Here is a 56,931-nt window from a genome sequence, read left to right as displayed (position 1 = left end):
ATACAGGGAATTATTTAAAGGAAATCACGAAAGGCGGAGCGGATGTAGTCATTGACGCTGTTGGGATGGATGGTAAAATGAGCGATCTCGAGTTCCTTGCCAGCGGATTAAAACTTCATGGCGGAACTATGAGTGCATTGGTCATTGCCTCTCAAGCTGTACGCAAAGGAGGAACCATACAAATTACAGGTGTGTACGGAGGCAGATATAACGGTTTTCCGCTAGGAGATATCATGCAGCGAAACATCAATATACGCTCTGGACAGGCTCCTGTGATCCACTATATGCCGTACATGTTTGAACTAGTATCAACGGGCAAAATTGACCCGGGAGATGTTGTCAGCCATGTCCTGCCGCTTAGTGAAGCCAAGCATGGCTATGACATTTTTGATTCAAAAATGGATGATTGTATCAAAGTTGTGTTAAAGCCTTAAAAAACGGAGGTTACAGAAATGGAATACGCCTTACACGAAGTGCTTGAGGTTCAGGAAATGACTTCATTTAAGACACTTTGTTTGACGAAATCTAAAACAATGAAAGCACTGGTATCTGATCCGAAGCTGAAAGAAATCATGCAGCAAGATGTTGATATCACCACACGCCAGCTGCAGGAATTTGCCTCTATTTTATCTAATGCAAAGCACGAATGAGGAGATGAATAAATCATGAATCCTATCATAGAATATCTGACTGGCATGAATGTTCTAACAGACCAAATCATTGCTATGGACTTATTAATTTCAGCAAAAAACGGAGTCAGAAATTATGCGATGGCAGCCACTGAAGCCGGAACGCCTGAAGTAAAAGAAGTCCTTATCCGCCATTTGGAAGAAGCACTCGATATGCACGAACAACTCTCGAGCTATATGATGGAAAAAGGCTGGTACCATCCTTGGAACCCTGACGAACAAGTCAAGCTGAATTTAAAAAATATTGATACAGCCATTCAATTGCCGACCCTTTAACATACAATGACTGATTTGCTGAGGAACAGTATTGATTGGCCACAACTGTTCCTCAGCTTCAAAATGAGCACTGTTTGTTCGGGTCCTATGACCGTAAATAGATTAACCGCTTTTCTCCATCTGATCTCCGATAATGTTTGCAATTTCTCCAATCCAAATAAGGAATCGTAACCACCTCTTTTTATGCGATCTCTTGATGGAGAAAACAGGCCAGAATCAAAATCCTTCGTTTTAACCTGCCCTCTTCAAACGCAAGGAATGCTACCTTCTTTGCTCCACTGATCCGTGAAGACTTTCCGTTTTAGGCCTGCTTTTGAGCTTTGCCTCGTTTTCGCGCAATTTCCCATCATAATCTTTAATTTTTGTGTCTAATCTTTTAATTGTTTCATCAATTTCTTTCCGCTTCTCTATCAGCCGCTGTCGTTCGTCAGCCAGGATATTTTTTCGAGCTTCTACTGTACGGTCACCTTCGGTAAATAATGTTGTATATTCAATTAGCGCTTCTATCGATAGTCCCGCATTTCGCATGCATTTAATGAATTCAATCCATTTGATATCTTCTTCATCATAGTCGCGAATGCCGCTGTCTTTTCGTTTTACAGGCGGGATTAATCCTACACGTTCGTAATATCGGAGTGTTGCGGCTGTCAGGCCAAACTGCTTTGCCACCTGAGCAATATTCATGATCTTCACCTCTCTATCCTGTATGTTGTGAAGGTAACACTTAAAGTTAACTTTAAGTCAAGCTCAAAACAAGTGGTTAGCTGCTGAATCTGGGTTTATATATTCGGGACTTGCCTTAAAGCACACTTTAAACTCTATACTTCTCCATGCAATAAAAACAGGTTAGATGGAGGGATTGCTGAATGGCAAATAAACAAACTGCCGGAAGAGAACAATTAGGAGAATTTACGCCAAAGTTTGCTGAACTTCATGATGATGTTCTATTCGGTGACATTTGGGCAAGAGAGGAACAACTTTCCCCCCGGGATCGCAGCATGATTACAGCTTCTGCATTAATTGCTGACTGTATCTCACCTTATAAATCAGGTTCATTTTAAATGGTTTTTAAAAAAAACCCTTGCCTTAAAGCAGACTTTAAGGTTTATCGTTATGTTGAAGACACCATAAAACATAAATAAGTGGATGTTTTTATTTACAACACTTATGATGAAGAAAGGATAGGTTCATATGTGTAATCAACATCAAACCCGTGTATTAAGCGTGTCACATGCAAAAGCCAAATTTGAACAAACGACGATTGAGCGAAGAGAATTACGGCCGCACGATGTCTTAATCGATATTAAATTCAGCGGTATTTGCCATTCAGACATTCATAGTGCTTTTGATGAATGGGGCGGTGGCATCTTCCCAATGGTGCCTGGACATGAAATAGCCGGTGTTGTAACAGCCGTTGGAACAGAAGTCACCAAGTTTGCTGTCGGAGACCGCGTTGGTGTCGGCTGTTTTGTTGACTCTTGCGGAGAATGCGAATACTGTCTCAACGGAGAGGAACAATTCTGCACGAAGGGTGTTGTTCAAACGTATAACTCAGTAGACTACGACGGAAACCCCACTTATGGCGGGTACAGCCAAAAAATCGTTGTCACTGACAGATTTGTTGTTCAAATCCCAGATCAATTGGAAATGGATGTTGCCAGTCCGCTGTTGTGTGCAGGTATCACAACATTTTCTCCGCTGAAACACTGGAATGTTGGCCCGGGTAAAAAAGTTGCGATTGTAGGCGTGGGTGGCCTTGGACATTTGGCGATTCAATTTGCACATGCGATGGGTGCAGAGGTAACCGTCCTGAGCCGTTCCATGAATAAGAAAGAGGAAGCTCTGGAACTCGGTGCAAATCATTACTTTGCAACAAGTGACCCAGCCACATTCACTACATTGGCCGGGCGTTTTGACGTGATCTTAAATACGGTATCGGCAAATCTCGATGTAGATGCCTATTTATCAATGCTTCGTATAGACGGGACACTTGTAAACGTTGGAGCACCTGCCAAGCCGGACACATACAGTGTGTTTTCCCTAATCATGGGGCGCCGCAGCATTGCAGGTTCTCTAGTCGGCGGAATTCAAGAAACTCAAGAGATGCTGGATTTCGCAGCTGAGCATGGCATCGAACCTAAAATCGAAGTCATCGGAGCTGACCAAGTGGACGAAGCATACGAACGTATCCTCCGAAGCGATGTCCGTTATCGATTTGTGATTGATATTTCCACATTGTAATAGGTTAGTCCTTATATGGGCTATGGGCTGAACCGCTTATAATGAAACTCACGAAAAACGATCTCGTTAAGCAAATATTTTGAAGGCCGGTCAATCTTCCTGTTATTCTATGAATAGAGAGTTATTAGGAGGGTTTTTTATGAGCAAAAAAATTGCAGTTCTTGTTACAGACCAATTCGAAGACATCGAATATACAAGCCCGGTAAAAGCATATGAAGAAGCTGGCTACAGTGTTGTGGCTATCGATTTGGAAGCCGGCAAAGAAGTCACCGGTAAACATGGCGAGAAAGTAAAGATTGACAAAGCTATCTCTGATGTAGATGCAAGTGACTTTGATGCACTTCTAATTCCTGGAGGATTCTCTCCGGATTTGCTTCGTGCAGATGACCGTCCGGGTGAATTCGCAAAAGCATTTGTCGAAAACAAAAAACCTGTTTTCGCAATTTGCCACGGCCCGCAAGTACTGATTGATACGGATCTTCTTAAAGGCAAAGATATCACAGGCTACCGCAGCATCCGCAAAGATTTAATCAATGCCGGTGCAAACTACAAAGATGCAGAAGTAGTCGTCAGCCACAACATTGTCACAAGCAGAACACCTGATGATTTGGAAGCATTTAACCGCGAATCATTAAATTTGTTAAAATAAAACGAGAAGGCACAGACTGTTCAGGTCTGTGCCTTTTTTAACATTAAGACTCCTTCTTTACATTCTGAAAGACAGCAGTCGCGTCCCACACATTCAAGCCAAATTGGCCTTCTGAAAATGCGGAATCATTTGCATCAATCACAAGACGATCATCTAAATAGATTTTAAAGCGATCGCCCTCGGCCTCTGTTTTCAGATGATACTTTTTATTAACGTCTATCGGTGTTTTGTATTCAGCAATGACAGAAGCAGCACCGTTCTCAAATTTAAAGAATTTCACTAGATCATGCTTCGCATCCACATTGGCAAGGTAACCGTTTTTGGCATCTTTGTCAGAGCGAAACATTAGTGCTCCTGCCCCTCTTCCGTTTCCATCCTTAATGGTGATATCAGATTCATAAGTGAAGTCTGACCCGGATGCTGAAGACAAGATAAAGGAATCGCCGTCCGACCTCCCTTGTTTCCCCTCAATTGTGTCTGCCCATGTGCCATTTACAGTCGTCCAGCCGGTCAAATTGGACATAAAAGGTGACGTTCCCCATACCTTTTTCAAAGGGTGTATCGTTAAAGATTTTACCTTTACACCGCCATTTGCAGCATATAATTCAAGCCCTTTGCTTGATCGGTCTGGGAGAATAATATCCGTTATGACCTGCTTTCCGTCATTCCCAAATACTTCAACCGAAGAGCGGTCAACAAAAATGCGCATCTTAACCTTCCCATTTACCGGCTTCAATGGGGCTGTTTCTTTTCCGGTGTTAAAGGCCGGATTAAAGGTATTGTTGCCCGACTCGCTCCGGTCAACGAACAATTTGGCGTTCCTTCGGTCATAGCCGACCTTCGTAAATTGATTTTCACCTGTTCGGACCTTAAAACCAAATTCAGCAGCTGAACCAGGGCTTACTTTAAATTCTGCATTTATTTCATAAGCATCTCCAGATTGCCCTGCTAACACATTATGACTTGCAGGCGATATGGTCAGATTTTTCCACTTCTTAGGGGTCCCGCGAATGGTTTCCAGCTCTTTCACTGGTGTTTGGACCACTCTAACCCCTTCGGTAAACGCTTTCAATTTTAACTCTCTTGGAATGGACGTTGCACTTCTCCATGGGGATGTCGGAACATCATTCGCATATTGCCAATTGCTCATCCACCCTAACCATAGCCGGCGGCTGTCTGTTGATGGAATATCGGACCAGGATACAGCCGCATAAAAGTCTCTGCCGTAATCCGTCCAGAGAACTTTGTCTGACGGGTTTTCATTTTTAAAATGAGTTCCATCAAAGTCCCCTACAAAATATTGCATGCCTGATCCTCCCGAGACCGCTCCGTTTCCGACACTGACCTGCATGACCCATTTCTTTTGATTCGGATTGCCGTCTACCGGAAGCTCAAATAAATCCGGGCATTCCCATACTCCCCCGTGGCTTCCTTGATCCTGGCCAAATTCACTTGCATACGTCCACTGCTTCAGATTTTTTGATGTATAAATGAGGATACGGTCACCGGCCGCAAGCACCATTACCCACTTTTTTTCTTTTTCATACCAAAAGACTTTTGGATCGCGAAAATCTTTTTTACCCGGGTTTGGAATGACAGGGTTGCCAGCGTATTTCGTCCATGTTCTTCCTTTGTCGTTGCTATAGGCAATACTTTGCACTTGATGGCCTTCCCGATCCTGTGTATAAATGGCCACAAGCGGCTTCTCTTTGCCTGTTTGAAAACCGCTTGTGTTATTTTTATCTACAACTGCGCTTCCAGAAAAGATCGTGCCTTTTTCATCCGGATACAGCGCAACAGGAAGGTGTTCCCATGTAACCAAATCTTTGCTGACGGCATGCCCCCAATGCATGGGCCCCCACTGAAGCCCGTATGGATGGTATTGATAGAACAAGTGATATTCCCCGGCATAATATACCATTCCGTTTGGGTCATTCATCCAGTTTGCCTCTGGTGTGAAGTGGTATTGAGGACGGTAATCCTCATCATAGTAGCTTGAATCGGCTGCATCTGCCGAAAATGCCATAGTCAACAGCAGGGTGAACATGATCATGACTTGAATAAGTCTCTTTTTCATTTGTTCCTTCGCTCCTCTCTTCATGTTTGAACACTTTCAAGAGAGACTGCTAAGCAAGCTGGTCCGTTTCTGGCAATTCTCCTCTGTTTCGCTGTTATCCGAATGATTTATATATGAAAAGACTGCTGCAGTTTCTCTCTTTTTCCTTCACACACCTTATGCTAAGAATCCAGCCCAATACCCGAGAATCCCGATGACAAAGATGCCGCAAATAATGAGAAGAGAATTCACCCCTTTGCGAAGCATCCATGCCACCAATAACGTTAATCCGAGAGGCAGCGCACCCGGCATAATGCTGTCTAACACATTTTGTACCGTTTGAACATCTACTTTTCCGCTTTCATCCTTAATCCTGGATACAACGATTGGAATGTTGATGGTGGTCCATTTGGACACGAGAGCCCCCATAACAAATAATCCGAGAATCGAAGCGCCCTCTGTAAGCTTTTGAATGCGATTCCCCGCTAAATCCTGAAGAATCTCCATTCCTTTCACATAGCCATACTTTAATCCATAATATTTTGTGCTTAATCTTATGGCATTCAGCAAGAAAAAGAATAGCAAAGGGCCGGCAATGTTTCCTCCTAAAGCAAGGGAGGCTCCTAGCGCAGCTAAGACAGGACGAATCGTTCCCCAGAAAATTGGGTCGCCTACGCCCGCTATTGGTCCCATCAAACCAATTTTCATTCCGCTTATCGCTTTTCCGTCAATTCCTTTATTGTTCGCCATTTCTTCTTCCATGGCTGCCGTCACACCAAATATAGGCGCTGTCAGCCACGGATGTGTATTAAACCATTCCAAATGCCGCTGCAAGGCTTCGTTTCTTTTCGCTCCGGGACCGTACAATTTTTTGATCGCCGGTATCATGACATAACAATATCCCATTGCCTGCACACGTTCGAAGTTAAAGGAACCGAGTAAAAAATTTGAACGAATAAACATGCTGAAAATTTCTTTCTTCGTTAATCGTTTTTCTTTCTCCATTTTTTCTTCCCCCCTCATCGTTTAGGCATCAAGATCATCATCGTCATCATAAACAGCAACACTGCCACTGTCTGATGCGGCCGCGACTGCTCCGTGAGCGCTTTGTTTTTGCATCACCTGCTGGTATAAAAGCGCCAGACAGAGACCAAGGGCTCCAAATCCCACTAAGTTAAAATCGGTAAACGCCGCTAATAAGAAACCAATATAGAAAAATGGCTTTAAATAAGGAATATTCATCATATTGATCACCATGGCATACCCGACAACCACAATAATGCCTCCGCCTATTTGCAGTCCTTTTGTAATGACATCAGGAATATTTCCCAGGAACGCCTGAACAGCGCTGACACTAATTAAAGCAACAATCAATGTAGGAATCATGACGCGCAAAGCTTGAAACACCATCGCGGTAATATGCATAATTTCAATTCCTTTTATATTTCCCGCTTTCGCATATTGATCAGCGCGGTGGATGAAAAAGACAGTGATCGTCCGAACAAAAATCGTCAGCGCCTGACCCGCAGCTGCTAAAGCAACAGCGACAGCAATCCCTTCGCCAATTCCTTGATCAGCGGTAATAACTAAAATGGTTGAGATGACAGAGGCGATCGCTGTATCAGGTGCCATGGCAAGCCCGACGTTCATCCAGCCGAGCGCCATCAGCTCCAGTGTGCCTCCAAGAATAATTCCCGTTTTTAAGTCCCCGAGCACCAAGCCAACCAACGTACAGGCCACAAGCGGACGGTGTGTCTGCCCTTCATCCAATACACTTGCGATTCCGGTGATTGCTGCAATGATTAACAACAAAATAATTTGTAATGAAGACATATTCTCATCCCCTTGATTATTTTGTTACGTTCCGTAAAATCTGCACAAAATCCTCACTGGCATCTGAAGGCAGCTGCCTCAATTCCAGTTTCACGCCCTTGTCACTTAATGTTTCAAATGCCTTTATATCTTGTTCTGTGACACTGACTGATTTTGTGATTTGCCTGCGGTGATTTTCAAAACGCATTCCCCCGACGTTTACGGTTTTGATCGGTACACCTGCTTCTATAAGAGATACAATATCGGACGGATTTTCAAACAAGAGCATTGCCGTTACCCCTTCGTAGCGCGGACTATGAAATGCTTTTGCCATTTTAGAAACCGAGACGGCACTCGCCTTTACATTTGAAGGCGCAACAGAAAGGATCAGCGTTTTTCTCATTTCGTCCTGAGCAATATCGTCGGAGACAACGATGATTCGGTCGGCTGCATGGACTTTTATCCACCTTGTCAGGATTTGGCCGTGAATAAAGCGGTCATCAATTCTTGCTAACACAATGTTCATCATAATTCATCCTCTCTTGTATCTTGATTGGCTGTTTTTACTTTTTCTAAATGTTCACTGCACACTTGAAAGCTTTGCTGACTCATTGCTTTTAAGTTGTTCAGCAAATCTTTGAGAGCCAGATGTTCTCTCAGGCTTAATACCTCCAGCAGAATCGGCAGGTTTACGCCGGCTGCCATATCCATTCTTTGATCCTCAGCAATAAAGGAAGCTGCCGCGTTATATGGCGTCCCTCCAAAAATATCGACTAAAAAAAGCACTTCATGTTCTTCCGGGATATCCTTGAGCGCCTGATGATATTTTTCTTGCAGCGTTTGTATTCCTTCCCCTTTAAAAAACGGCACTGCAATCAGGTTATTTTCTTCACCGAATATCATCCCTGAAGACTCTTTTAATGCTATGGGAAAATCTCCATGACCGCTGATAATAACTGAAATCATGTCTATTGCTCCTTTCCTGTTTTGTACATCCATATATAATGCAAGGATCGTGCCAACACAGTTGTGTTAAGCGTTTTCATTGTTATTTCAGCCAATCGCAATTTGTTGTTGAAACACTTAAAACGAAAAAAATAAACCTGTATTAAAATGGTGTTCCATTTAATACAGGTTCATATGAAAAAACTGTTTTTAAAACAGCTGGCCATGCACTTCTTCAGCAAATATGGCGGCTATAAATAATTTTTCATCATCACTTATGCGAAGTCCGAGCTTTTCTTCATAAGGGGCTAATGTTCGCTCTGTCACGTACACCATTTCCTTCAGCTGACCATTGATCTCTTCTTCCTCTGAGAAAGCGATCGGATTTTGCTTAATTACCCTTTCAAAGGCGAAAGCCGTGTGCATAATGACTTTGATCAAAACCGCATTATTGAAAATGACCCCCAGCTCATCTTGAACGGTTTGCAGCCACTCCAATAACATTTCGATCACATGATGGGGATTCAAGAAGACAAGGTATTTTTTCAGGATATCCTCGCAAAGCTCCCTAACAATCATATTTGCTTCGTTCAATCCATTGCTCAAGGGGATGCTTCCTTTTGTAATCGCCTGTTGAATCAGCTTCTCTCCCTCCCCTTCAATTAACACTTCTAAAGATACATGCGGAGCATTGATTTTAGGATCTTTCGTTCCGACTGTCGCAAGGATTTCATACTCTTTTTCGATTTCTTTTATGCTGTTGGCCAGCTTAATCGATGATACGGTCAATATGTGAATCGGTGTATCGGAGGCCTTGTTTACGATCGTGGTTAGAATGTCTTCCAGCTTTTTGGCCGTCCCGCTGCCCGTGGTGCAGATGGATACCAATGCCTTCTTTTTGCCGGGTGCCGCTGGCTGACGCTCCCACAACTCGATAAAATCCTTCGTGACCGATTGATAGATCGCATGCAAATTTAAATTCAAATAGTTGACCTTTCTGACAGCATCCAGCACCATTGAAGTCGTAACATTGCTGATCGTTTTAATAGAAATGCCTGTCTTTTCCTCCAGCCTGCTTTCCAGCATTGCAAGCGACCCCATATCTACCAGCATTAAAACACCTTCGCCTTCATCAACCTGTTTCATTTTTTCTGCTACGCATTCAAAAATGTCCGAAGGTGAAACAGTAAGCGGCATGTCAACTGCTGCAATCGGCGTACTCCCTAGCAGTTCTGTCGCGACTTCAACCATTGAACTCGCCGTGCTGTTTCCATGAGCAGCCACGATAATACCGACTCTTTTGTTCTCCTTTAACGATTTGATGGAATGAATTAACATCGTTAAGTAGATGACTTCTATTTCAGGAATAGCCACTTTAAAATATTCCTGAATTTTATCTTTAAAAATCATCGCCACCCGATATTCTTTCACATGAGTATCACGAATTTCATCTGTCTCCTGTGTATTCAAAACATCAATTTGCTTTCCTCGCTTTAAAAATGCGTCAATATGCATACTCAAGAAATAAATAAACTTACGATCAAATGTGCAATCCAGCTCATGTTCAGCTATTTCTTTTAACTGTTTTGTCATTTGAATCACATCATCTTCAACGAATGTCAGCAGGTTGTCTTTTTGAAAAGCTTGATGATGAAAAAAACTTCTGACATGCAAATGGACATCAGTCAAGATGTACTGGTTAATATCCTTTTTGGATAAACCTTCTTTCATAAGCGTTTTCACTTTTTCCTCAATCAAATGATATAAGTTAAATGAGAGGTCTTCGTCAATTTTTGTTGTTTCATCTTCTACAATCGGAGAGATAATCGTTGTAATATTGACATATTCAGAAATGGCTTTGCTTCTTTGCATGTTTTTGCTGCTGGACATCCATTCTTGCTTGATTTCATCAGGCAGATCGCGAACAGTCAGTTCAATAACTTCATTTCTGTCAAGGTTATGCAAAAATCCGTGTGCGCAAACTAACTGGACATTTGATTTCAGCTGTCCGACATTCCCAAATTTCGCAGAGTGAATAAGCGCATTATAGACATCGATATGCACACTCAGATTCTTCTTAATTCGCTCTGCTTCTTTCCCTAATAAAAACGTCGTCAGATCCACTCTTTCTTTAAGCGATCGTTCTTCAAGCGAAGGAATATGAATGGTCATTGGGATTCTTCGCAAAAACGTTTTCAATAGTGCAGAACTCGGATTTTCTGTAGTCGCACAAATAAACAATACGTTCGATGTTCGTTTATGTTCAGATTCTCCAAGCCTGTTATAAGAACCGCTGTCAATAAAATAAAACAGCATTTCTTGTCCCTCGGGAGGGAGACGGTGGATTTCATCCATAAAAAGAATACCCCCATTGGCCTGTTCGACTAAACCCGCCTTATCCTCGGCAGCACCTGTAAATGAACCTTTTTTGTGTCCGAATAATTGAGAAAGCAATAATTGAGGATTGTTGTAGTAGTCTGCACAGTTAAATGTAATAAATGGTGCGCCGGCCTTCAATATGTCAGAGTAAATGGCAAACTGGTAAATTCGGTTCGCAAAAAGGGATTTACCGGAACCAGTCGGCCCTAGGAGGAGCATATGCAGACCGTTCGGCGGATAAAAGACAGCTGCTTTTGCCTGGGAGATCGCTTTCTTCAAACTCCCTTTTGCCCCTATCATAAGCTCTAGGGGATTCGTGGAAATGTGTTGATGATTTTGCTTTGAATTTCCGGAAAACGCCTGAAGGTCTTTCACTTCCATCATCTCTGTATCCCATTTCTTGTTGAATAATTTTTCTGCTATCTCGACTGGGATGTATCTTACAGGAAACGTTTTAATTTTGATGACCTTTTTGGACCGGACGAGATTGTTCAATTCAAAGCTGACATTGGACCGCTCCATTTTCAGCTGCTCGGCAATCTCCTTTGCTGAATTCCCTTGTATTTTTAAAAGATGATCTAAGGTTGAATCATGAAAATTATGCTTGAGCTGATGGTATATTTTATCTATTCTTCTCACGTCTATCATCCTTCGTCCTTATTAGATAAGCCATTAACAAGAATATTTCGAAACTTTATAGTCCGCGTTGAGATTATCTGCTGATACACGTTTAAAAAGGTCTCTATAGCAGATTGACAAAACTGGCTTTTATGCGTATATGTTTACATTTTGAATCATTTGCATCTCATATTAGTATGATAGATGCTCAGTTCTGGAGGGCCAGTCCCCTTCAAAAGTAATAATCAGTAAACAGTTTATCATTCTCGGGGAATGTAAAGATGTCAAAATCATCAATGACAAAAAATGAATCTTATAGATCATGACAAATTACCCAAATATAACCCCTTAAGTTCGCTCACAACTAAAAAGAGGGACACAATATGTGACCGCCACAGTATTACAATTTGCAAAACTTCGTCATTTTTGCAATCCACTTTGAAGGTTAAGAAATCTGTAAGCTTAAAAACTTTATCTCCGATTCTCTCGATTTGATCCCCCCTGCAGGTCTCAAACATAGTGGGTATGCAATTATACAAATCGTTACCGATTAAAACTAGCCTGTCAGATTGTCCAAATGACTTTCCTGTTTTACTCTGCTATTCAGGTAGAATCACGAGTGAAAAATAGAGCCAGAAGACATGTAACAGCACTTAAAATAGTTTTAAAATTTAAAAATAAAAGTATCTATTCTTTTAAATGTTATAATATCCGATAAAACTTTACTCATCTTTTTATTACTGGAGGAAAATAAAATTGATAGGCAATTCTAGCAAAGACAATTTTGGCCAGCAACAGAAATTGTCTAGAGGCCTTAAAAACAGGCATATACAATTAATGGCGATTGGAGGTGCAATCGGTACAGGTTTATTTTTAGGTTCAGGTAAATCCATCCATTTTGCAGGACCATCCATTTTATTTGCTTACTTGATCACCGGCGTATTTTGTTTTTTCATTATGCGTTCGCTCGGAGAACTGCTCTTATCAAATGCGGGATACCACTCTTTTGTTGATTTTGTAAGGGACTATTTAGGAAACATGGCAGCATTTATCACTGGGTGGACCTACTGGTTCTGTTGGATTTCCCTCGCGATGGCTGATTTAACGGCGGTCGGCATTTATACGCAATATTGGCTTCCCGATGTGCCTCAATGGCTGCCGGGTCTTCTTGCGCTTATTATCCTGCTGATCATGAACCTTGCCACCGTTAAACTTTTCGGAGAATTAGAATTTTGGTTTGCATTGATCAAAGTCATTGCCATACTGGCTCTGATCGTAACTGGTATTCTCCTGATTGCGAAAGGTTTTTCCGCAGCTTCCGGCCCTGCCAGCCTCAACAACCTTTGGAGCCACGGTGGCATGTTCCCAAATGGATGGCATGGGTTTATCCTATCTTTCCAAATGGTCGTCTTCGCTTTCGTGGGTATTGAACTTGTCGGACTGACAGCAGGTGAAACAGAAAATCCCCAAAAAGTGATCCCTAAAGCCATCAATCAAATCCCTGTCCGGATTTTACTTTTTTATGTTGGCGCACTTTTCGTGATTATGTGTATCTATCCTTGGAATGTGTTGAATCCAAACGAAAGCCCATTTGTTCAGGTCTTCTCTGCAGTAGGCATCGTTGTGGCTGCCAGTTTGATCAATTTTGTTGTATTAACATCAGCCGCATCAGCTGCAAATAGCGCTTTATTCAGCACAAGCCGAATGGTCTATTCACTTGCAAAGGATCATCACGCACCTGGACTATTAAAGAAATTGACTTCTTCTAACGTGCCAAGCAATGCGCTGTTCTTTTCATCCATCGCCATTCTGATTGGCGTTAGTCTGAATTATTTAATGCCCGAGCAAGTCTTCACACTGATTACAAGTGTTTCTACAATATGCTTCATTTTTATTTGGGGCATCACGGTGATTTGCCATTTGAAATATCGAAAAACAAGGCAGCATGAAGCGAAAGCAAACAAATTTAAAATGCCTTTTTACCCATTATCCAACTATTTAACACTTGCATTTCTCGCGTTCATTCTTGTCATATTGGCACTGGCGAATGATACACGTATTGCTTTGTTTGTCACCCCGGTCTGGTTTGTTTTATTGATTATTTTGTATAAGGTACAAACCCGCAGAGGACATAAGATGAAATAAAAAAAAGACAAGGGATACTCACTCCCTTGTCTTTTTTATGGGTCAAACACAAATTAAACTTTGGTTTCAAATTTCATTCACTTCATTTAAGTGTTAACTCAAACCAGTTTTGATGCCGAAACCTACTAATATTATTCCGGTAATTTTTTGAAACACTTTCTGGAACTTCGAGTTTTTCATCCATTTTTTTGCGTAATCAATAATATAAACAAGAAACAGGAACCACAACACCGCTAATAAGGTTAGGATTGAAGCTAAAATAATGAGCTGCTGGTTTATATTTCCGTTCAAATTGATAAATTGGGGCATGATTGTAACATACACCAAAACAGTTTTAGGATTGAGAATGTTACTGAGTGATCCCTGCATAAAGGAAGTTTTATAATAACGTTTCGGAGAACTTGCCATATTTTTTGCTTGGGATTGCATGTCATCTAACGAAAACATACTTTTAGCAAAAAAACTTTTTACACCTAAATAAATTAAGTATGCCGCTCCCAAATATTTGATCGTTGTGAAAAGAATCACTGACTTTGCGATCACCACTGATAATCCTAAAATGGCAATCACCGTCCAAAAGGAAAGTCCTGTTGCCAATCCGAGAATGTTATAACGGCCGGCTTTCGGGCCATACCTAAGCGTATTTTTCATCACAAGCATCGTATCTGCCCCCGGTATGATAACCATCATGGCAGCGATCGGTATGTATGCGAGTAAGCTGTGCATTGTTCTCTCCCCCTTTAAAAAATCCCCTTAATCATATAGTGACTACAAAAGTAACTACTTATAAAAAGTGTATCAATGTGTTTGGAATAAATCAATATGGTTTGTTAAAATAGCGATTACTAAGGCAGCGATTGCTCTTTATATTGGAGGATATATGAAAGAAAATATGTTAGACATTTTAAAAAACCTCAATTTTACAGAATATGAATCGAAAGCGTATTTGGCATTATTGCAAGAATCACCTTTAACAGGCTATGCCGTTGCCAAAAAATCCGGAGTTCCCCGTTCTAAAATTTATGAAGTCTTGGAAAGCCTTGTCATAAGGGGAGATGTTTTTGTCAGTCATGGAAATACGCCTCAGTATGTTCCTGTCCCCGCAAAAGAACTGATTAAAAACCGCCGGCTCAAAGCGGAAGAGCATTTTGATCAGGCTGAGAAATATTTTGAAAAGTTCGAGCAGACTGCTAATGACCGGGAAAACATCTGGAATATCACCGGCCGCAGTGAAATTCTTGAAAAGGTGAAGGCTTGTATCTTATCTGCCAAAAAAAGAATCCTCTTAGAAATATGGAAAGAGGATTTTAAGGAGATAGAAGCAGAGCTCAAACAGGCGGCAGAACAAGGCGTTATTGTCACCATTATTGCGTACGGAGACATCGTATCTGATTTTGCCAATGTTTACCTTCATGATATGAGCAGTGAAATTACAGAAGAGTATGACGGACGGTGGCTTGTCTATAGCGGAGATGATTCAGAAGTCGTAGCAGGCATTGTCTCACTTGGCAACGACAGCCGTGCTGCATGGACGATGCATGTAGGTTTAGTCATGCCTATTACTGAAGTGATCATTCATGATCTGTACCTCATGGAAATTCTGAAAAAGCATAGAGAGCTTTTAGAAGAGAGCTTCGGGAAAAATCTCATCCAGTTGCGCCGTAAATTTTCTATCCATTCAGATTTCAAAAAACATTATTTGGAATAATATTCGCATCGCTTAACCAAAACAAGGCTTGTACAAAACAAGCCTTGTTTTTTTATGCATAACCCCCCCATGCTGATTTACTTCTCTCTTTTAAAAAAATGTGATTCTGCGCAAACTATTTTTCAGCCTGCCGCGTCTATCCTAGGTAACAGCCTACGATATACGTATATTCAAAAAGGAGCCCTTTATTGCAATGAAGAAAAAACAAACAACAAAAGCGTTGCTTGTCACATGCATAACTGACCATAAGCAAGATTTCTACAGGTTGGCTTTCAGTTATGTGAAAAATCAAGATGACGCATTAGATATTGTTCAGGAATCGATAAAAAAAGCGCTGAGCTCAGTTGAAACGGTCAGGAACCCTGAGACGATAAAAAGCTGGTTTTATAAAATTTTAGTGCGGACAGCCATTGATTTTTTGCGCAAACAAAAAAAGATAAGAGTGATGGACGACGAAACGATAGAATTTTTAAGCAAAGGAAAGGAAGACCATTACAAGGATACTGATCTCCATGAAGCGCTTGACGAATTGCCGTACCGCTATAAAACCATTATTATTTTACGCTTTTTTGAAGACCTCAAATTAGAAGAAATTGCGGAAATTACAGGAGAAAACACGAATACCGTCAAAACGCGCCTATACAGAGCATTGAAGCTGATGCGCATTCAGCTGACGAAGGAGGATCTTTCTTAATGGATAAGAGATTACAGCAATTAAGAGAAGAATATAAAAATGTTCCGATTCCTAAAGAATTGGATATCATTGTTGAAAAAGCCCTTCAGCAAGAACCAAAAAAGAAAAGAATCGTCATGTGGCCGACATCAGCAGCAATCGCTGCAGCTATTTTATTCACTGCGCTTGTTAATATCAACCCTGACGCTGCTCAGGCTATGTCAAGGATCCCTGTCATCGGCAAAATCGTCAAAGCGATCACCTTTATTGAAATCAAAGAGGAAAAAGACCAATCAAGCATTGATGTCAAAACACCTGCTTTGTCCGGGCTTTCTAATAAAGAGCTGGAAAACAGCATTAACCAAAAATACTTGAAAGAAAGCCAGCAGCTGTATAAAGAGTTTATACAGTCCACATCCAAAAACAAAAAAGGGCATCTCAGCATCTACAGTGATTACGAGACGGTCACAGACACGCCAGATTTACTCTCGATCCGGCGCAATATTGAAAAAACACAAGCATCTTCCTACACACAAAGCCGTTATATTACAATTGACAAAAAGAATGATATTTTACTTACATTAAAAAGCTTATTCAAAGATGAGCGCTATATTAAAGTCATCAGTCAAAATATTAGAGAGCAAATGAAACAGCAAATGAAGGAAGATCCAAATAAAATATATTGGCTCACTGACGAAGATGCAGAACCGTTCAAAACGATTCTTCCTGATCAGACGTTTTACATTACTGAAGACCATAAACTTGTGATCTCATTTGACGAATATGAAGTCGCCCCTGGCTATATGGGCGTTACCGAGTTTACAATTCCAACCAGCGTCATTTCAAACTTGCTCGTGGGAGAACGTTATATTCGATAAAATAAAAACATCCATCTAAGATTATGGATGTTTTCTCTCTTCTCTTTCGAGGTCGTAACCTCGCTATCAAAAACAACGAGAATATTTGCATACTATTGGAGGAATTCCCATGTATCACAAGACACAGCATCATCGATACATCCCTGGACTTGATGGCCTTCGCGCTTTTGCCGTCCTGTCAGTTATCGCTTATCACCTAAATTTCAATTGGGCTAACGGAGGTTTTATCGGAGTTGATATCTTTTTTGTTTTATCCGGATATTTGATTACATCTATTCTATTACCGGCATATGGAAATGATATCAATCTTGATTTTCGGGACTTTTGGGTGCGCCGCATTCGGCGGCTTCTGCCGGCAGCGTACCTTATGATCTTTTCCACTGTTGTGTGGGTCGTATTGTTTGATCGAGAACTATTGCACACTGTACGTGGAGATGCGATCTCTTCTCTCTTTTATATGAGCAATTGGTGGTTTATTTTTCACAAGCTATCATATTTTGATAGTTTCGGTTCCCCATCACCTCTAAAAAACCTTTGGTCGCTGGCGATTGAAGAACAATTTTATATCATATGGCCGATGTTTTTAGTTGTTGGAATGTACATAATGAAAAGCCGCGCCAGATTGGCTGCGGTGATATCATTGCTTGCGCTTTGTTCAGCCGTGATGATGAGCGTACTGTATGAACCTGGCGGAGATCCGAGCCGCGTTTACTATGGCACAGACACTCGTTCGTTTGAACTTCTCATCGGATGTGCCTTGGCTTTGGTATGGCCAATGAAAAGGCTGTCTTCCAACAGGCTGCCAAGCAAACTGAAGCACACTTTGCACGCCACTGAATTTTTGGCATTTTGTACTTTAGTGTTGTGTGTCTATTTCACAGATGAATACGAGCCTTTTCTTTACAGAGGCGGAATGCTATTCATTAGCGTGACTGCCGCAATCCTTATTGCATGTGTTTGCCATCCGAGCAGCTTTTTAGGCAATCTGCTTTCATGGAGGCCGCTTCGGTGGCTTGGAACGAGGTCTTACGGAATTTATCTTTGTCACTACCCTGTTATTGTGTTAAGCACGCCAGTTCAAGAAATCGGAAACCCTGTTCTTTGGCATATCGTGCTAAAGGTCATTGTGACATGTATACTTGCCGAGCTTTCCTATCATTTTATTGAGAAGCCGATACGGACACAGGGATTTAGGTCATTTTTCCGCCGTGTTTTTATACATAGAATCAAGGAATGGAAAACGACATCTGTCATCAGCAAACTGTCAATTGGTTTCGTCATTTTCGCTATACTTATTTTTGCAGGAGGGCTGTCTGGGTTAGCCGGAGAGCAAAAGCACCCTACCAAATGGACCTATAGCTCACAAGAAACAAATGCTGACACCAGCCAGGCTTCTGGGGATAAAAAGAACGCTGCAGCAGATAAAAAACACTATCCTGAACAAAAGACAACAGAATCCGATCAACGTCAAAAGGAAAACAAAGATAGTGGGCAAGAGACTCATAAAAAGAAAGACACGCAATCTAAACAGACGAAAGAACCCGCAGATACTGCGAAAGAGGTGTTAGCTATAGGAGATTCCGTCATGCTTGATATTTCTTCACACCTGCGTCAGTCACTTTCACATGTGACGATTGATGGAAAGGTAGGAAGACAAATGTCTCAAGCTTTGGAACTCGCAAGGGAGTACAAGTCTTTTAATCAGCCGAACAAGGCTGTCATCATTGAGCTTGGAACCAATGGCTACTTTACAAACAGCCAAATCGAACAACTGCTTCAATCTTTCTCAAAAGCCCATATCTATCTTGTCAATACACGGGTTCCCCGCCAATGGGAAAGCAAGGTTAATGAATCTTTACAGCACCAGGCAAGCGCACATCAAAATGTTACGTTAGTTGACTGGCATACAGAAGCTCTTCAGCATCCAGAATATTTTACCCCTGATGGTGTTCACTTGGTTCCTAAAGGGGCAAAAGCTTTGACCGCTCTTATTGTTCAGGCGATGAAATCATAAAAAAAGAGATCCTATGCGGATCACTTTTTCACTTTAGTTTCTGATCGTTGATTATGTCTCCTTTCAGCAAGGCTGCCCTTATGTTTACATTCCGTTTACGTAAGGGTAAGCCAAAATAGAATGGAGGGATGATGGTGACAGTAAATGAAGAACATGACTTCCAAAAAGAGCTGAAACGATATGAACTTTTTTTCAAAAAACGATATAAGATTCTTTATACAGTAAACGATTTTATCATTGGTGCTTTGTTTCTCGTCGGGAGCTTTTTCTTTTTTTATGACAGATTAATGTCGGCAGGGATATGGCTGTTTGCGATCGGAAGTTTGCTGCTGTTAATCAGGCCGACCATTCGGCTGATTCATGACTTTCATTACCGTAAGCATGTGGAACAGCAATTCAAGCATCAATCTTCAACAGATGACTGATCTTAAGGAATAAGCAAGAACAAAATGCCAAAAGCCTGAGTTGAAAATCAAAAACAAGACTTTTAGACTATTTATTTTAAAAAATAAGTAAAAAGAACTAAACTTTTGCCTCTGCATGCCGATATGAATAATAAGGCCGGCACGATACTCCCTATAACATCCTTTTCAGTAGATTTCATTATCGTGCCGGTTTTCTCATATGCAAAGCAATCCCGCCAATCAGATTGGCGGGATTTTATATTTTACATTCCTGTCCAAACGTCTTTCACATAACGTCTTTGATCTTGCAGCTTTTGCAGCCATTCAGCTGATTCTTCCTGACTTGCTCCTTTTTCAGCTTCATACGCCAATCGCAAAGTCTTCTCTACATCAGGAGCCATTTGTGATCCATCACCGCATACGTAAATATGAGCCCCTTTTTCAATGAGTGTCATCAATTTCTGCGTATCTTGCTTGAGCAAGTGCTGGACATATTCTTTTGGTTCGTTTTTGACGCGCGAGTAGCATCGGCGGATTGTGACCAAACCTTCCTGTTCCGCTTGATCCAGCTCTTCTCTGTAAAGGTCGTCATGGTCCGGGCGGCGGCAGCCGAAGTATAAAAGTGCTTCACCAAGGGTGCTTCCTTCCTTCTTCAAAACCGATCTTGCCTGAATAAAGCCCCTGAATGGCGCAATTCCTGTGCCCGGCCCGACCATAATCATAGGCGTTTCAGGCTCATCCGGCATCTGGAATCCGGACTGCGGCGTACGAATGAAGCAGGCTGCTGCATCACCTGTATTCAACTCTGCTAAATAATTAGAGGCGACACCCCGGTATTCACCTCGGCCGCTCCATGCTGAGGCTTTCACAACTCCTACCGTCATGCTCACGATATTTGCATGAACTTTCGGTGAGCTTGAAATGGAATAGTATCTCGGTTTTAGTGATGGCAAAAGTGCTAAAAACCGTTCAAACGGCATTTCGCAAGCAGGATAATCCTCTAAAAAATCAAGCATGGTAAGACGTTTTGCAAGTACCTGCTCTTTGTAAATGCCATCATCTGAAACGAGCTGTTCCAGCTCTTTTTGATGCGGCGGACAAACTGTATAAGAGGCCAGCTCCCGAAGCTGAAGCCTTGATGCCGGTTCCTGCAGCTCTACATAGGACGACAATAAATCCACTACTTTGATCGGCCGATCCATCGGCAGATGAGCCATATGAGCGCTTCCGCTTACTTTTATCACATGATTGGACTGCAAACCGAATCGGCTGAGAACCCGCTGAACAAGCTCCCTGCTGTTCTTCGGCAGGATTCCGATATGATCGCCTTCTTTATATGTTTTACCAGCCGGAATTTCCAATTCAATATGGCGGGTTGAACGCGTGCTGTCAGCTGTCTGGAGTTCTCGATTCTCTAACACAACCCCTTCAAACGCGCCATATGCTTTAGCAACCGGCGTTTCCGTCGCTTCACTGAGAAAAGCAATCGATAATGAAGGCCTGTCTTCTTTCTGGGCTATTTCGTTAATATCAAATGCGTCCATCGTTTCCTTCCAGAAGCGGTTTTCCCAAGACTCGCGATCGCTTTCAAAATCATCGGCGGCGTCACCTTCCCCAATCTCTGTTAAACGCGATGCCCCCTTTGCTTTCATCATGTCATCAATCAGGCGGGGAATCCGCTGATACGTGCTGGCCCAGCTCCGGTTCCCGCAGCCGAATACCGCATAGGAAACACCTTTCAATTGGCCTTCCTCAAGCTCTTTCAGCCACTCTACAAAGCCGGCAGCATTATCAGGCGGCGACCCATTATAAGAAGCCGTTACAATGACGACTGCCCCTTCTTCAGGGAGCTTGCCGATATAATCATCAAGCGGAGCCGTTTCAGCTGTAAAGCCCATCTGGCGGCCTTGAGAAGCCAATTCACCGGCTATTCCCTCAGCTGTCCCAAGGTTTGAACCGTAAAGAACGAGTAAAGGTGTGCCGTGTTTAGGTTTGGTTTCTTTTGGCTTTGTTTCTGATTTGATTTCTGCCTGTTCTTTTCTCTGTACATTGATTGCCGCTGTTTTCCGCGGTTTCACAGTAATTTTAAAATCATCCGGCTTGATCGTTAATGCTTCTTTGATTTTTAGTTCGTAGCCAGTATGGTTAATCAATTCAAAATGCTTTAATACAAGACCGAGAACCATTGTCGCTTCTTGAAGAGCAAACTGCATGCCAATACAAGCGCGCTGTCCGTTTCCAAACGGCTTATACGCATGGTGAGGGATACTTGAAGGATCCTCAAACCGTTCCGGACGGAAATCTTCCGCATCCGGCCCCCAAGCGTTTTGGTCCCGGTGCAGTTTTGGAATTAAAACAGTGACTGGCTGCCCTTTGCTGATCGGATATTCCCCGCCTAGAACAGTATCCTCCTTCGCATATAGAGAAAAAGCCGGAGCTGTTGGATACAGTCTGAGGGTTTCATTTAAAACCATCCGAGTGTATTTGAGCTGCTGGATTTGTTTATATTCAGGCGTGTCATCCGTTAACACGCGATCCGCTTCCTCCTGAGCTTTTTTCAGTTTTTCTGGATGTGTAAGCAGACAATAAATCGCAAAGGAAAGCAAACCGCTTGTTGTCTCATGTCCAGCAATTAAAAATGTGATGATTTGATACCTTATGTTTTCATCATCCAGCGTTTCACCGGTTACTGGATCTTTGGCATAAAGCATGAGAGACAAGAGATCCTTGATGTTATCATCCGGATTCGCCTTTCGCTCCGCTATCATTCTATCAACCAGGGAGTTCATGACTTCTATATCCTTTTGAAACTGCAGCTTCGTTTTCACCATCATCTTATCTTGCAGGCCCAGTCTTTTTGATTGATTCATCGCCTCTTTTAAGGCACGGAGCATACTGGTGATAAACGGATGCTGTGAATCACGGTAAAAGCTGTTGAATCGATAGTTAAATCCGCATAACCCAATCGTATCAAGCGTCAGACGTGTCATATCGTCTGCTACATCAATTTCTTCATTAGGGTTTAACCGGCTCCATTTTTGAATCAGCTGGGTTGCGATATCCAGCATCATAGAATGGTAGCCTTTCATCGCTTTTTGACTAAAACTCGGCAGCAAAATGCGGTGGGCTTTTTGCCAGTTCGGTTCGTGCGTCCAGCTTGTAAATAAGCCATCTCCCCCGAATTCGCGCACCTTTTGCAAGCCTTTGCCAAGGTTCTTGTCAAAGCGGCTTTCATCACACACTTCAGCCACAAGATTGTGGCCCGATACAAAAACACTGGATACTCCCGGAAAATCAAAACGGAAAATCGGCCCCAATTCATCAGCTATCCGCCATAAGGATTGAGAAAGCTGTTCTTTTTCAAGATGCGGAAGATTTTTTAAAGGTCCGTATGTTTTGGGCTGAGGTATTGCGCTTGCCTGTTTCATTAACATCTCCCTTTCCTATTTTTGTGATGAATGAAGCTAATGGCGTCCCAGCAGCATTGTTCCAATTCAGTAATTAAATCAGTGTCCATCTCTATATCACCTGTTTGAACGAGCTGATATATCTTGAGAAACGCCCCTAATACAATCGCAATTAACACATTAGAGGGCAGGCTGCGAATCACGCCTTCCGCTTTTCCCTTATTAAAATAGTCATCAAGCATTTGAGTCAGATTTTCTATCATTTTTTTGCTTGTATGATTTAAGTAATGAGCATCTTTTTTGGTTTCAAGAAAAAAAAGCGCATAGTCGCTCTCTTTCGTAAACTGAACGAGACAGCAAAATACGTGGTGAAAGCCTTCTCTGACAGGCAATTCTGAAACGTCTTGCTTCAGTTTTTCCGTAAATCGCTGGATGCTTTCTTGAAACAGCACGTTTACGAGTGTTTCTTTGCTGTCAAAATAACGATAGATCGTTCCTGTCCCTACATGAGCACGTTCAGCTATCATAGGAATAGTGGTAGCGTCAAAACCCCTTTCCGTAAAAAGTGAGACCGACGCTTTCATAATCATGTCGTATTTACTGCTGGATGCGGATAGCATATAATCTGACAACCTCCGATTCGTTTGCGGAATGAATATTCATTCCTTTTGTTCACAAAGAATGTCTGCCCTGTCTGAAATCACCTCTTTGTTCTTTCTTCTGTTATAAGTTTAAATGAAAAAAACTTTTTTTAATATAAAGTATATGCAAAAAATAAAAAATTAAGAAAATATACCCAAATCCAAATGTAAGGATCTTGGATATATTTCCCGAGAAATTTTTTATTTAACAGCCACAATACATAGACAGGAATCACGCCTGATAACAGAAAGATCCCTGAAATGCTGATCTTTCAGCAGTTGAATATACGTTTTCTCTTTTTCACCGGTATTTGTGTCAATACTGATATAAAACCGGCCGTCAATTTGAAGCACCCTGTAAATTTCTCTTAATGCAAGCCTAATATCGGTGCAGCTCTGAACTGTATGTAAAGAAAAGACTTTATTAAAGGTACGGTCATCAAAGGGAATGTCCTCTGGATAGCCATGAAAAACCTCCCCGTTCCCCATATTCTTTCGATTCGCACGTGATATCTGTCTTACCTTTCGCTTTGAAGGATCAATGCTTTTTAGGCTTCCCTTTTCTAGTTTCTTGGTTATGCTTTTAAAGACAGTGCCATTTCCGATTCCAATTTCTAAAATTCTGTCATTTTCTTGTATATCTATAGAGTCAATCATCATATGCTCAATTGTTTTGGTTAGCTTATATTTCCGAGAAAATAATTTCCGAAAATTCGATCGTTTATAGAGTCTATTTTCTAGCAATTTAAACACCTGCTTTTGGTTTCCTATGTTTATTTATTATCTTAAAAAAATAAACATCATCTTCATTTCTAAAAGTGAAGGAAGGTACCAACTAGACGGCAATGTATTGAAAAATGTTTCAATAGAACTAAACTTTTTCATTTTTTTCCGAAAAAAAAGCAGAAAACATAATGTTTTCTGCCCTCTTTCTAATGCCAATGATAAGGGAATACATACAGCCTTTGCTGCTGCATTGCCATCAGCCTCTGCTGTCGGAATGGATTTCCATAACCATGTTTGAAGGAATGCGGCATGGACGCATAACCATGGCCAATCGACGGCAGTCTTTTTTGATAATCGTTCATCATGCCATCACCTGCCTCACAATAACGTTGATTTACTATATGCAGGCGCGCATTTTCTTGACAGCTATTTCGCTAAACTTGGTCCTTCTCCATTGTATAATGCATCAATAATTCCCTTCTAAGCATATGCCATTCCCCCTTCAGTTTTTTTCGTTGCTTTTAGCGCCAGTTCGTTAAATAAAGATGCTTTAACTGAGACTCTTTCATTTCATCATAAATCTGCTCAATCTGCTGTTCTCGTTCGAATTCTTCCAGGCTTTTAAACCGTTTTTTAATCGTTAACGTTAAAAAGAATAGGTTAATCGTCATATCGCTCACCCCCTTTCAAAGTCCGCATCAAGCGAAATAACCCGCGGCACAACCCTTCTGCCGCGGGCAAATAAAAACCGCAGACAAAAGAAGACACCAATGCCTCTACTGCCTGCGGGGAGTTGCGTATGTCCGACTATTCCGAATTTAATGCGTGCGATAAGCATCGGTTAAGGAAGGACACGAACTCTTCCACAGGCTGAATAAACCATGAACTTTTACATGTGTATCACGTACAGGTTGACGTCGTTTTCTCATTGTCATTTTGGTTCAGCCTCCTTTGCTTTTTTTCTTACTTTGTAAGTATATCCACCAAATTCCATTTTGTAAACAACTTTTTCTAAAAATGGACGGAAATTGTGCAAATTATCGAATGGATTTGCCCGTTGGTCATGACACCTGCTTCATTTCTTTTCTGGAGCGGTCTTTCTTATGATATGCAATAAAATAAATGAGACCGACAAATACAGCTCCGCCGATGACATTACCGATAAAAGCCGGAATGATGTTTCCGATGAACTGCCCCCACGTGAATGAGCCTGCAAAAATGGCAGCAGGAATCACAAACATGTTGGCGACAACGTGCTGAAATCCGATAGCCACAAAAGCCATGATTGGGAACCAGATGCCAAGGATTTTTCCTGCTGCGTCTTGGGCGCCGAAAGAAAGCCACACTGCAAGACATACAAGCCAGTTACAGCCGATGGCGGAAATGAGAACCTTGCCAAAGCTCATATCAAGCTTTCCTTGGGCAACGGCAATCGTTTTTTCTAAATAAGGACCTGTTTCAGTCAATCCAACCAAATGCCCGAAAAAGTAAGCAACAAACAATGCGCCGATTAAGTTCATAATTGTGACGATTCCCCAGTTAATCGCTAACTCTTTTACTGATATTTTTCTCGAAAATAACGCCATCGCAACTGACATCATATTGCCTGTGATCAGTTCAGCGCCAGCGAGAACGACAAGGATCAGGCCGACTGGAAATACTGCTGCACCAATCAAACTGGACAGGCTCCCCCATTCTTTCGGAAGATCGCCGATTACCCTGATATCAAGCAAATACCCAAGCGCGATAAATGCACCGCCTAAAAACCCCAGCACAAGCAGTGACGGCAGCGGGAGCTTTATTTTTTTCATCCCTGCTTCAATTGCTGCTTCCGCTATTTCATCCGGTTTTCGAAAAGCCATAATAAAACGCCTCCATTACTTCTTCTTTTCTCACAGTTATGCAAGAAAGGCAATAAAAAAGGCAGCACTCAAATAACCTGTGTCAAACCAGGCGTTTGAATGCTGCCTAACTTGTATGCATACCCATACAACAATATCAAGCAGTATATAAGATATTGAAAGAGAATATATACAGTTCGTGCATACATTCCATTGCTTTAGCCTTCTATAACTGTAGCAACATCATATCAAATGTGACAAATTTGTGTCAATGACAAATATACTAGCTTTGCAGAACTTCTTTTTGCTCATCTATTTTTCGGTCAAAAACAAATACAGATACAGCGATGTTTTCCTCAATTTTAATATCAGAAAATAAATGGACTAGCTTAGCTCCCATGAGTTCCTCCATTCCTTCCGGTGTTTGTTTGGAATAAAGGTCTTGAATTAGGCTTGTCCGGGCCGCATGTACCATCTCTCTTCCTTCAGGCGTGCGGGCGATAAACTGCTCGCTTGCACTCAGATTTCCGTATAGTGTTGAAACTGCCATGTTTTCTACAAATACAGTATGAATTCTCTCAGGCCCTTTTCCGAACAATTCTTTGCGAAGTTTTCGAATAATATCATTGAATTCATGAATTTTTTTAGACATGCTGATTACCCCTTCCGATATTGCCTTATAAAGGCTTTTCCCGGTTCCCCTCAGGACATTTCACTTGGTTAAAATTTTCCTGCCATATTGTATTATAATAAATATCACATTATAATAAAAGCAGTGTTGATGGATTTGTAATAGGATCTTGTTATGAGTCTATCGTTTTATAAAAATCAAGGATTGGTCTGTTAGTAAGACTTGCTAGTGAACTATTCCGCCATGTGTGTTTACACCTTCTTAGAATTAAGGGCAGGTGTATCTATACATGGCTTTTTTTGACTTCTTGAAAGAAAGATGGAGGGGAATATGAATATGATGGACGTTAAGTCGATCAGTGTCCGTGTAGACGGAACAGAAATTCAAGCACGAGCAGGGGCCACAATTTTAGATATTTTAAATGAAAACGGAATTGAGTACCCGCAGATTTGCCACGTACCAGAGGTTGACCCGATTCAAACTTGTGATACTTGCATAGTAGAGGCAAACGGCAAGCTGGTTCGTTCATGCGCGACGGTTGCAGAAAACGGGATGTCTATTGATCTTTCAGGAAATCGAGTGAAAGAAGCGCAAACCGAAGCGATGGACCGCCTTCTTGAAAATCATTTGCTGTATTGTACAGTTTGCGATAACAACAATGGCAACTGTACGCTGCATAATACAGCGGAAATGATGGGGATCGAGCATCAAAAATACCCATACACGCCAAAAGAAGATCCTTCTTGCGCGGTTGATATGTCTCACCCTTTTTACCGCTATGATCCAAACCAATGTATTGCCTGCGGCCAGTGTGTTGAGGTCTGTCAAAACCTTCAGGTAAATGAAACACTCTCAATCGACTGGGAACGCGAACGCCCTCGCGTCATTTGGGATGAGGGAGTTCCGATCAATGAATCTTCCTGTGTCAGCTGCGGTCAGTGTGTAACAGTATGTCCATGTAATGCACTGATGGAAAAATCAATGCTCGGGCAGGCTGGTTTTATGACAGGCATTAAAGAGGACGTCATGGAACCGATGATTGATCTCGTGAAAAATGTTGAACCGGGGTATGGCAGCATTTTTGCCATTTCTGAAGTCGAAGCGGCAATGCGTGAAACAAGAACGAAAAAAACGAAAACTGTATGTACGTTCTGCGGTGTCGGGTGTTCATTTGAAGTATGGACAAAAGGACGGGATATTTTAAAGATCCAGCCTGTTTCTGATGCTCCGGTTAACGCGATTTCCACATGTGTCAAAGGGAAATTCGGCTGGGATTTTGTCAATTCAAAAGAGCGGATCACAAAGCCTTTAATCCGTAAAAACGGAGCCTTTGTGGAATCTTCTTGGGAAGAGGCCCTCGATCTTGTCGCAAGCAGATTAGGATCAATTAAAGAGCAGTACGGTAAAGGCTCTGTCGGGTTTATTTCTTCTTCTAAAATTACGAATGAAGAAAACTACGTCATTCAAAAACTAGCGCGTCAGGTATTTGAAACAAACAACGTCGATAACTGCTCACGCTACTGCCAGTCTCCTGCTACAGACGGATTGTTCCGCACTGTCGGCATGGGCGGTGACGCCGGCACGATTAAAGATATTGCCAAAGCAGGTCTCGTCATCATTGTCGGTGCCAATCCGGCGGAAGGACACCCAGTGCTCGCAACACGCGTCAAACGGGCACACAAGCTCCACGGTCAAAAACTGATTGTTGCTGACCTGCGTAAAAATGAGATGGCTGAGCGATCCGATCTGTTCATCAGCCCTAAACAAGGCACAGACCAAGTTTGGCTGATGGCTGTTACGAAATATATGATCGACCAAGGCTGGCACGATCAGGCGTTTATTGATGAGAACGTCAATTACTTTGAAGATTATAAAGAAACCCTTAAAACGTATACGCTTGATTATGCAGAACGCATCACAGGCCTTTCAAAAGAAAACATCATTCATATTGCTGAAATGATTCGTGATGCTGACGGCACTTGTGTCCTTTGGGGAATGGGTGTCACACAAAATACAGGCGGTTCTGATACATCAGCAGCCATTTCAAACCTGCTTCTCGCTACGGGCAACTATCGCCGTCCAGGTGCCGGCGCTTATCCTCTGCGCGGACACAATAACGTGCAAGGCGCATGTGATATGGGAACATTGCCAGGCTGGCTGCCGGGATATCAGCATATTACAGATGACAAAGCACGCGCTAAATTTGAAGAGGCATATGGTGTCGAGATTGATGGAAAGCCTGGTTTAGATAATATTCAAATGCTTCATGCCATTGAAGAAGGAAAAATGAAAGCTATGTATCTTGTCGGTGAAGATATGGCACTGGTCGATTCAAACGCGAACCATGTGCATGATATTTTATCAAGCCTTGATTTCTTCGTGGTACAGGACATCTTCCTGTCAAGAACAGCTCAATATGCTGATGTCGTCTTGCCGGCCACTCCTTCACTTGAAAAAGACGGAACATTTACCAACACAGAACGCCGTGTCCAGCGATTGTACCAGGCGCTTCCGACGCTTGGTGACGCAAAACCGGACTGGTGGATTATTCAAGAGGTGGCAAACCGTTTAGGAGCGAATTGGAATTACAGCCATCCGAGTGACATTTTCTCTGAAATGGCGAGTCTTTCTCCTCTGTTTGCCAAAGCAAGCTATGAGGTGCTTGAAGGCTGGAACAGCTTCCTATGGGGCAGCTTCACAGGTGAAAGCACACCGCTTCTGTATGAAGACGGATTTAATTTCCCTGACAAAAAAGCCCGTTTTGCCCTTTCTGATTGGACCGAGCCAGCGGCATTTCCGGAGGAATATGACCTTCATATCAATAACGGCCGGATGCTGGAGCATTTCCACGAAGGAAACATGACAAATAAATCGAAAGGCATCCAAGCGAAAGTGCCGAATGTATTCGTTGAGATCTCACCTGAGCTTGCACAAGAGCGAGGTGTTTGTGACGGTTCGCTTGTACGGCTCGTTTCTCCGTTCGGAGCAGTCAAATTGAACGCGCTGATCACAGATCGGGTACGGAAAAATGAACTCTATCTGCCAATGAACTCGACAGACAAGGAGTCAGCGATTAACTTCTTGACGGGCCCTGCAGCTGATAAACGGACGAACACGCCTGCTTATAAACAGACAAAGGTCCGCATGGAAGTGCTTGGCGGCTGTGAAACAGCGCCGCTTCCAAAAACAAATCCGCGCAACAAAAAACGGCATCCGCAAAACGGAGTCGAAGCGGAAAGAAAATGGAACCGCCCTGGCTATGTCCATCTGACTGATTAAACGATAGGAGGAAAACGAATGGCCACTCCGATTACGACGATCAAAAAAGAAACAAAAACAGCTGAGCAAATTAAGCTTGAAAAAATAGAAGAACTGAAAGAGCTGCTGGCGGAAAATGAGGACGCCGTCTCTAAAACGATGACGTTAATGAATGAACTCAATGATCTTGGAATTTTTGATGCGGCAACAAGCATGCTCAGAGCGAAGGAAGACATTGCCAAGATTGCGCTTGGCCAAGTTTCCCGCGAGCCTGTCACCAACCTCATCAACACGATGATGGCAGCCGGAGGCGCATTGACAAAAGCCGATCCTGAGTTTACAGCAAAGCTTTTAGAAAGCGTAATGGCTGGGACTGAACAGGCACAAAGCTTTTTAAAAGAAGACAAGAAAGTCGGGGTTCTCGACCTGTTAAAAGCAATGAACGACCCTGACATCAACAGAGCCGTCGGCTTCGGCCTTCAGTTTTTAAAAGGCATGGGAAAAGAACTTCGAGAACAATAACAGAAAAACAGCCATCGCTTGATGATGGCTGTTTTTTTATTCGTCGGCTTCTTCCAAACGCTTCTTGTAAATAAGTGAACGGTCAGCGCAAAAGAAGGCACCGGCTAAAAATACGCAATCCGCTAAAAACATCGTCGATTTCTGGCCTAATGTTAAGCCTTGATCAGGGAGAACTGCGCCTATATATAAAAAAGTGCTGACTGCAAGCAATGTAAAAGCAAAATGCTTGTAGTCTTCTTTTAAAGATTTCATTCTATTTTTGTTCAAAAGAATCACCTGCCAGATTCATAGTATACGACTATTATAATATAATCCGGCGGCTTACAGAGAAAGTAATTCTATCCATTTGTTATATATTTTCAAGCGCTTGGCCGATATCTTCCAACAAGTCTTCCGCATCTTCAATTCCTACAGAAATTCTGATCAAGCCGTCCGTAATGCCGAGCTCAAGCCGGCGTTCTCTCGGAATAGAGGCATGTGTCATTCTTGCAGGAACAGAAATTAAGCTTTCAACCGCCCCCAGGCTTTCAGCAATGGTAAACAGTTTCAGATTTCCTAAAAACGCATCAACCCGTTCTTCACTGCCAATATCAAAGGAGATCATGCCGCCGAAGCCCGATCCTTGCGTTTTTGCAAGCTCATGTCCGGGATGATTTGAAGAACCAGGGTAATATAACGTTTGAACAGCAGGGTGATTCTCAAGAAAGCTTGCGATTTTCCGCGCATTTTGATCGATCGCTTCCATTCTGAGTCCCAACGTTTTGATTCCTCTCATTAACAGCCAGGAATCTTGAGGGCCAAGCACGCCGCCTGTGGAGTTTTGCACAAAATGCAGCTCTTCTCCAAGCTCTTTCGAAGCTGTCACAACTAAACCTCCGACGACATCACTGTGTCCGCCAAGATATTTTGTCGCACTGTGAAGTACGATATCAGCGCCTAAAGTAAGCGGCTGCTGAAAATAAGGAGTGTTAAAGGTATTGTCTACGATAAGCAGAACACCCGCTTTTTTTGCGATATCAGCCATGAGCGTCAGGTCGGTGATTTTGAGCAACGGGTTTGTCGGTGTTTCAATATAAATGGCTTTTGTATTAGGGCGAATCGCTTTTTCAACTTCTTCCCTGCTGCTCGTATCAACAAATGTTGATTCAATGCCAAGACGGTTAAGCACCTTTGTCATCACGCGATATGTTCCGCCGTACACATCATCAGTCAACACGACATGATCTCCGCTGTTAAACAGCATCATAACCGCTGTAATGGCAGCCATTCCTGAACTGAACGCATAACCAGCTTCCCCGCCTTCCAATTCTGTCACAAGTGCTTCGAGAGCGGTTCGAGTCGGATTGGCCGTTCTTGAATACTCGTAGCCTGTATGCTGCCCTGCTTTCGGCTGCTTGTACGTGCTTACTTGATAAATGGGCACGGAAACTGCGCCTGTTTTCTCATCACCTGTGATTCCGCCATGTATCATCAATGTTTTTTTCTTCATATCAGATGCCTCCTTTGTATATTTGTTTGCTGATATATCGATCGCTGCTGTCAGGAAATACTGTGACAATGTTAGTTCCAGCGGATGCTTTTTTCGCTTCCTCCAATGCCGCATAAAGCGCTGCACCTGAAGAGCTTCCGATCAGCAGGCCTTCTTTTTCTGCCGCTTCTTTCACAAGTCTAAACGCATTCTCATCTGTTACGGTGTAGATCTCGTCAAAATGGCTCTTATCCATATAATCGGGGATAAACTCCATGCCGATGCCTTCTGTTTTATGAGCATGAGGCTCTCCTCCGTTTAAAATCGAGCCCTCCGGTTCAACAATCACCGTTTTGACTGCTGGATTTTTTTCTTTTAAGAAGGAAGCTGTTCCTGCGAACGTGCCCCCTGATCCTGCCCCTGCGACAAACGTATGAATATTCCCGTCAAGCGCTTCCCACATTTCAGGTCCAAGCGTCTTATAGTAAGTCGATGGATTTACTTGGTTTTTAAATTGCAAGACGCAATAAGAATTTTCAATTTCAGTCTCCAGCTGAATGGCTTTTTGAATGGCTCCCTGCATTCCGTCTTGACGCGGTGTATGAATGATTGATGCGCCAAGCGCTTGCATAATTTGCTGTTTCTCTCTGCTGAAATGTTCAGGGACACAGAAAATCGCTTTCAGCCCATATTTTCTGGCACTCAGCGCAAGGCCGATCCCTGTATTGCCTGCCGTAGCTTCTATAATCACTCCGCCGGGTTTCACCTTGCCTGAATCGAGCGCGTCACGAATCAGCATATCTCCCAGTCTGTCTTTGATGCTTCCCCCTGGATTCATCATTTCAAGCTTGGCATACACCGCGACTCCTTCTGGAACATCAAAGTTCTTCAAGCGGAGAAGCGGTGTATTCCCAATCAGCTCGGTAATGTCCGTAATCACTGTCATATATGTCCTCCTCCTAATTAGAGGTTGTTTTTAGAGAAAAACGGAGGAGAACGTTCTCCCCGTTTTAATGAATTCGTTTGATCACCTTTAACACAAGCTCTGTTGAATGGACAGCCGCCTGCTCTAAAAATTGGTCAAATGAAACATGTGATTCTTTTCCTGCAATATCAGATAACGCTCTGATGACGACAAACGGCGTTTTAAATTGATGGCACACTTGAGCCACTGCCGCAGCCTCCATTTCAACCGCGTACAGATCAGAAAATCTCGCACGCACCTCTTCAACCCGCTTCGGATCGTTCATGAAAGAATCGCCTGTTGCAATTGTTCCTTTTGCAACCTGAATGCCGTCGAGTTCAGATACCGCTTCTTCAGTGATGCTAATCAGCTTTTCATCCGCTGCATAAGCAGCCGGAAGACCCGGCACTTGGCCGTATTCATAGTCAAAAGCCGTTACGTCTACATCGTGGTGACGAACGTCAGTGGAAATAACGACATCCCCTACATTCAATGTATGATGAAATCCGCCGGCTGAGCCTGTGTTAATGACATAATCAGGCTTGTAACGGTCAAGCAGAAGCGTCGTGCTGATAGCAGCATTTACTTTTCCAATTCCTGATTTTAAAAGAATCACTTCAGTTCCTTCATATTCGCCTGTTGTAAATTCACAGTGTGCGATCGTTTCTGTTTTTGCATTTTCAAGTTTGTTTCTTAAGATGGTAACTTCCTCTTCCATTGCTCCGATGACTGCTAGTTTCATCTATTCACATTCCCTTCACTTTACCGTTTGATCGCCTCCATTATCCACACGAAGTCGTTTTGCTGAGTGAATCGGACCGCAAAACCTTCAGCTGTAAACATTTCTTTCAACGCATCCAATATAGGATAATGCTCTGTCTCTAAATCATTTGCAAGCTGATAAAAGCCTTGAGAACGGGCTTTATCGATAGCCTTTTGATACGCTTGCGCATCTTCAAAGACGGTATCGGCAAACACTATTTTATCATGCAAGTGAAGGTATTTGCCATATTGCTTTATGGCAGCCCGCTTTTCTTCGTCAGTCAAATGATGAAAAGCATATGAACTGACAATTGTATCAGCCTGAAATGGCGGCTCAGGGAATGTCAGGAAGTCTCCATCAACGATTTCCGACCTGCCTGAAAGCTTGTCAGAAGCCAGTTTACGCATTGCTGGAGAAGGTTCGATTCCAAATACAGTTTTGCCTGCATCGAGCAGCTTAGCCGTCAAATTCCCTGTCCCCGGGCCAAATTCTAACACATGCGTTCCAGATTTGCTGACGATGGCATCAAGGATATGATCGTAGCCTCTGAATGCTTCTTTATACTGAATATCTAAACCTTGTACTGTTTGATCATAAGTTGCTGCCCAATCTTCAAAGAGAGGGATAAATTCACGTCCCATATTTGTCACACTCCATATTTAATAATTCCTATAAGCATACTATGAATTAATGATGGAACAGTTCCTATAATACCACATCTTCTGAAAAGCAGGTACTAAAACACTTTGTGTATTTTATGCCATCTCATATTGCGCATTGACCGCAAAAAAGCTTATACTTCATATGACTTGTGAAAGCTGGAGGGTCAAGACATGAATTTTCAATTAGATCTGATTAAAGACAAAGTGGAATTTTTTGAAGCGGCTTCATTGCAGGAGCTTGAAAAGAAAATCAATACACAAATTGAAAACAATAAAGCCATCATGCTCCGGGTGAAATCTGTTTCACACCAAACTGCTGTGGCAGAAGGAAGAATATTGTACAGCGCGGTGGTTCATTTCGCAGCTGAAGCCTAAAACAAAAGCAGCCGGTTGTAACCCGGCTGCTTTTGTTTATTTTAGCTTTTCTACTTTTGTCGGCTTCCAGCCTTTTTCATCGACCCATGTAATCGTGACTTGATACTTATTCCCAGTCGCCTTGTCCAAAATCTTGCCTTTGGCATCCTGAGGGCTGCCGTTATTTCCAAGCCAGAGCACCGTCATGTTATCTGTTGAGACACCAGTTGCGTACGAAATGGCTTTCAGCATCTCAGCCCAGTCTTGCGAGCTTGAATCATAAGTAGCGGCATGCTCGCCTGTTTGCTCAGTTCCGACTGCTTTCCAGTCAGGATTTTCATACGTTTTTTCCACATCGCTCGATGAGCCGCCTTCTGTTACTTTTGCATCTTTAAGCCCGTTACCGGCTGAATCTGAGCTTGAATCTGAATCAGAGTCATCTTTTTTAGAAGAAGAATCATCTTTTTTGGAATCAGAGTCAGAAGACTTCTCAGAATCCTTTTCGCTGTCAGATGTATCTTTCTTGCTGTCTTTTATATCCTCATCCGATTTCTTTTCCGTCTTTCCTGAAGCCGGAGATTCCTGTTTTTGCGCCGTTTCAGAATCCTTGCTGACATCTTTGCTAGAAGGACTGTTAATGAAGAGATTCGCTGCTACTACGACAATTAGTATGGATACGATTGCGATTAAAATGTTAAGCACTAAATTGGCTTTTCTGCGTTTATCACGATTTTCATAACGAGATTGATTATTGCTCAATAATTCTGCACTCCTTTATCCCTCTTGGCTCAGCATATATTTTAACATGTGCTGAGAAGTTGTTCTATTTCTGATTGATTTCAATTTCGTGTACTTTTTTAACAATATCATAAAACACCGAATTTGTCAGAGCCTTATCGCCCGGTGTATCCATGTGTAAAACAACCAGAGCGTATTTCGGCTTATCCGCGGGAAAATATCCGGCAAACCATTTTTCATAGAGCGTTTCCTTCTCTTTTGAAAGCTTGCCTGTCTGGGCTGTGCCCGACTTCCCTGCTACAGTATACGGAAGATCTTGAAACCTTCTGCCCGTTCCGGAAGGAGATTCTACCACCTGCCGCAGTATTTTTTGAAGCTGCTGTGACGTATATTTGTCTATCGTCTCCCCTTTGAGCTTCTGATCTTTAAACGTAACGAGCGTTGTGCCGTTCTTATACTCAATTTGTTCGGCAATTTTCACCTGCCGTTTTTCTCCGCCGCGGGCGATTGTCGCCATCATATTGGCTACCTCCAGCGGGGTTACCTTTACATTTTTCTGCCCAATTGCTGTTTGCGCAATGGCTTTTTTGACTGATTTGTCTTTTTCATCCCCCCAAATCACGCCACTTTTTTCGTTATACAGCTGGCGGAAATCGGTTTCGTGGTACAGTTTTCCCTCCCAGCCTGCCCGATCAGTGAGAGCCAGCTTCTCGGACATATCTTCAATAACCGAGCTGTCTTTTTTCATTAATTGTTCTGCAAGACTCGTAAATGTGTAATTACAGCTTTGTGCAAAACTTTCATCAAAAGACAAGGTTCCTTTGTCGTCCCCCGGTTCCCCGTACAGGTTTAAATTGCAATTAAAGGTTTGACTAGGCTTCACCATATTATTTTCGATTGCAGCTGCGGCAATGACTGTTTTAAAAACTGATCCGGGATAGATTGGCGTCAGCATATAATTTTGAAGTGTGTTTTGCCGGGACACATCCGCATCTGGTTTGCTTACAATTCCCAGAATACTGCTATTTTCGATGTCCAGCAGTACAGCTCCTCCCTTTTTCAGCCCCTGTTCATCCAATACCTCCTCCATCGCTTTTTGAATGCTTTGATCGATCGTTGTTTTGACCTGGAGCGGATAAAATGTATTGGCTTCAGCTGTATATTTGACGTCCATGCCAAACAAAGGGTTTCCTTTTCCGTCCACATGATATAAAAGCTTTGTGTCTTGTTCCGGAAGCAAAAACTCGTCAAATGTCCGTTCTAAACCGGTTGTTCCGATTTCTGTTGTAATCGGAAGACTCTCCTTGTCAGGATATTTCTTGCGAAGCAGCGCCGGATCTTGGTTCGTGCTCCCTATCGTATGTGAAGCAAGGCTGGGCTTGTCTTCATTCTCCATATATACGCCGTAAATGCCGGGATATTTCAAAGAATTGATTTTTGTGATAGATTGTTTTGAAAGTGTTTTGATTTTCTTTTGCTGCAAAATGATCGGTTTTTTTGCCTTACCTAGTGTCTGGCGCAAATCATCTTCAGACATGCCGAGGATGTCCGCAACTTTTTTGATCGGCCAATCCTGCGTCAGCAGAAAAGGGAACAAAACAACCGCAGGCTCGCTTTGTCCTGTCAGCGCCCGCCCGTTTCGATCTAAAAAAGAGCCTCTTCCATCTGAAATGAGCACTTCCTCCGTCCGCTGTTTCACGCTTTCTTGAATCAAATTAATTTTCCTTTTAGAAAATGATTCTGTGAAAAACAGCTGGATTTCTGCAAGCCTCAGCAGAAGCAGAAAAAATACAATCAAAAATGCGATGACTGCCAGCTTCATTCGTTTCGATATCTTCATAAAAAAACACCTCACCCACATTGTGGACGAGGTGTTTCGCTGCTAAACAAATATTATGAAATTTTCACAATTTTCACGAGCATTTCTCCGCCCGGTGTTTGTACTGTGACTTCTTCATCTACTTTTTTGCCCAAGAGGCTTTTTGCGATCGGTGAGTCGTTTGAGATTTTCCCTTCAAACGGGTCAGCTTCCGCGCTTCCGACGATCGTATATGATTCTTCATCACCGTCAGGCAGTTCGACGAAAGTGACGGTTTTACCCAAACCGACAACGTTAGAGCCGCCGTCATCTTCAATGATTTTCGCATTGCGAATCATATTTTCAAGAGTCGTCACGCGGCCCTCTACAAATGCCTGCTCTTCTTTCGCTGAATCGTATTCAGAGTTCTCGGAAAGGTCTCCGAAGCTTCTCGCAATTTTGATTCGCTCTACTACTTCTTTTCGTTTAACCGTTTTCAAATATTCTAATTCTTGTTCAAGTTTTTGTTTTCCTTCTGCAGTCATAGGAAATACTTTCTCTTGTGCCATGTCCCTTCACTCCTTCTGGTTGTCCCTCAACATCTTCGATTATGTATGAGAGCATAAACTAAAAAATACAAGAATGAGAACACAGGGCAGTCCTCGTTCTTCTCTCCCATATAGGTACTGTTTATCTTAAACTGAATCGTGTCGTTCTGCAAATATTTCGCGTTTATAAACAGGGAAAGAAGGGAATTCGCACATTCCCTTCCTGCCTATACATAATATGGTCAGAGTTATTTATGTCTATGCTATGGTATTACAAAATCGCGTTTTGTTCAAGAATGGTTTGAATTTTTGTGACCATCAGATCAATTGTTCCTCTAGGGTTTAGAATACAACCCATTTATAACTAAATCCTGTTATGTCAGGCTTTTTGCAAGGCATCATTATATGTCTATTTGCACTGGTTTGCAATGGTTTATAAAAAAATGTGGGCAAACCGTGGGCAATATGGCATTTTTCTTCTGTTATAATTAATGTATGAACTTGATAAGGGAGTGACCATTTTGAGTCTTAACAAAGCCCGCGGATTTTTATATACTTTAGCACGCATCTTGGGTGATGTGCAAGCCGCAAGAAAAGGAACGCTTGGGAAAAGAATTGCTCGCCGCGCTGCGGGTAAAGCCACTAACAAATTAATGAGAAAAATCATTAAGTAGGCTTGTAACATGAATGATTTTGAACGTAAGTTATATCGGATCATCGTTAACATGCGTTTATATGGAAAGAACCCGACTTTGCCAGAACTAAAAAGAAAGACCGGGAAAAGTGAACAGGAAATACGTGAGACTACAAAAAGCTTAATTCGTAAAGGTGCTCTTTCTTGGGATAAAGAAAAGAAAATATGGATTATTTAAAGCCCGCCTTATGTGAGACGGGCTTTTTTTATGAGGATATTATCTTTCCTCAATAGGATTGTGTTTAGTTGCTTTCAACCCAGTTATAACTTTTTTGATGATCCTTAGTATTACATAAACCATCAGAACGGCGATTAAATAATTAACAACATTAAACTCTGTCTTTATAAATTCTGTTGGAGTAAATAACAAAAACCTATTTCCTACAAACCCATCATAACTACGATAAATCACAAATTGAATAGGGAAACCGAGAGCATACCCCAATTCTGATACCTTCTCATAGGGTATTACAAAAATCGAAATAAGTGGAACTAGAAAGCTTATCAAACCTAACTTGTATTTTTTCAATCGGTTTTTCATGCAATCACTCCCTTCCCCTTATATGTTACCCGGCAATTATAACATATCCAAATAAATAAATTTATTGAAAAATATAAATCTTTTGGTTTTTTATGGATTTCAGGACTTTCATATGTTTTAATTGGTTTGTAAGAACTAAATTGAATGGAGGTTGAAAGTATGAAAAGGATTTTAGTCTTAGTCATTGCCCTTGGCTTGGCTTTGGTTCCTTTTGCTTCAGCCAACGCAGAATCCACAACAAAAGAGATTGCTGAAACAAAGAACCAAGTGGAAGAGTTACAAAAGGACCTTGGTTTTGAATTAGTGGATGTCTCAAGTGAAGAATTTTCAAGTGTATCTAAAAAGGATTTTTTGAAGTTTGACTCAGTTCAGGATTTTGAAGAGTTTATTAAAGATGCCCAACAACCACAAGAGTTTGAAGAGTCTATTAACGTTAGTGAAGATACTCCCCTAATAAAACCACAAGTAAGTGACTCGCATGTTATCAATTGGTGGGCGCCTTTTACAGGTTGGGGTATGACAGGGATGGCTTGCTGGAAAAATATCGCGTTTAACTATCAATATAAATTTGTAAATAAGAAGCCTCAGTTCACCAAAGTGTCAGGTATTAACTCTTATGTTACTGGCCTTAACGTAGCTTGGTGGAAACAAACTGGGAAGAGTTATAACATTACTAAAAAGAAAACAACTAATGATACTGCAAAAATTAAGGTTGTAGGGGCTATGGTTCTCGGTATAGACATTAAAGGATTTACGATTGGAGCTAAAATCGGACAAACTTGGAACGGTAGTTTGACTTTATATTAAAAGCAAAAAGGGGTATTGATACCCCTTTTTATTTTATTCTCTTTCCGTAATTAAGTGCATAGTCAGAATGCTTTTTATTTCAATTTCTCTTCAATTTTCGCTTTTGTCTTAGGTCCATAGATGCCGTCAGCAGTCAGGCCACTTACTGACTGGAACCGTTTGACCGCGTTTGCTGTTTTCGGGCCGTAAACGCCGTCAATGCCGTTATTCTTTGCCCCTTTATCCGGGTAGAAATAAAGAGAAGCCAGAGCATTTTGAATCTTCCTTACATCATCCCCTTTTCGCATAGGGCTTGTTACTCTAATGACACCAGAAGGCAGCGCATATGACGTTTTTTTGCTACTTGGTTTAGAGCTTGAAGTGCTTGAGCCTGTGAGCTTTAATACTTGGCCGACCTTGATCAAGTTCGGGTTCTTGATACCGTTCAAGCTTTGCAGGGATGCCACACTCACCCCGTGCTCTTTTGCAATTGTGGAAAGAGTATCTCCTTTTTTGACTGTGTAAGCGCCCCCAGAAGCTTTAGGCGCAGATGATGACGGCTTAGAAGTTGTTTTCCCGCCCAGAGCCTTCAATTCTGCTTCAATGGCAGATTTAACCTCGTCCCATCTTCCCTCTGACAAAATACGGTGCGGGCAATACTTGCCGTTCCAGTCTTGATGCTTGCGGACACGATCAATTCCCCAGCCGCGCTCTTTAAGCAGCTGCGCCACAAACTTGATTGCCAGCTTTTCTGCTGCCTTGTATTTAGGGCCTCCAGACTTGCTGTAGCAGATTTCGACACCGATAGATTTACGGTTCCCGGTGCCGTTTTTGCCGTCTCCTGTGTGCCACGCATTACGATTTGTAGGGATTCCCTGCCGTACCTCTTTGTCATCGACTGCAAAGTGAAAGCTTGTCGAGCTTGTATTCCCGATCATATAGCTGATCTCGTTAGCAGCTGACGCGTCGTTTGCTGTATTGTGGATAGTAATGTATTCCGCTGTCATTGGGTTAGGGCATTTCAAAGGGTATTTTGCTTCTGATACAAGATTCTTTTTCACTGCGATTGTCATAAGTGTTCTCTCCTTTATTTTTGATATAGAAAAAGCCGCCGGGTTATCCAGCAGCCTGTTCATCCTTTTCTTTTGTTTGTTCGTTGTCATTTTCGATTACGTGAAGCCGATCAGTAATGGCAGCCGGAATCTTAACACCAATCTGTGCAAGGTTCTCCGTAATGGAAAGCCCCTCATTGGCGATATAAAAAAGAACGGTTCCAAATGTCAGGACACCGTTCAGATTGAGGATTGTATCTATGATATTTGCCACAATGACCACCAGAAAACTGAGCATTTTTCGGACATATCCAAACCAAGCGCTCCGGCTCCGCAGCTTCTTAAATTTCCATGCCTTGATCACACCCGTTATTACGTCAAGAATGCTTAGAACTAGTAGTAAATCAAGATACTTCACACCCCCAAACAGGTAAACTCTCGCTAAATCCAATGTTTCAAAATTAATAAACACAGTTGTATCCTCCATTTCTTGTTATCACCTCCTTAGAGGCAAAAATAAAAACGCCTATTAAGCGCTTATCATTCTTTGTTCAATTCAACCCCAGCAGGCTCGTCAGTCTCCCCCAGAAGGGACGTCGCTGGGAGAAGGGTAATCTTTTCCGGTAATTTCTTTGTATTGAATATCTGTTATCTTGCCTAGTTTCACATATTTAGCAACATCTTCATCATTGTAAGCTTTCCAGCTGTAGCAGTATTGAATACATTTAAACCATTCCATTTACAACACTCCTTTTTCAGTCAAAGACATTAATAGGCTCGCTATTGTCTCGGCTTGCTCTTGTGATTGTTTTTGCGTTTCCGCCAGCTGCATGAGCAGCAACGCGTTTTGTTCTTTTAATTGGCTTACCGGCGACACTTCGGATGCCCCGGCGCTTAGAATCTCGTCAATCTCTTCCTGTGTGGCTGTCTCTGTCCATTCCTGCTTCTCTGCATCGAACTTTGGCTTAAATAAAGAAGGAGAGTCCGGCAGCTCTACGGTCGTGCAATCTGCAGGAATGATATAATCGCCTTTTTCGTCTATTTCAGTGACCAACATGGGTTCGATAAACACATAATTCTCATCATATCTATAAACCTGTAACATTCTTATCCTCCTTAATCTAGTGGAATCGGGTTAACATCCATATAATAGCCGGTGACTGCGTTGTTATCATTGGACATTAAACCAGTCAATTTTAAATCTCCTGAACCGAAAACAATGAGTTTACAAACACCAGTTATTCCGATCGTTGACGCGAGAACAACCGCACCATTACTCGGAGCCATGGAGGCAGGTATTGAGCCAATCACGACTTCCCGCGGTGCTGTGATCTGTCCTCTTAATAAAAGTAAATTGCCCCATTTTGCGTACTGGAACGGTCTGTCTCCCATTGCTGCTCCGTTTTTAAGTGTGACGTTTTGCCACATTAAGCTATCGTACTCTACATCAGTAACAAGCTTCTTCCACCCCTGCCAATTCGTTGTGCTTCCGTCATAGTAGTTTGTAAAGACATTATTCTTGTAATCTGTAGCGTAAACCCATCCATACATACCTTTTCCATCAGAAGAAAGGCCTGTCAGATGAAATATCCCTCTTGTTGAAAACGCTGAAGGAGCGTTAACAGCTTTTCCATGCGCATAGAAAGTGCCCATCGACCGCCCCTGATCAACTATTTTTTGGAGAATGTCCTCTCCTTCATTAGCTGCGATTGATACGCCCCCGTGATCTGCAGTAATTTTAGATAATTGAGCACCGTTCCATTTATCCTTATCTGCCTGTACAACGTGCCGGATACTATCAGCATTGTGCGTATTAAACTCTGTCTTTGACGCCTGTTGCACATTATCGACTTTATCAAGTCCTACTTGTGCTTTTGTTACGGCATGTGGGTTATTTTTATTATTAATGTGTTGATCCGTATACGTTTTTGCGTTTCTTTCGGCTGTATCTGCCTTGCTTTGCGCCCCTGTAGTCGTTTCCTTCGCATTCCAATTTGAACGCTCAGCTGTTGAAATGTGTTTGGTTGCATCCGATACATGCAGGTCAAAATCTTGTTTAGAAGCTTGCTGCACATTGTCCACATTGCCCAATCCTATTTGGCTTTTCGTCACCCCGTGAGGGTTCGACTTATTCCTTGTGTGAGTGTCCAGATTCGCCTGGACAGCGTCGGCTTTCTCCTGGGCTCCTGCCTTTGTTTCAACGTTATCCAAGTCTTTAAATTTCTCCTGAAGGTCCGCCACTATTGCCTCAACTGACTGCCTCAATGTCTCAAAATCTTCGATGTAATATTCAGCAATTGGGACAATATCCGAGTCAATAAGGTCTTTGTCTATCTGAAAAGTAAACTGAGTGACGCCCAGTGACTGTTTATTGTCGTAATACAGATTAAGAGACGCTTGAACCTTGCCGTAATGCTTGATTTCCTCACTTGTCAAAACGTATTCAGCAATGCCGTTCAACTTATCGACGATCGTAATATTCTTGATGAACTTACTGCCATCGGCCATCACCAAAACAAGTTTCCCAGTCACCGCGGACAAAGGTAAAGGGACGCCATCTTTGAACACTTTAAATGTCAATTTGGCCGTCCCTATATCTTGCGTACTAAAATGTATATTTGTTGTCCTGCTGCTTGAGCTAGTGCCCACATTGGCACTTATCGCAGCATCTTTATAGATCATGAATCCCCCTCCTTACCCTATTGGGAAGACAATATTTAGGTATGTGTAAGTGACCTTGTCCACACTGTTTACATTAAAGCCCCATGCAACAATTTCACCGTTGGCGCGCACATCTATTTTCCGATCCCCAGACGTTCCGGCAACCTGGCAACCGGTAAACCAAGCCTTCCCTGGTCTAGCACCTGCCGGCAGGACTGCAAATATTACCCCGTCCGTTTCCGGAATTTTAACCCTTCCGCGCAAATAAACAAGGCCGCCATTAATGGCATACTGTAGCTTATCATCTGAGTCTGGATTCGAAGCCCCGTTTTTCAAGGGTAGATTTGTCCAATCTAAAGCCTGGCTGGACATAAGCTCCGTCCAATCCCCGGCAACACCTGCGTTAGTTACGACACGCGTATAAATTTTGATGGGACGCCCTGTAGAGTTTCGGGTCAGTGTCTGAATAACAGAACCCGATATGTCAGCTGGCGCAACATGAAACCACCAGCCCGCGTCCCCGCCTGCTGGGTGATCTGTCAGCTTGGAAGTCTCGGCGGTAGTCATGTAATAATAGCCGACTTGGCGAAAGTCTTTTAGTTTCGTTATTCCATCAGGCAGACTTTTTGCAGAACCGTTGTTTTTGGTCAATGAGTAGCCTTGGTATCCTTGCGATAGGTCTGTGGCAAAGGCTGCAGCATTGTCTTTTGAGTGATAGGCATAGACTTTTGCTAGGCGCTTTCCGACTGAACCGGTTGCAATTGCAGCGAATAACGATTTCTTCCCTGTCATTGGGTTCTTATAAAGAAAAACGGATTCAGGCTCCCGGAAATCCCCCTCATATTTCCCGTCAGGACCTCGGCCAAAATCACACGTAATACGTTTTTTGAGCTTCCCATCTTTGAAGCTGAACAAAGACAATTCTGCTGGGTATGTGACGCTGTTTGTATCTCCTGTGTACCAATACAAGTCGTATCCGTCGATAGTGAAGCCCTGTAGGTAATGTAAATCGTTTGGAACTGTCACTTCTCCGAGCAGGTTATCAATACCGTTTTTCACATCATTCAACTTACGCAGCTGCACAACGCTGTCATCGTTGCTGTCTTTTAAACGTAATGCAATTAAGCCGTTTTGTTGATCAATTACAGGGATAGCATACAACTCAGTAAACTTGTTGAATCGTTTTATTCCACCGTTTCCGCCGTTGATCGTCGCTCCCGCTGTGTATGGGAAACGGACCAGATCATGACCAATCGTGCTGCCGTTTGAATCGACAACATCATAGTTTGACCAGATATACATTCTGTCGTTTTCTCGTTCAAGCCCGATTGTGGTACCGTGCCCGCCATGAACAACCTTCATGCTATCAAGCATCACGCCATTTTTATTCATCCGCGTAATGACATAGTTTTGACTTTGATCTGTGTTGCCACTGCCCACTTGAGTCGCGTATATATCGCCTGTTTTCTCGTCGATTACGAAACACTGCAGCACCGTTTTATCTGCAAGGTTCAAACTCGTGTGATAAACGGGCGGTATTGTCGTGTAATCGAATCCGTATTCTTTTTGAACAGAGGCATCAAGGTCAGAGAGTGATTTCTCAATCTCTACAACACGCTCATTCGCTGTGTCAAATTCTTTACCTTCACGATTTATGCGTAGGTCCAGAACCTCTTTTACGTTCGTGCCATCTGCTTTGGTAATCACGTTGGCGAAACGCTTTTTCATCGTTTCTAGTTCTGTAGAAACAGAAAGACCGCCGTGATCAATTTGACTTGATTTATGGGCGGTCGTTGAACTTTCATGATATTTAAGTTTATTGTTAAGCAGATTGACTTCCGTTTCGGTTGCCTTGGCGTTGTCATCCAACTGAGTGAACAGTTTGGCATTCGGTGCATCCCCATGCCTTTTATTAAGATAAAGCGTCATGTTTTCACCTCTATTTCTGTCCTACTATGAGGATTTTTACTTTTGAACCTTCTGGAACACCCAGAGGATCACTTATTTTTCCGTCTTTATAAAGGGTTATATTAATGATGTTTGTGTCCACATCTTCCGCGTACAACGTATAGCCCGCCTCTTTCATAATGGAATTGGCATCGCCGGTCACATACTGGATTGCATAATCATCATCCGTATTCAAAGAAAGAATGCTCACCGCCAAGGAAGCAAAACCATCGCCAGAAGATACAGACCATTCACCATTTAAAAATTGCAAAGAGAAAGTATATGTGGTCTGCTGTGAAGCCTGCGTATTCGCAAGGCTTTGCTTTATTTGATTGATCTCAGCAAGCCCAGAAGCCAATTGATTTTGATAATTTTTAATGGCCTGCTCCTGATTCTTCGCACGCTTTTTCTCTTCAATTTCCATGTCTACACGGCTTTTCCGTTTCCCGTCAATTGTCAGGTCAGAAGGCTGTTCTGGTCTCAATGGGTTATATGAAGCCCCAGTTGCTCTCAGCTTCCCATCAAAAGTGATTCCGTTTAGGGGCGTATCAGCATATACACGAATGGTGTCCCCTGCCATAACCGGCTCTTCTATATCAGCCAGGGCCTGATCTAACAATTCCACATAGTCGGCATCATAGGACACCTCTGCATAAGGATTGACTTTGGTCTTAAGCAGCTTAATCATATCCTCTTTTTTGGTGATAGAATCATCTGTTACCGGTTCCGCCCAGGATGGCTGCCCGTTGATTAGAAACTTTTTTTCTTCTGGGTGAACATAGGTGACCGGAGGAAAGACATACTTTTCATCCTCATTCTTGAAAGTTCTGTACACCCCGATAATGTTGCCGCGTAGGAGATACATGACCGGGTCAGCTTTCTTTGTGCCTTTGGTATTTGGGTTATTGCTGTCCCTGCCTTTAAAGGTAGCTACTACTTTATAAGTCTTATTGTCCAGGCCGCGAATGATATCAAACTCTTTTTCTGTCGGGGCCGCATCTTTATAGACAGATATGGTTTTCGTCTGATCACCTATTTTAAATTCCCATTTGCCGCCCAGCTTCGATACAAGTGTTTTAAATTTAAAGCCTGTCCCTGTGAAAGAAAAAGAAAACGTGGCTCCTATTTTCTTCGTATAATCTGCTTTTAGTGAACTATCATACGCCCAGGTGCCTGTTTTGGAATCGTAGGGAATGGACTGATCGCCCAGGATGTCTTTATCTTCCTTGAGCTTTCCGTATCCTTTCACCCGTGTTGTCGTGTTATCTTCGCTTGTTGTGATCTGTAAAGACGTTAGATTCGAAAGGTTATCCAGCCTTTTTACAATCTCTTTGCCGGCTTTTTTGTAGATGTATAAATGCGTGTTATCCGGGATGATTTCAACCCCAAAAGTAGAAATGATTTCGTCCATCAGTTCAGAGGTCTTTTTATTGCCGAAACCTTCCAGCTTTTTAGCCCCGATCCCCTTCGCGTCCGGCATAATTGTAAATGTGATTTCACTGCCTTTCACTGCGTGCTTAAGTGCTTCATTGAGAGTTTTTGTACCTTCTATCGTCTCGTGAACAACATGCTTGATCGCCCTAAAGGAATAGATGTGCGTGGCTGTTATATCTTTCGTTAGCAGAGCGCCTTCCTGTTTGATCGTAGGTGTGTTAATGAAATACTGCTGCTTTTTATACCGCACCTCGTCGATAATAATAAAATTCCTTCCGACTAAAGCATTGAAAGGAATCTGATTGTATTCAGTCAAGGTAATTGAAAAAGATAAATCTTTTTTCCCGGTGACATCATCATTCACTTTAGGCTCAACGTGAATAAGCTCATGTTTTTGGCCCGTTTTAATGTCATGGACAAACATCTGATTCAAAGAGCCTCACCCCCTATTTATAATAAAAGTGTGTAATGAATCGGATATCGCTGTAGGTAGCTCCGGCAATCCTAAATTGATTCTGGCCGGCTGCAAGAGTCGGGAACCGTCCACTCCTATCGGAAATAGGCGCAGAGTTCTTCAAAATGTGATGCTTCAAAAGCGTTATCTTATCCGTTTTTGAAAATTTCCCGTTCAGCGTCAGGGTCTCATTTGTTGTGATATTAGTGATTGAAATATCAGTACCCTGCAGATACATTTCGACGTTGTAATTGTAGTTAATCGGGTCCAGTCTTACGTCCCCTATGTTATCCACTACAAAAGAGTTTTTATTTTGAAAGTGAAACACAGGTGTTGAGTCCCGCCGGATATTCATGCCCAAGTGAAACTTTTCGTCCTTCAATTCCATAGATGCAGTGCTGTCATTTAAAGACTCAGCAAGACCCTGAATGGCCGTTAATGTAATATCCACTTCCTGATACTTTTTGCCGTTTTCTTGATAGATGGAAAATGCGTCATCACATGTAACAAGCCACCGTTTATAAGGCTGCTGTGTATTGATCACATAGTAGGGGTCCTCTCTTATAAAAAGGTTGTAAACGGCATCCCTTTTGATCTGGAACTGATAAGAGCTGTTTGCCTCCACAATCACTTTTATGTTGATTTTTCTTTCTGTGTAACGCCCAGTGTTCCCCTGCTTAAGCATCATCGTCCCATTAATGAGCGCGTTTGTTCCTGCCGTCTGCCTTTCGAACACTGGCGCCTCCGGCCTAAATGAAGAAAGCGAGACACCTGGAAGAGTCTCGCTTAAATACTTGCCGTCTATTATTAGATCATAGTTTATCAACCTACCACTCTCCTAAGAGAAGCTTACATTATTCAGCAATCCCTTTTGGTTTCTTTCCTTGTTGTATGCTTCGTCTTGAATTTTATTTAATTCCTGGACGCTTAGTATTACATTCGGGTCCTTCGCTACAAGCTGCGTTAATAGTCTTACCGTTTGGCTTAACAGATTAATTTCCGCTTGCTGATTGCTGTTTTGTTGCTGCAGCAGAGTCACCATGGTTTTCAATGCGTTTGCATCGCTTGAGCTTGACCGGCTTTCCGGCTCATACCCAACCATTTTACCCGCCTGGCTGAGAACCTTATGAGCTTGGCTGCGCCTAAATTGACGCAACGGCAGCAGCATTTCTCCTTTATGGACCTCGGCCATGTGATCACGCGTAATCAATCCGCCTGTATCGTAACCGATGTAACGGCCGCCGCGCGCCATTGACTTCAAGCCAGGATGATTTAAGATGCCGCCATATCGACTATTAAGATAGTTGATTGACGCAAGAATTTGATGTACAGGGTTTTTGATATTCCCGTATCCAGGCTCCTTATTGGCGTTGAAGGTGCTCGGGATGAACTGCATAAGCCCCTGGGAAGGGTGCCCTGCTTTCCAGTTTGAATCCCATCTGTTTACAACATTCGGATTGCCTCCTGATTCCTTCATCGCTATTGTCTCAAGCGCTGAAGCATACTCTGAACCCAGCCCTTTTATCTTTAAGGCTTGAGCAACCCACTTTTTGACGGCTTCCGTGCCGCCCTCACCAAAGTTGCTTGATTCTCCAAACTTATCTTTGATGAATTTGACAAAGTTCTTTTTGATAAGGGAGAAAGAACCCTTTAGGACATCCCCTGTTATGCCTTTCACTTTGGGCATTTTCAGTCCTAGCTTTTCAATAACCTTTTTGATGAGTTTAGACGGGTTGCTGATATAGTCAAATACATCTAAAGCAAGGTCCTTCACTTTCCCAACGGCTGCCTTTGCTCCATTCCACATCTTAGAAATGAAACCTTCTTTCTTCTTTGTTCCTTTCGCATAAGCTGGAATTCCAGAAAGAAAAGCCTTAGTGTCAATCGCTGACAAGACTTGTGTTCCTTTGGGAAGGTTCATTAGCGTATCAGTCGCAGGGCTCAGTCCCATGTGACCCGAAGGGGTTATAAAAGCTTCTGGTCCAGCATTTGAGCCTTTACCATCACCGAGAATGGCTGGGCCTCCTGGATGTCCTCCTGTACCATTTGCATACTGCGGCACTTCCCATTTAGGGATTTTAGTATCAACCCCGATTTTTCCCAAAATCCAGTTGATACCCTGCTGAGTAAAGCCGTTGATAATTTTACCGAATCCGCGAAGCGTTCGGTTTCCAAAGGCTTTTATTCCGTCCCAGGCTTTACCCGCCATACTCTTAATTCCGTCACCCATTTTTTTAGGTAGGGCCTTGGCCCCCTCTACGATGTCTGAGAATTTTTTAGAAATACTTGTTTTCATGTCAGTGACAATTTTCAGGGCTTTATCCTTCAAGTAACTAAACATTTTTCCGGCGTTTGTGGCTCCATCTTTAAACAAACTTTTGATCCAACCCCACATTTTTGGAAAGATGCCCTTTAAGCCAGCGCCGAGAGCCTTGGCACCGCCAAGAATCTTGCCGAAAAATGAAAGTTGGATAGCATTCCAGACGACTTTTATCGCGCCAGAGAATATTTTCTTAATTCCTTCCCACATTTTAGAGAAATTCCCGGTCAATAACCCAGAAAAAACAAGGATAACGCCCTGGATAATTGAAATCGCGCCAGTGATGACGCCCTTTATATTCCCCCAAACAGAACGTATGATCGCAAGTATGGCCGGCATGACAAACTGGACAATCGACCACACATTTTGGAGGGCTTGAGTGATCACGGAACCGTTTTGCTGCCAGAAAGACTTCCACTGCCCAGTGAGTTGACCAATGAAAGACATCACGCCGCCCAGTGCCTGTTTGACCAGAGGGCCAAGGGTTCCAAAAACTTGGGATGCAATAGTGCCAAGAGTCGAAAAAGTCGGCTTCATCGCGTCAAAGCTTGCTTTCATGTTGGATATGATGGGCTGCGCCTGCTGCTTAAAGCCGGAAAAAGCAGTTTTGATATTGTTTATCCCGTCGATGATGGTTTGGACCGTTAACACCGGGAAAAAGTCCATCAGCTTATCGGCACCCTTTGACGTATCACCATTGAAAACATCCATAACGCCAGAGAAAATAGTCTTTAGATTCTTTCCGGCATTCGCGATATTGTTAAAAGTCGGTTCAAGGCCTTTCATGCCAGACTCTAAGCCAGACATGACCGGTTCAAGTAAGCTTAGGACCCCATTTCCAATAGGCTCTAACGATGCAAGGGCAGAACGGCCAATCTTTTTAAGCCTTGTCCCAAAATTATCTTGTAGGGCCTGTCCTGCTTTTTTGGTTGCTCCGCTTGTATTTGAAAAGCTATTCTCTATGTTAGCCAGGGCAGAGACGCCTTTTTGTCCTAAATCCTCGAACTGCGTACCCATAATTTGCTGCCCTATCTTATAGGCATCGCTTTTGTTTTTCATGCCGTCAATATCTTTCATAACGGCAGAGAAAACCAGGTCACCGCCTTTCCCAGTCTTTTTAAACTGAGCGTATAAATCTTGGGTGTGTTTTGATAGTGACTGCATGGCTTCGTCTGCTGTTCCGTCTGATAAACGAATGTTCATTTCTTTGATCAGATCGCCAACCTTATCCAGCTGAAACGCCCCTGATTCAGCACCCGCCTGAAAGACTGAAAACATTCTTTGTGTGGAGAATCCTGCAGCTGCAAACTGATTGGAATATTCGTTAATCGAATCTAAGAACTCTCCGGAATAATCAAGGCCCTTCTGAAAACCACTGGTGATCATGTCCATTGCTGCATCAGTGGAAAGTCCATCAAATGAATTTTGCATTGCGTTGATTGACTTTGTAATGTCATTCCCATCTTGGTCAAAAGCCTTGGCAATTGTCATGGTGCCCTTCGTGACTTCTTTTACCGTGTCATCAGTTGCACCTTTTAATGATTTCACGTTTTGTTTAACGTTAACGAGTGCGTTTTTAGCCTCCCCAACGCTGTCACCGAAACCATCAGCCCACAAGCTTTTTGCTGAACTTGCAACCTTCTGAGCCTCTTTTTCCGTCAGCCCTAATTGAGCCCGAATTTCGCCCTGGGCCGCCTGCGTATCAAGCGCCATTTTGGCACCAAGCCCGCCGATTGCAGCTGTTAGTGCACCGACACTGGCAACGCCTGCAGTCAGCGCACCGACCAAGCCCACTTTGATAAAAGAACTGAACTTAGACACTTTCCCGCCAGCGTCTCCACTTGCATCACCGATTTTTCTTTGACTGTCTGTCAATCCCTCAGCGCTTTCACTTGCCTGGCTTTGGGCTTGCTCCAATCGTTGAAATTGCATTTGCGCGCGCCGCAGAGACCCTTCAAGAGAATGATACGATTGAATCTGCGTATTGAGACGCTGGGCGTATTTCTGGGCCTGCTGTGAGCCTTCTCCGTATAACTCAACCTGTTTCTCGTAAGACTTCCGGTACTCTTCCACAATCTTCTCTTGAATGGAAAGCTCATTTGATAAACCCTCAACTTTCTTTTTGCTGGCCGTGAGTTCATCACCCATCGCTTTAAACTCTTGAACAGTTGCTTTTGTGGCCGTTCGTGCTGTTTTAAGATTGTTTCTAAGACCTGTTATTCCTCTGTTTACGCCGGCATCGTTAAGCGTGGTATTAATAACTAAATTTCCTATCGGTCTGCCTTCTGTCGCCAAATAGTTACCTCCCTTCTATGGTTTTTTAGAAACACAAAAAGAGCGCCTTTACAGACACCCTTTTACAAAGTAGCACCAAATATTTGATAAGCCGGGACCAATTTGTTCTCTTCCTCATGCTTGTAAGCTGCAAGATCAAAGAAGCGTTGTATATCCATTTCATCTATTTCATGAAGCTTGTAACCATTTTCCATCAAATCAAGATACATCTGCTTCATTCTGTTAAGATAATCCCTGTAGGTCATTGGTTTCCCTGTTATTTTTGAGACTCCACTGCCTTCTTCTTCAATTGAGCCTTTTTTTTACTCTTTGTCATCGCTTGGTCAATAATATCTCTGAGCCAGTCACCTAAATCCTCAGAAGCAACACCGTCCAAAATATCGTCGACGTCAAATTGACCTTTAAAAATATCCACGACAAGACCCATCATATCCGTCATAACCTCATATTCGGTCATTTTTGAATCCTCATCCGTTGCTAGCGCATGAATTTCTAATGCTCTATAAGTAAACCGCGATGTAACAATTGGCTGAATGAATGTTTTTTCAGGAACTGAGACAATTTCCCCGTTTTCGCCAATTTCAGCATTTGCATAATCTTTCAATACTGCTTTAATCATGTAAAAACCACCTTCTTATATTTATAGAAAAAGCAGCCGCTGTCCGGCTGCCAGTTTTATTTCCCTAAATCTGCACTTACTTCTTCTGTTGTCATGCCATCTGGCAGCATCCCATAAGCACGCTGATAGAATTTTTCAAGTGTGAATCCATCGTTTTGATCGTAACCAATCAGGAAGACAAGACCGTCCGATTTACGCGGCAAGAATTGCCCTTCGATTGTATCTGTTTGATAGTCCACTTTATCTTCTTTCGTTTTTCCTTCCACAGAAGGGATGCCAAATTTCCCTTTTAACAAGGCATAATACACATAGCCTTTCTCATGGTGTTTTTGACGCCATGTAATGCACACGTAAGGCGGCTCCATATCTTTGTGGTACTCTTCAATACCATCAACAACCTTCACACCTAAAAGAGTTCTTTTCATTTCGGTAGTAAGGTCTGCGACATTTAACTCAAGTTTTGTTTCACTGACTCCTGTACTTTTCACCGCAAAAATGCCATCATCTGCATAAAGGGGTGATAGTTCAGAAGAAACATCCAGCTTCGCTTCAATTGCCCCCGGCATATCTACGATAGCAGAGGCTTTTTCATCAACAAGCTCGGCATATTTAATGCCGCTTAGTCCCGTCTTAGCCATTCATATCATCCTTTTCTATATTTATTTTTTGAATATCAATTAATTTGGTCGCTCTGTATCTCCGGGCGTATCGGTATAGAGCAATATCTGGGTCACGGTCAAAGGCTGACGCATATTGCTTGTAGTTCTTCTCTGCCATGATCTGATCAATCACAGGCTGTATAGCCTGGGCGTCCTTTATGGTTTTAGTCCATAAATCTATTTGAATATCAACTTCAAATGTTAGGGCCCTATCGTCCGCATAGTCTTTTCTGTGGCTCTCAAGCTCGTTAATGCGAATCATCGGGGCCTTTTCTATGTCCTGATCTTCTTCTGGAACAAAGACCAGGAATATCCGGTCACTGTCCACAAGAGAAGTAAGGGTTTCGTTTTCACTTAAAAGCTTTTCAACTTCCTGAATGGGAAGCATCATAGTCCCAGCTCCCTCATGTATACTTGCTGTACGATCTGCAAAACCGTTTGCTCCATTTCGTTTGATGTCCTCTCAATGAAGTGCTGCGGGGGCTGCTTGATCGTTCCAAAGTTAGAGAAGTGCAGGCGGGAGGCTGTTTCTTTCCCATAACCCACACTTGCATATATCTCCCCGTCTTCCTTGGCCTTTGAGTACACCACATTATCTTTCATGTGTACTTTGTGGGGATCGTGGTCGCTTTCTCTGCCTCGGGGCGTATTACGTTCCAGCGCCTCAGCAAAAACCTGTGCGCCTGCCTGGACGGCTGCTTTGGCTGCCCTGGTATTTTTTCTTGCAAGCTTATCAAGCTCTTTTTCTATTCCGCCGATACCGTCATCTTGCCGCGCCATCAGCTCACCTTCTCCGCAAAAACATTGATCAGGTTTTTATCCTGAGAGTTCGGGAGAATGTCTTTTATTTCGTAAAGCTCATCATCATGAAGAACATGCATGTTATTAGTCGCCTTCTTAACTTGCTGATAGCGAATAATGAACGTGACGCTGTTTTCTAAGAAGGTACCAGCAGTCGTGAGCTTTTCCCTTAACTTCTGTTCTCTTATCTCGGCCCAGCAAGAAAATAACGGCTCATTTACCTCAATATTCTCCCTGGTTTCCGGGTCCTTCTCGTTCTTTCGTGTAACAAAAGTGATGCGTGTATTGAGCCGGCTAAATTCCATCTGTATACGCCCCTCTGAATTGCTGAATAAAGTTTGTTACGCCGAAAGGTATTTCTTGCAACGCTTTGTCCATTGAAGACACGCGCTGTTCATACCAGGCGCCGACCAGGAACATGACAGCTGTATCAAATTTAGGGTTGTTTTGAAAGAAAGCATCCCTGTTTGGCGAAAGCGTTACGGCATCTTTTATATAATCTTCCGCAGTATCTTTCAGCTGCTCGATGAACCCATCATCAAAGTTGTGATCTATCCTCATCGCAAGCTTTAATTCTTCCAGAGTCATTCCGTCACTCCTTTACAAACAAAAAGGGACGCCAGTATGCGTCCCATTACGTCATTATTTTGCTTGTGCTGCTTGTTCTAAGGCTTCAATACGTTTAACAAGTTCATTGTATTGCTCTTCCGTCCCAAAGCCATCTTTACCAGGATCGCCCTTCTCTCCTTTAGGACCTTGTGGGCCAGCTTCACCCTGCGGACCCTGGGCACCGGTCTTTCCTTGAGGACCTTGTGGGCCCGTGTCTCCTTTCGGTCCCTGTTCGCCAGGATCGCCTTTAGGGCCCTGCGGACCTGCTGGACCTTGTTCTCCCTGCATCCCCTTGATAAACAAAGGATTTTCTTCACTGTTTCCGCCAAGGTAAACCCGTGTTATCGGCTTTCCGTCCGTGTCTTTTTCCGATGCTGTCCATACACTTCCACTTTTATTTAGAAATTCTTCCGCCATTTTCAATCATCCTTCCTAATTATTTTTTTATTGCCCCACGTCTACTGCTGACTGGTCTTCTGTGCTAGTTGTCGGTTGATTGATAGTGACAAAATAGCCGGCTTTGTCATCAGCTTTCTTCACATCGAAACGAATCGCCAGGGAAAGGACCTGTCCATAAAGATCATTTTCCACCCATTTCGCTGTAGCTTTTAATCGATTCGCAAAAAGAACAGCCCTTTTTAAATCCCCGATAAACATAACCGCATCGCCGTCTTTTTCACCTAAAACAAGATCATCTACAACTGTGTTTGGTATACCAAACAATACTTTTCCGGATGGGGATGAAATATTTTGCTGTAAAATGTACTGACCGTTTTTATCTTTCAACGTATCTAAGAATTGGAACGCTGAAGAAGTTGCGACAATATCACGTTTATAGGCCTGTTTTAAATACACATTGAGAATTTTCTTAAGTTCGTCAGTTCCTGAGACTGTCATCGTTGTAAATGTGCGCAGAACTGCAGCAATTCGTGAATTACGTGTATTCCGTTCAATTTGTTGCAAATAATTTGCTACAAGAGCTGTTAAGTCAACACCCGAATCGTCAATAGCCTCCTGAGAAATTGGCAATTGACCGCGGTAAGTTACAACCTTCCACTCCACTTTCTTAAACTTTGGTTTCGCTAACTCTGGGTTTTTCTCTAATTCTTCTACAGAGTTGAGTTGAGTGCTAGCGTTCTCCAGAACTGGATAAGTACCAGATGAAGTTGTAACAGAAACGTTATTTACCATAGTACCAAGGTCAACAACGTCTTCCGGTTCCTGTTGTGGCTTAGTGATTACATCAATAGGAATCAGCACTTCTGCGCCATCAGATTTCAACCCGTCGCGTTTTTCCCCTTTTGATCGCAAAAACTCTTCAAAAGCTCTTACCTCTTCTGTCTTACCTGGCTTGATGATTGTACGGAAGCCTCCGCCATGCATTGATCTTTTCTCCTCGTCGTCTTCTTCTTTACCCCCAGCTGGTGCAGGGTTCTCCGGCTTAAGCCCGGCTAACTCTTCATACTCCGCAAGCTTTTTCTGCAGGCCGTCAAGCTCTTCTTTCATGGAAGTGATTTCACCTTTCAGAGCTGTAGCTTCGTCCAGCTTGTCTTCTTCTGCTCGTTTATGGGCTTCTGTGATTTTTGTATTAATGGCTGTTTGTTTTTGAGTAATCTGTGATCTTAGTTCCTTAATTTTTTCAGATAACATGTGTTTGCTCCTTTTCAAATAAAATAAGCACCCGGTTTTCGAGTGCTTTACAATCCCATTTTTAATAAATCCAGCTGCAGCAGCAGCTTTTCTTTTTCCGGATTCCGGTTTCTTTCCTCGTACTGCTGCAAATTCCGTTTTGCAATTGTCACGTCAGTGTCTTCATAAGCCGGATAAGTAACGACTGACACATCTGTAAGCTTTGAAATGTTTCTCAAGCTCCGCAACGGCAGGCCGGTTTCCTGGTCACGAGTAAAACTATCTCCATCCTTCCCCAGCATGAAGCCGAAAGAACAATTCGAGATATTGCCAACCCGCAGATTTTCGTATAAATCCGATGCGTACTGTGTATTCGGCAAAGTAACATCAAACCTTAAGCCAATGTCATCAACTTCAAGCTTAAGCGTGCCGGCAGACGTACGGCCAAGAATCTTGGACGGGTCATGGTCAATTAAAGCCCGCACATCGCTCATGTCTGTCTGATCCAGAGCCCTTTTATCAATCATTTCAATAAAACCACCCAAATTGTGGCTGCGGGTGCCGAACTTTAAAGCATAACCGCTAATTACTTTTGGGCCGTCATCGTCTGAATGAGCTTTTA

Annotated in this window: 62 protein-coding genes and 1 pseudogene (2 of these 63 cut by a window edge); 19 read left to right on the top strand and 44 right to left on the bottom strand. The window is 42.7% G+C overall.

The window, feature by feature from the left end:
* The 3 genes in view from M1D94_RS08035 to M1D94_RS08025 are tightly spaced (at most 18 nt apart) and all read left to right on the top strand, a layout consistent with a single transcriptional unit that may run on beyond the window.
* Window positions 1-434, top strand: partial view of a zinc-dependent alcohol dehydrogenase gene (locus M1D94_RS08035; protein ID WP_014477471.1) — the end only. 703 nt of this gene lie to the left of the window's left edge; only the last 434 of its 1,137 coding nucleotides appear in the window; its start codon lies off the left edge, out of view; its stop codon occupies window positions 432-434.
* An 18-nt stretch (window positions 435-452) separates the two neighbouring features.
* A complete protein-coding gene (locus M1D94_RS08030; RefSeq protein ID WP_021480190.1) occupies window positions 453-650 on the top strand; it encodes a hypothetical protein in 198 nt (65 codons plus the stop codon).
* Window positions 651-665: 15 nt separating this feature from the next.
* Window positions 666-965 (top strand): spore coat protein, encoded by a 300-nt coding sequence (locus M1D94_RS08025; protein ID WP_003246006.1) that lies wholly within the window; start codon window positions 666-668, stop codon window positions 963-965.
* A 261-nt stretch (window positions 966-1,226) separates the two neighbouring features.
* Here the strand turns inward: M1D94_RS08025 and adhR are convergent, their stop codons facing one another.
* Window positions 1,227-1,649 (bottom strand): aldehyde stress transcriptional regulator AdhR, encoded by a 423-nt coding sequence (adhR, locus tag M1D94_RS08020; protein ID WP_004398725.1) that lies wholly within the window; start codon window positions 1,647-1,649, stop codon window positions 1,227-1,229.
* A 182-nt stretch (window positions 1,650-1,831) separates the two neighbouring features.
* Here adhR and M1D94_RS08015 point away from each other — a divergent pair, with 182 nt between their 5' ends.
* From M1D94_RS08015 to yraA, 3 genes are all read left to right on the top strand, one after another.
* Window positions 1,832-2,026: a carboxymuconolactone decarboxylase family protein gene (locus M1D94_RS08015; protein ID WP_038829666.1), complete on the top strand. Its 195-nt coding sequence runs from the start codon at window positions 1,832-1,834 to the stop codon at window positions 2,024-2,026.
* Window positions 2,027-2,156: 130 nt separating this feature from the next.
* Window positions 2,157-3,206 carry a formaldehyde dehydrogenase AdhA gene (adhA, locus tag M1D94_RS08010; protein WP_456270498.1) on the top strand — a complete coding sequence of 350 codons (1,050 nt, stop codon included), beginning with the start codon at window positions 2,157-2,159 and terminating at the stop codon, window positions 3,204-3,206.
* A 139-nt stretch (window positions 3,207-3,345) separates the two neighbouring features.
* The gene (yraA, locus tag M1D94_RS08005) at window positions 3,346-3,855 is read left to right on the top strand and encodes a cysteine protease YraA (protein WP_003229836.1); all 510 of its coding nucleotides are present in this window, start codon (window positions 3,346-3,348) and stop codon (window positions 3,853-3,855) included.
* 43 nt (window positions 3,856-3,898) lie between these two features.
* Here yraA and sacC read toward each other — a convergent pair whose 3' ends face one another.
* The 7 genes from sacC to levR all read right to left on the bottom strand — a co-directional run bounded on the left by sacC (window position 3,899) and on the right by levR (window position 11,686).
* Window positions 3,899-5,902, bottom strand: coding sequence for a levanase (sacC, locus tag M1D94_RS08000; RefSeq protein ID WP_424926300.1), 2,004 nt, complete (start codon window positions 5,900-5,902; stop codon window positions 3,899-3,901).
* Window positions 5,841-5,972 (bottom strand): hypothetical protein, encoded by a 132-nt coding sequence (locus M1D94_RS07995; RefSeq protein ID WP_223497671.1) that lies wholly within the window; start codon window positions 5,970-5,972, stop codon window positions 5,841-5,843. The genes sacC and M1D94_RS07995 overlap by 62 nt, the downstream gene beginning before the upstream one ends.
* A gap of 116 nt (window positions 5,973-6,088) precedes the next feature.
* The gene (gene levG, locus M1D94_RS07990; protein ID WP_456270497.1) at window positions 6,089-6,916 is read right to left on the bottom strand and encodes a PTS fructose transporter subunit IID; all 828 of its coding nucleotides are present in this window, start codon (window positions 6,914-6,916) and stop codon (window positions 6,089-6,091) included.
* A 21-nt stretch (window positions 6,917-6,937) separates the two neighbouring features.
* Window positions 6,938-7,744, bottom strand: a complete 807-nt coding sequence (gene levF, locus M1D94_RS07985; RefSeq protein ID WP_014477476.1) for a PTS fructose transporter subunit IIC — start codon at window positions 7,742-7,744, stop codon at window positions 6,938-6,940.
* Window positions 7,745-7,760: 16 nt separating this feature from the next.
* On the bottom strand, window positions 7,761-8,249 hold the full coding sequence (gene levE / locus M1D94_RS07980; protein WP_004399158.1) for a PTS fructose transporter subunit IIB: 489 nt from the start codon (window positions 8,247-8,249) through the stop codon (window positions 7,761-7,763).
* On the bottom strand, window positions 8,249-8,689 hold the full coding sequence (gene levD / locus M1D94_RS07975) for a PTS fructose transporter subunit IIA (protein ID WP_003246144.1): 441 nt from the start codon (window positions 8,687-8,689) through the stop codon (window positions 8,249-8,251). Before levD ends, levE begins: the two co-directional genes overlap by 1 nt.
* A 189-nt stretch (window positions 8,690-8,878) precedes the next feature.
* Window positions 8,879-11,686: a transcriptional regulator LevR gene (gene levR / locus M1D94_RS07970; protein WP_456270496.1), complete on the bottom strand. Its 2,808-nt coding sequence runs from the start codon at window positions 11,684-11,686 to the stop codon at window positions 8,879-8,881.
* Between the two features lie 556 nt (window positions 11,687-12,242).
* Between levR and M1D94_RS07965 the strand changes: the two genes are divergently transcribed.
* Together M1D94_RS07965 and M1D94_RS07960 are read left to right on the top strand one after the other, a co-directional pair.
* Window positions 12,243-12,383, top strand: coding sequence for a hypothetical protein (locus M1D94_RS07965; protein WP_121517033.1), 141 nt, complete (start codon window positions 12,243-12,245; stop codon window positions 12,381-12,383).
* 38 nt (window positions 12,384-12,421) lie between these two features.
* Entirely contained in the window at window positions 12,422-13,810 is a 1,389-nt protein-coding gene (locus M1D94_RS07960) for an amino acid permease (protein ID WP_077671553.1), read from the top strand.
* 93 nt (window positions 13,811-13,903) lie between these two features.
* On the opposite strand, the gene M1D94_RS07955 is transcribed toward M1D94_RS07960, so the two are convergent.
* Complete coding sequence (locus M1D94_RS07955) at window positions 13,904-14,536, bottom strand: LysE family transporter (protein ID WP_003229828.1); 633 nt, start codon at window positions 14,534-14,536, stop codon at window positions 13,904-13,906.
* A gap of 154 nt (window positions 14,537-14,690) precedes the next feature.
* On the opposite strand from M1D94_RS07955, the gene M1D94_RS07950 reads away from it, so the two are divergent.
* The 5 genes from M1D94_RS07950 to M1D94_RS07930 all read left to right on the top strand — a co-directional run bounded on the left by M1D94_RS07950 (window position 14,691) and on the right by M1D94_RS07930 (window position 19,508).
* Window positions 14,691-15,518, top strand: a complete 828-nt coding sequence (locus M1D94_RS07950) for a TrmB family transcriptional regulator (protein ID WP_004398526.1) — start codon at window positions 14,691-14,693, stop codon at window positions 15,516-15,518.
* A 193-nt stretch (window positions 15,519-15,711) separates the two neighbouring features.
* Window positions 15,712-16,212, top strand: coding sequence for an RNA polymerase sigma factor SigV (sigV, locus tag M1D94_RS07945; RefSeq protein WP_004398891.1), 501 nt, complete (start codon window positions 15,712-15,714; stop codon window positions 16,210-16,212).
* Complete coding sequence (gene rsiV, locus M1D94_RS07940) at window positions 16,212-17,069, top strand: anti-sigma-V factor RsiV (RefSeq protein WP_014480396.1); 858 nt, start codon at window positions 16,212-16,214, stop codon at window positions 17,067-17,069. The genes sigV and rsiV overlap by 1 nt, the downstream gene beginning before the upstream one ends.
* Window positions 17,070-17,178: 109 nt before the next feature.
* Window positions 17,179-19,083: a peptidoglycan O-acetyltransferase OatA gene (oatA, locus tag M1D94_RS07935; protein WP_456270495.1), complete on the top strand. Its 1,905-nt coding sequence runs from the start codon at window positions 17,179-17,181 to the stop codon at window positions 19,081-19,083.
* 134 nt (window positions 19,084-19,217) lie between these two features.
* On the top strand, window positions 19,218-19,508 hold the full coding sequence (locus M1D94_RS07930) for a YrhK family protein (RefSeq protein WP_087614863.1): 291 nt from the start codon (window positions 19,218-19,220) through the stop codon (window positions 19,506-19,508).
* 242 nt (window positions 19,509-19,750) lie between these two features.
* On the opposite strand, the gene cypB is transcribed toward M1D94_RS07930, so the two are convergent.
* The 7 genes and pseudogenes from cypB to M1D94_RS07895 form a co-directional block, all read right to left on the bottom strand.
* Entirely contained in the window at window positions 19,751-22,915 is a 3,165-nt protein-coding gene (gene cypB / locus M1D94_RS07925; RefSeq protein WP_141949560.1) for a bifunctional cytochrome P450/NADPH--P450 reductase CypB, read from the bottom strand.
* Between the two features lie 15 nt (window positions 22,916-22,930).
* Window positions 22,931-23,514: pseudogene (fatR, locus tag M1D94_RS07920) on the bottom strand (transcriptional regulator FatR).
* A 222-nt stretch (window positions 23,515-23,736) separates the two neighbouring features.
* Entirely contained in the window at window positions 23,737-24,279 is a 543-nt protein-coding gene (locus tag M1D94_RS07915; RefSeq protein ID WP_046160639.1) for a class I SAM-dependent methyltransferase, read from the bottom strand.
* Between the two features lie 188 nt (window positions 24,280-24,467).
* On the bottom strand, window positions 24,468-24,626 hold the full coding sequence (locus tag M1D94_RS07910; RefSeq protein ID WP_003229817.1) for a hypothetical protein: 159 nt from the start codon (window positions 24,624-24,626) through the stop codon (window positions 24,468-24,470).
* Window positions 24,627-24,782: 156 nt separating this feature from the next.
* Window positions 24,783-24,932 carry a YrzI family small protein gene (locus tag M1D94_RS07905; RefSeq protein ID WP_004399102.1) on the bottom strand — a complete coding sequence of 50 codons (150 nt, stop codon included), beginning with the start codon at window positions 24,930-24,932 and terminating at the stop codon, window positions 24,783-24,785.
* Window positions 24,933-25,322: 390 nt separating this feature from the next.
* On the bottom strand, window positions 25,323-26,123 hold the full coding sequence (locus tag M1D94_RS07900; protein ID WP_003229815.1) for a formate/nitrite transporter family protein: 801 nt from the start codon (window positions 26,121-26,123) through the stop codon (window positions 25,323-25,325).
* Between the two features lie 262 nt (window positions 26,124-26,385).
* On the bottom strand, window positions 26,386-26,754 hold the full coding sequence (locus tag M1D94_RS07895) for a DUF2294 domain-containing protein (RefSeq protein ID WP_003229814.1): 369 nt from the start codon (window positions 26,752-26,754) through the stop codon (window positions 26,386-26,388).
* 315 nt (window positions 26,755-27,069) lie between these two features.
* Here M1D94_RS07895 and fdhF point away from each other — a divergent pair, with 315 nt between their 5' ends.
* Complete coding sequence (gene fdhF / locus M1D94_RS07890) at window positions 27,070-30,012, top strand: formate dehydrogenase subunit alpha (protein WP_080481283.1); 2,943 nt, start codon at window positions 27,070-27,072, stop codon at window positions 30,010-30,012.
* Between the two features lie 18 nt (window positions 30,013-30,030).
* Complete coding sequence (locus tag M1D94_RS07885; protein ID WP_003229812.1) at window positions 30,031-30,513, top strand: DUF1641 domain-containing protein; 483 nt, start codon at window positions 30,031-30,033, stop codon at window positions 30,511-30,513.
* 36 nt (window positions 30,514-30,549) lie between these two features.
* Here the strand turns inward: M1D94_RS07885 and M1D94_RS07880 are convergent, their stop codons facing one another.
* From M1D94_RS07880 to M1D94_RS07860, 5 genes are all read right to left on the bottom strand, one after another.
* A complete protein-coding gene (locus M1D94_RS07880) occupies window positions 30,550-30,780 on the bottom strand; it encodes a YrhC family protein (protein ID WP_003237358.1) in 231 nt (76 codons plus the stop codon).
* A gap of 82 nt (window positions 30,781-30,862) precedes the next feature.
* Window positions 30,863-32,002 (bottom strand): bifunctional cystathionine gamma-lyase/homocysteine desulfhydrase, encoded by a 1,140-nt coding sequence (locus M1D94_RS07875; RefSeq protein ID WP_077671550.1) that lies wholly within the window; start codon window positions 32,000-32,002, stop codon window positions 30,863-30,865.
* A 1-nt stretch (window position 32,003) separates the two neighbouring features.
* Window positions 32,004-32,927, bottom strand: a complete 924-nt coding sequence (locus tag M1D94_RS07870) for an O-acetylserine dependent cystathionine beta-synthase (RefSeq protein ID WP_077671549.1) — start codon at window positions 32,925-32,927, stop codon at window positions 32,004-32,006.
* A 64-nt stretch (window positions 32,928-32,991) separates the two neighbouring features.
* Window positions 32,992-33,687, bottom strand: coding sequence for a 5'-methylthioadenosine/S-adenosylhomocysteine nucleosidase (gene mtnN, locus M1D94_RS07865; protein WP_014477493.1), 696 nt, complete (start codon window positions 33,685-33,687; stop codon window positions 32,992-32,994).
* Window positions 33,688-33,707: 20 nt separating this feature from the next.
* Complete coding sequence (locus tag M1D94_RS07860) at window positions 33,708-34,349, bottom strand: class I SAM-dependent DNA methyltransferase (protein WP_456270494.1); 642 nt, start codon at window positions 34,347-34,349, stop codon at window positions 33,708-33,710.
* A 192-nt stretch (window positions 34,350-34,541) separates the two neighbouring features.
* On the opposite strand from M1D94_RS07860, the gene M1D94_RS07855 reads away from it, so the two are divergent.
* Complete coding sequence (locus M1D94_RS07855; protein ID WP_014477495.1) at window positions 34,542-34,745, top strand: YrzA family protein; 204 nt, start codon at window positions 34,542-34,544, stop codon at window positions 34,743-34,745.
* A 36-nt stretch (window positions 34,746-34,781) separates the two neighbouring features.
* Here the strand turns inward: M1D94_RS07855 and M1D94_RS07850 are convergent, their stop codons facing one another.
* From M1D94_RS07850 to greA, 3 genes are all read right to left on the bottom strand, one after another.
* On the bottom strand, window positions 34,782-35,483 hold the full coding sequence (locus M1D94_RS07850) for a YrrS family protein (RefSeq protein ID WP_038829651.1): 702 nt from the start codon (window positions 35,481-35,483) through the stop codon (window positions 34,782-34,784).
* 64 nt (window positions 35,484-35,547) lie between these two features.
* Window positions 35,548-37,302: a peptidoglycan D,D-transpeptidase FtsI family protein gene (locus M1D94_RS07845; RefSeq protein WP_456270493.1), complete on the bottom strand. Its 1,755-nt coding sequence runs from the start codon at window positions 37,300-37,302 to the stop codon at window positions 35,548-35,550.
* Between the two features lie 53 nt (window positions 37,303-37,355).
* Window positions 37,356-37,829: a transcription elongation factor GreA gene (gene greA / locus M1D94_RS07840; protein WP_004399078.1), complete on the bottom strand. Its 474-nt coding sequence runs from the start codon at window positions 37,827-37,829 to the stop codon at window positions 37,356-37,358.
* Between the two features lie 500 nt (window positions 37,830-38,329).
* On the opposite strand from greA, the gene M1D94_RS07835 reads away from it, so the two are divergent.
* Both M1D94_RS07835 and M1D94_RS07830 read left to right on the top strand, forming a co-directional pair.
* Window positions 38,330-38,482: a hypothetical protein gene (locus M1D94_RS07835; protein WP_162868972.1), complete on the top strand. Its 153-nt coding sequence runs from the start codon at window positions 38,330-38,332 to the stop codon at window positions 38,480-38,482.
* 9 nt (window positions 38,483-38,491) lie between these two features.
* Window positions 38,492-38,680, top strand: a complete 189-nt coding sequence (locus M1D94_RS07830; RefSeq protein ID WP_041850131.1) for a hypothetical protein — start codon at window positions 38,492-38,494, stop codon at window positions 38,678-38,680.
* A gap of 39 nt (window positions 38,681-38,719) precedes the next feature.
* Here the strand turns inward: M1D94_RS07830 and M1D94_RS07825 are convergent, their stop codons facing one another.
* Window positions 38,720-39,043 (bottom strand): hypothetical protein, encoded by a 324-nt coding sequence (locus M1D94_RS07825; protein WP_088326066.1) that lies wholly within the window; start codon window positions 39,041-39,043, stop codon window positions 38,720-38,722.
* A 159-nt stretch (window positions 39,044-39,202) separates the two neighbouring features.
* On the opposite strand from M1D94_RS07825, the gene M1D94_RS07820 reads away from it, so the two are divergent.
* Window positions 39,203-39,850: a hypothetical protein gene (locus M1D94_RS07820; protein ID WP_041345325.1), complete on the top strand. Its 648-nt coding sequence runs from the start codon at window positions 39,203-39,205 to the stop codon at window positions 39,848-39,850.
* Window positions 39,851-39,924: 74 nt separating this feature from the next.
* On the opposite strand, the gene M1D94_RS07815 is transcribed toward M1D94_RS07820, so the two are convergent.
* From M1D94_RS07815 to M1D94_RS07725, 19 genes are all read right to left on the bottom strand, one after another.
* A complete protein-coding gene (locus M1D94_RS07815) occupies window positions 39,925-40,902 on the bottom strand; it encodes an N-acetylmuramoyl-L-alanine amidase (RefSeq protein ID WP_456270492.1) in 978 nt (325 codons plus the stop codon).
* Window positions 40,903-40,945: 43 nt separating this feature from the next.
* A complete protein-coding gene (locus M1D94_RS07810) occupies window positions 40,946-41,368 on the bottom strand; it encodes a phage holin family protein (RefSeq protein ID WP_088326061.1) in 423 nt (140 codons plus the stop codon).
* An 87-nt stretch (window positions 41,369-41,455) separates the two neighbouring features.
* Complete coding sequence (locus tag M1D94_RS07805) at window positions 41,456-41,620, bottom strand: XkdX family protein (protein ID WP_088326059.1); 165 nt, start codon at window positions 41,618-41,620, stop codon at window positions 41,456-41,458.
* Window positions 41,621-41,986 (bottom strand): hypothetical protein, encoded by a 366-nt coding sequence (locus M1D94_RS07800; protein ID WP_088326057.1) that lies wholly within the window; start codon window positions 41,984-41,986, stop codon window positions 41,621-41,623.
* 11 nt (window positions 41,987-41,997) lie between these two features.
* Entirely contained in the window at window positions 41,998-43,563 is a 1,566-nt protein-coding gene (locus tag M1D94_RS07795; RefSeq protein ID WP_088326056.1) for a phage baseplate upper protein, read from the bottom strand.
* 12 nt (window positions 43,564-43,575) lie between these two features.
* Window positions 43,576-45,471 carry a phage baseplate protein gene (locus M1D94_RS07790; RefSeq protein ID WP_088326055.1) on the bottom strand — a complete coding sequence of 632 codons (1,896 nt, stop codon included), beginning with the start codon at window positions 45,469-45,471 and terminating at the stop codon, window positions 43,576-43,578.
* 10 nt (window positions 45,472-45,481) lie between these two features.
* Window positions 45,482-47,347 (bottom strand): prophage endopeptidase tail family protein, encoded by a 1,866-nt coding sequence (locus tag M1D94_RS07785; RefSeq protein ID WP_250621314.1) that lies wholly within the window; start codon window positions 47,345-47,347, stop codon window positions 45,482-45,484.
* Window positions 47,348-47,369: 22 nt separating this feature from the next.
* Window positions 47,370-48,203, bottom strand: coding sequence for a phage tail domain-containing protein (locus M1D94_RS07780; RefSeq protein ID WP_088326051.1), 834 nt, complete (start codon window positions 48,201-48,203; stop codon window positions 47,370-47,372).
* A 12-nt stretch (window positions 48,204-48,215) separates the two neighbouring features.
* On the bottom strand, window positions 48,216-51,992 hold the full coding sequence (locus tag M1D94_RS07775; protein ID WP_088326049.1) for a phage tail tape measure protein: 3,777 nt from the start codon (window positions 51,990-51,992) through the stop codon (window positions 48,216-48,218).
* Between the two features lie 62 nt (window positions 51,993-52,054).
* On the bottom strand, window positions 52,055-52,210 hold the full coding sequence (locus tag M1D94_RS07770; RefSeq protein ID WP_225910714.1) for a hypothetical protein: 156 nt from the start codon (window positions 52,208-52,210) through the stop codon (window positions 52,055-52,057).
* Window positions 52,211-52,248: 38 nt separating this feature from the next.
* Window positions 52,249-52,611: a phage tail assembly chaperone G gene (gpG, locus tag M1D94_RS07765; RefSeq protein ID WP_014479877.1), complete on the bottom strand. Its 363-nt coding sequence runs from the start codon at window positions 52,609-52,611 to the stop codon at window positions 52,249-52,251.
* A gap of 56 nt (window positions 52,612-52,667) precedes the next feature.
* On the bottom strand, window positions 52,668-53,249 hold the full coding sequence (locus M1D94_RS07760; protein ID WP_046160691.1) for a major tail protein: 582 nt from the start codon (window positions 53,247-53,249) through the stop codon (window positions 52,668-52,670).
* A complete protein-coding gene (locus tag M1D94_RS07755) occupies window positions 53,242-53,661 on the bottom strand; it encodes a hypothetical protein (RefSeq protein ID WP_088326047.1) in 420 nt (139 codons plus the stop codon). Before M1D94_RS07755 ends, M1D94_RS07760 begins: the two co-directional genes overlap by 8 nt.
* Window positions 53,658-54,050, bottom strand: coding sequence for an HK97-gp10 family putative phage morphogenesis protein (locus M1D94_RS07750; RefSeq protein WP_031600548.1), 393 nt, complete (start codon window positions 54,048-54,050; stop codon window positions 53,658-53,660). Before M1D94_RS07750 ends, M1D94_RS07755 begins: the two co-directional genes overlap by 4 nt.
* Window positions 54,050-54,376 (bottom strand): phage head closure protein, encoded by a 327-nt coding sequence (locus M1D94_RS07745; protein WP_088326045.1) that lies wholly within the window; start codon window positions 54,374-54,376, stop codon window positions 54,050-54,052. Before M1D94_RS07745 ends, M1D94_RS07750 begins: the two co-directional genes overlap by 1 nt.
* Window positions 54,366-54,659 carry a head-tail connector protein gene (locus M1D94_RS07740; protein WP_088326043.1) on the bottom strand — a complete coding sequence of 98 codons (294 nt, stop codon included), beginning with the start codon at window positions 54,657-54,659 and terminating at the stop codon, window positions 54,366-54,368. Before M1D94_RS07740 ends, M1D94_RS07745 begins: the two co-directional genes overlap by 11 nt.
* Before the next feature lie 54 nt (window positions 54,660-54,713).
* On the bottom strand, window positions 54,714-55,097 hold the full coding sequence (locus M1D94_RS07735; RefSeq protein WP_088326041.1) for a collagen-like protein: 384 nt from the start codon (window positions 55,095-55,097) through the stop codon (window positions 54,714-54,716).
* Between the two features lie 27 nt (window positions 55,098-55,124).
* Entirely contained in the window at window positions 55,125-56,330 is a 1,206-nt protein-coding gene (locus M1D94_RS07730) for a phage major capsid protein (RefSeq protein ID WP_456270491.1), read from the bottom strand.
* 47 nt (window positions 56,331-56,377) lie between these two features.
* A protein-coding gene (locus tag M1D94_RS07725) for an HK97 family phage prohead protease (protein ID WP_014479869.1) crosses the window boundary here: on the bottom strand, window positions 56,378-56,931 show its 3' portion. Its footprint extends 43 nt past the window's final position; only the last 554 of its 597 coding nucleotides appear in the window; the start codon falls outside the window, past its right edge — the gene reads right to left on this strand; its stop codon occupies window positions 56,378-56,380.

The organism is Bacillus sp. JZ109 (genome assembly GCF_053903135.1).
The sequence above is the reverse complement of the archived record's forward strand: the minus strand, read 5'-3'. Positions and strand labels throughout refer to the sequence as shown.

Excerpts from the sequence above, each read along its gene's own strand:
- M1D94_RS08030 (WP_021480190.1), top strand. The coding sequence starts at position 453 with ATGGAATACGCCTTACACGAAGTGCTTGAGGTTCAGGAAATGACTTCA.
- M1D94_RS08025 (WP_003246006.1), top strand. The coding sequence starts at position 666 with ATGAATCCTATCATAGAATATCTGACTGGCATGAATGTTCTAACAGAC.
- adhR (WP_004398725.1), bottom strand. The coding sequence starts at position 1,649 with ATGAATATTGCTCAGGTGGCAAAGCAGTTTGGCCTGACAGCCGCAACA.
- M1D94_RS08015 (WP_038829666.1), top strand. The coding sequence starts at position 1,832 with ATGGCAAATAAACAAACTGCCGGAAGAGAACAATTAGGAGAATTTACG.
- adhA (WP_456270498.1), top strand. The coding sequence starts at position 2,157 with ATGTGTAATCAACATCAAACCCGTGTATTAAGCGTGTCACATGCAAAA.
- yraA (WP_003229836.1), top strand. The coding sequence starts at position 3,346 with ATGAGCAAAAAAATTGCAGTTCTTGTTACAGACCAATTCGAAGACATC.
- sacC (WP_424926300.1), bottom strand. The coding sequence starts at position 5,902 with ATGTTCACCCTGCTGTTGACTATGGCATTTTCGGCAGATGCAGCCGAT.
- levG (WP_456270497.1), bottom strand. The coding sequence starts at position 6,916 with ATGGAGAAAGAAAAACGATTAACGAAGAAAGAAATTTTCAGCATGTTT.
- levF (WP_014477476.1), bottom strand. The coding sequence starts at position 7,744 with ATGTCTTCATTACAAATTATTTTGTTGTTAATCATTGCAGCAATCACC.
- levE (WP_004399158.1), bottom strand. The coding sequence starts at position 8,249 with ATGAACATTGTGTTAGCAAGAATTGATGACCGCTTTATTCACGGCCAA.
- levD (WP_003246144.1), bottom strand. The coding sequence starts at position 8,689 with ATGATTTCAGTTATTATCAGCGGTCATGGAGATTTTCCCATAGCATTA.
- M1D94_RS07965 (WP_121517033.1), top strand. The coding sequence starts at position 12,243 with ATGACTTTCCTGTTTTACTCTGCTATTCAGGTAGAATCACGAGTGAAA.
- M1D94_RS07955 (WP_003229828.1), bottom strand. The coding sequence starts at position 14,536 with ATGCACAGCTTACTCGCATACATACCGATCGCTGCCATGATGGTTATC.
- M1D94_RS07950 (WP_004398526.1), top strand. The coding sequence starts at position 14,691 with ATGAAAGAAAATATGTTAGACATTTTAAAAAACCTCAATTTTACAGAA.
- sigV (WP_004398891.1), top strand. The coding sequence starts at position 15,712 with ATGAAGAAAAAACAAACAACAAAAGCGTTGCTTGTCACATGCATAACT.
- rsiV (WP_014480396.1), top strand. The coding sequence starts at position 16,212 with ATGGATAAGAGATTACAGCAATTAAGAGAAGAATATAAAAATGTTCCG.
- oatA (WP_456270495.1), top strand. The coding sequence starts at position 17,179 with ATGTATCACAAGACACAGCATCATCGATACATCCCTGGACTTGATGGC.
- cypB (WP_141949560.1), bottom strand. The coding sequence starts at position 22,915 with ATGAAACAGGCAAGCGCAATACCTCAGCCCAAAACATACGGACCTTTA.
- M1D94_RS07910 (WP_003229817.1), bottom strand. The coding sequence starts at position 24,626 with ATGATGAACGATTATCAAAAAAGACTGCCGTCGATTGGCCATGGTTAT.
- M1D94_RS07905 (WP_004399102.1), bottom strand. The coding sequence starts at position 24,932 with ATGACGATTAACCTATTCTTTTTAACGTTAACGATTAAAAAACGGTTT.
- M1D94_RS07900 (WP_003229815.1), bottom strand. The coding sequence starts at position 26,123 with ATGGCTTTTCGAAAACCGGATGAAATAGCGGAAGCAGCAATTGAAGCA.
- M1D94_RS07895 (WP_003229814.1), bottom strand. The coding sequence starts at position 26,754 with ATGTCTAAAAAAATTCATGAATTCAATGATATTATTCGAAAACTTCGC.
- fdhF (WP_080481283.1), top strand. The coding sequence starts at position 27,070 with ATGATGGACGTTAAGTCGATCAGTGTCCGTGTAGACGGAACAGAAATT.
- M1D94_RS07885 (WP_003229812.1), top strand. The coding sequence starts at position 30,031 with ATGGCCACTCCGATTACGACGATCAAAAAAGAAACAAAAACAGCTGAG.
- M1D94_RS07875 (WP_077671550.1), bottom strand. The coding sequence starts at position 32,002 with ATGAAGAAAAAAACATTGATGATACATGGCGGAATCACAGGTGATGAG.
- M1D94_RS07870 (WP_077671549.1), bottom strand. The coding sequence starts at position 32,927 with ATGACAGTGATTACGGACATTACCGAGCTGATTGGGAATACACCGCTT.
- mtnN (WP_014477493.1), bottom strand. The coding sequence starts at position 33,687 with ATGAAACTAGCAGTCATCGGAGCAATGGAAGAGGAAGTTACCATCTTA.
- M1D94_RS07860 (WP_456270494.1), bottom strand. The coding sequence starts at position 34,349 with ATGGGACGTGAATTTATCCCTCTCTTTGAAGATTGGGCAGCAACTTAT.
- M1D94_RS07855 (WP_014477495.1), top strand. The coding sequence starts at position 34,542 with ATGAATTTTCAATTAGATCTGATTAAAGACAAAGTGGAATTTTTTGAA.
- M1D94_RS07845 (WP_456270493.1), bottom strand. The coding sequence starts at position 37,302 with ATGAAGATATCGAAACGAATGAAGCTGGCAGTCATCGCATTTTTGATT.
- greA (WP_004399078.1), bottom strand. The coding sequence starts at position 37,829 with ATGGCACAAGAGAAAGTATTTCCTATGACTGCAGAAGGAAAACAAAAA.
- M1D94_RS07830 (WP_041850131.1), top strand. The coding sequence starts at position 38,492 with ATGAATGATTTTGAACGTAAGTTATATCGGATCATCGTTAACATGCGT.
- M1D94_RS07825 (WP_088326066.1), bottom strand. The coding sequence starts at position 39,043 with ATGAAAAACCGATTGAAAAAATACAAGTTAGGTTTGATAAGCTTTCTA.
- M1D94_RS07820 (WP_041345325.1), top strand. The coding sequence starts at position 39,203 with ATGAAAAGGATTTTAGTCTTAGTCATTGCCCTTGGCTTGGCTTTGGTT.
- M1D94_RS07815 (WP_456270492.1), bottom strand. The coding sequence starts at position 40,902 with ATGACAATCGCAGTGAAAAAGAATCTTGTATCAGAAGCAAAATACCCT.
- M1D94_RS07810 (WP_088326061.1), bottom strand. The coding sequence starts at position 41,368 with ATGGAGGATACAACTGTGTTTATTAATTTTGAAACATTGGATTTAGCG.
- M1D94_RS07805 (WP_088326059.1), bottom strand. The coding sequence starts at position 41,620 with ATGGAATGGTTTAAATGTATTCAATACTGCTACAGCTGGAAAGCTTAC.
- M1D94_RS07800 (WP_088326057.1), bottom strand. The coding sequence starts at position 41,986 with ATGTTACAGGTTTATAGATATGATGAGAATTATGTGTTTATCGAACCC.
- M1D94_RS07795 (WP_088326056.1), bottom strand. The coding sequence starts at position 43,563 with ATGATCTATAAAGATGCTGCGATAAGTGCCAATGTGGGCACTAGCTCA.
- M1D94_RS07790 (WP_088326055.1), bottom strand. The coding sequence starts at position 45,471 with ATGACGCTTTATCTTAATAAAAGGCATGGGGATGCACCGAATGCCAAA.
- M1D94_RS07785 (WP_250621314.1), bottom strand. The coding sequence starts at position 47,347 with ATGTTTGTCCATGACATTAAAACGGGCCAAAAACATGAGCTTATTCAC.
- M1D94_RS07770 (WP_225910714.1), bottom strand. The coding sequence starts at position 52,210 with ATGAAGCAGATGTATCTTGATTTGATGGAAAATGGTTACAAGCTTCAT.
- gpG (WP_014479877.1), bottom strand. The coding sequence starts at position 52,611 with ATGATTAAAGCAGTATTGAAAGATTATGCAAATGCTGAAATTGGCGAA.
- M1D94_RS07760 (WP_046160691.1), bottom strand. The coding sequence starts at position 53,249 with ATGGCTAAGACGGGACTAAGCGGCATTAAATATGCCGAGCTTGTTGAT.
- M1D94_RS07755 (WP_088326047.1), bottom strand. The coding sequence starts at position 53,661 with ATGATGCTTCCCATTCAGGAAGTTGAAAAGCTTTTAAGTGAAAACGAA.
- M1D94_RS07750 (WP_031600548.1), bottom strand. The coding sequence starts at position 54,050 with ATGGCGCGGCAAGATGACGGTATCGGCGGAATAGAAAAAGAGCTTGAT.
- M1D94_RS07745 (WP_088326045.1), bottom strand. The coding sequence starts at position 54,376 with ATGGAATTTAGCCGGCTCAATACACGCATCACTTTTGTTACACGAAAG.
- M1D94_RS07740 (WP_088326043.1), bottom strand. The coding sequence starts at position 54,659 with ATGACTCTGGAAGAATTAAAGCTTGCGATGAGGATAGATCACAACTTT.
- M1D94_RS07735 (WP_088326041.1), bottom strand. The coding sequence starts at position 55,097 with ATGGCGGAAGAATTTCTAAATAAAAGTGGAAGTGTATGGACAGCATCG.
- M1D94_RS07730 (WP_456270491.1), bottom strand. The coding sequence starts at position 56,330 with ATGTTATCTGAAAAAATTAAGGAACTAAGATCACAGATTACTCAAAAA.